This is a genomic window from Mesorhizobium sp. M1273 (assembly GCF_040318195.1).
Classification (GTDB): Bacteria; Pseudomonadota; Alphaproteobacteria; order Rhizobiales; family Rhizobiaceae; genus Mesorhizobium.
On the sequence record NZ_JAMYLV010000013.1, the window covers coordinates 1 to 55,762 of the forward strand.

General features: G+C 63.7%; 55 protein-coding genes and 1 pseudogene (1 of these 56 cut by a window edge). 36 read left to right on the forward strand and 20 right to left on the reverse strand.

Annotation, left to right across the window (positions count from 1 at the left end):
• A pseudogene (locus tag NKH30_RS15715) lies at positions 1-696 on the forward strand (sugar-binding transcriptional regulator); the annotation flags it as partial.
• Between the two features lie 75 nt (positions 697-771).
• Here the strand turns inward: NKH30_RS15715 and NKH30_RS15720 are convergent.
• Positions 772-957 carry a hypothetical protein gene (locus NKH30_RS15720; protein ID WP_352996095.1) on the reverse strand — a complete coding sequence of 62 codons (186 nt, stop codon included), beginning with the start codon at positions 955-957 and terminating at the stop codon, positions 772-774.
• Between the two features lie 110 nt (positions 958-1,067).
• Between NKH30_RS15720 and NKH30_RS15725 the strand changes: the two genes are divergently transcribed.
• The 9 genes from NKH30_RS15725 (at position 1,068) to NKH30_RS15765 (ending at position 10,981) form a co-directional block, all read left to right on the forward strand.
• Complete coding sequence (locus NKH30_RS15725; protein WP_352996097.1) at positions 1,068-1,979, forward strand: LysR substrate-binding domain-containing protein; 912 nt, start codon at positions 1,068-1,070, stop codon at positions 1,977-1,979.
• 214 nt (positions 1,980-2,193) lie between these two features.
• Entirely contained in the window at positions 2,194-3,504 is a 1,311-nt protein-coding gene (locus tag NKH30_RS15730) for an ABC transporter substrate-binding protein (RefSeq protein WP_352814026.1), read from the forward strand.
• A 114-nt stretch (positions 3,505-3,618) separates the two neighbouring features.
• Positions 3,619-4,491, forward strand: coding sequence for a carbohydrate ABC transporter permease (locus NKH30_RS15735; protein WP_023676993.1), 873 nt, complete (start codon positions 3,619-3,621; stop codon positions 4,489-4,491).
• Positions 4,492-4,502: 11 nt separating this feature from the next.
• Positions 4,503-5,327 carry a carbohydrate ABC transporter permease gene (locus NKH30_RS15740; protein ID WP_023676992.1) on the forward strand — a complete coding sequence of 275 codons (825 nt, stop codon included), beginning with the start codon at positions 4,503-4,505 and terminating at the stop codon, positions 5,325-5,327.
• Between the two features lie 51 nt (positions 5,328-5,378).
• Complete coding sequence (locus tag NKH30_RS15745) at positions 5,379-6,383, forward strand: ABC transporter ATP-binding protein (RefSeq protein WP_023676991.1); 1,005 nt, start codon at positions 5,379-5,381, stop codon at positions 6,381-6,383.
• Positions 6,380-7,150 carry an L-iditol 2-dehydrogenase gene (locus NKH30_RS15750; RefSeq protein WP_352449477.1) on the forward strand — a complete coding sequence of 257 codons (771 nt, stop codon included), beginning with the start codon at positions 6,380-6,382 and terminating at the stop codon, positions 7,148-7,150. Before NKH30_RS15745 ends, NKH30_RS15750 begins: the two co-directional genes overlap by 4 nt.
• A 70-nt stretch (positions 7,151-7,220) precedes the next feature.
• Positions 7,221-8,699 carry a mannitol dehydrogenase family protein gene (locus tag NKH30_RS15755; RefSeq protein ID WP_352996099.1) on the forward strand — a complete coding sequence of 493 codons (1,479 nt, stop codon included), beginning with the start codon at positions 7,221-7,223 and terminating at the stop codon, positions 8,697-8,699.
• 15 nt (positions 8,700-8,714) lie between these two features.
• On the forward strand, positions 8,715-9,398 hold the full coding sequence (locus tag NKH30_RS15760) for an HAD family hydrolase (RefSeq protein WP_352449475.1): 684 nt from the start codon (positions 8,715-8,717) through the stop codon (positions 9,396-9,398).
• Positions 9,395-10,981, forward strand: a complete 1,587-nt coding sequence (locus NKH30_RS15765) for an FGGY-family carbohydrate kinase (RefSeq protein WP_352615071.1) — start codon at positions 9,395-9,397, stop codon at positions 10,979-10,981. Before NKH30_RS15760 ends, NKH30_RS15765 begins: the two co-directional genes overlap by 4 nt.
• 13 nt (positions 10,982-10,994) lie before the next feature.
• On the opposite strand, the gene NKH30_RS15770 is transcribed toward NKH30_RS15765, so the two are convergent.
• Entirely contained in the window at positions 10,995-11,576 is a 582-nt protein-coding gene (locus NKH30_RS15770; RefSeq protein WP_352996188.1) for a histidine phosphatase family protein, read from the reverse strand.
• 233 nt (positions 11,577-11,809) lie between these two features.
• Between NKH30_RS15770 and NKH30_RS15775 the strand changes: the two genes are divergently transcribed.
• Positions 11,810-13,213, forward strand: a complete 1,404-nt coding sequence (locus tag NKH30_RS15775; RefSeq protein WP_352814018.1) for an MATE family efflux transporter — start codon at positions 11,810-11,812, stop codon at positions 13,211-13,213.
• A gap of 16 nt (positions 13,214-13,229) precedes the next feature.
• Here NKH30_RS15775 and NKH30_RS15780 read toward each other — a convergent pair whose 3' ends face one another.
• From NKH30_RS15780 to speB, 4 genes are all read right to left on the reverse strand, one after another.
• Positions 13,230-13,877: an amino acid ABC transporter permease gene (locus tag NKH30_RS15780; protein WP_352539924.1), complete on the reverse strand. Its 648-nt coding sequence runs from the start codon at positions 13,875-13,877 to the stop codon at positions 13,230-13,232.
• Positions 13,874-14,542, reverse strand: a complete 669-nt coding sequence (locus NKH30_RS15785) for an amino acid ABC transporter permease (protein WP_352663666.1) — start codon at positions 14,540-14,542, stop codon at positions 13,874-13,876. Before NKH30_RS15785 ends, NKH30_RS15780 begins: the two co-directional genes overlap by 4 nt.
• A 6-nt stretch (positions 14,543-14,548) precedes the next feature.
• Positions 14,549-15,358: a transporter substrate-binding domain-containing protein gene (locus NKH30_RS15790; protein ID WP_352970223.1), complete on the reverse strand. Its 810-nt coding sequence runs from the start codon at positions 15,356-15,358 to the stop codon at positions 14,549-14,551.
• A gap of 136 nt (positions 15,359-15,494) precedes the next feature.
• The gene (gene speB, locus NKH30_RS15795; protein ID WP_352970221.1) at positions 15,495-16,556 is read right to left on the reverse strand and encodes an agmatinase; all 1,062 of its coding nucleotides are present in this window, start codon (positions 16,554-16,556) and stop codon (positions 15,495-15,497) included.
• A 183-nt stretch (positions 16,557-16,739) separates the two neighbouring features.
• Between speB and gcvA the strand changes: the two genes are divergently transcribed.
• The 8 genes from gcvA to NKH30_RS15835 all read left to right on the forward strand — a co-directional run bounded on the left by gcvA (position 16,740) and on the right by NKH30_RS15835 (position 25,645).
• Positions 16,740-17,714: a transcriptional regulator GcvA gene (gcvA, locus tag NKH30_RS15800; protein WP_023676980.1), complete on the forward strand. Its 975-nt coding sequence runs from the start codon at positions 16,740-16,742 to the stop codon at positions 17,712-17,714.
• Positions 17,715-17,906: 192 nt separating this feature from the next.
• Positions 17,907-19,211, forward strand: coding sequence for a nicotinate phosphoribosyltransferase (pncB, locus tag NKH30_RS15805; protein ID WP_352472380.1), 1,305 nt, complete (start codon positions 17,907-17,909; stop codon positions 19,209-19,211).
• 163 nt (positions 19,212-19,374) lie between these two features.
• A complete protein-coding gene (locus NKH30_RS15810; RefSeq protein ID WP_352970343.1) occupies positions 19,375-20,814 on the forward strand; it encodes a hypothetical protein in 1,440 nt (479 codons plus the stop codon).
• Positions 20,815-20,976: 162 nt separating this feature from the next.
• On the forward strand, positions 20,977-22,281 hold the full coding sequence (locus tag NKH30_RS15815) for an ABC transporter substrate-binding protein (RefSeq protein ID WP_352996103.1): 1,305 nt from the start codon (positions 20,977-20,979) through the stop codon (positions 22,279-22,281).
• Between the two features lie 86 nt (positions 22,282-22,367).
• Positions 22,368-23,249, forward strand: a complete 882-nt coding sequence (locus tag NKH30_RS15820; RefSeq protein WP_352455934.1) for a branched-chain amino acid ABC transporter permease — start codon at positions 22,368-22,370, stop codon at positions 23,247-23,249.
• Positions 23,246-24,208, forward strand: coding sequence for a branched-chain amino acid ABC transporter permease (locus NKH30_RS15825; protein WP_023676975.1), 963 nt, complete (start codon positions 23,246-23,248; stop codon positions 24,206-24,208). The genes NKH30_RS15820 and NKH30_RS15825 overlap by 4 nt, the downstream gene beginning before the upstream one ends.
• Complete coding sequence (locus NKH30_RS15830) at positions 24,205-24,933, forward strand: ABC transporter ATP-binding protein (RefSeq protein ID WP_023676974.1); 729 nt, start codon at positions 24,205-24,207, stop codon at positions 24,931-24,933. Before NKH30_RS15825 ends, NKH30_RS15830 begins: the two co-directional genes overlap by 4 nt.
• Positions 24,926-25,645, forward strand: coding sequence for an ABC transporter ATP-binding protein (locus tag NKH30_RS15835; RefSeq protein WP_023676973.1), 720 nt, complete (start codon positions 24,926-24,928; stop codon positions 25,643-25,645). Before NKH30_RS15830 ends, NKH30_RS15835 begins: the two co-directional genes overlap by 8 nt.
• Here the strand turns inward: NKH30_RS15835 and NKH30_RS15840 are convergent, their stop codons facing one another.
• Both NKH30_RS15840 and pncA read right to left on the reverse strand, forming a co-directional pair.
• Positions 25,646-27,073: a sodium:proton antiporter gene (locus NKH30_RS15840; RefSeq protein ID WP_023676972.1), complete on the reverse strand. Its 1,428-nt coding sequence runs from the start codon at positions 27,071-27,073 to the stop codon at positions 25,646-25,648.
• A 40-nt stretch (positions 27,074-27,113) separates the two neighbouring features.
• A complete protein-coding gene (gene pncA / locus NKH30_RS15845; protein WP_023676971.1) occupies positions 27,114-27,713 on the reverse strand; it encodes a bifunctional nicotinamidase/pyrazinamidase in 600 nt (199 codons plus the stop codon).
• A 272-nt stretch (positions 27,714-27,985) separates the two neighbouring features.
• Here pncA and NKH30_RS15850 point away from each other — a divergent pair, with 272 nt between their 5' ends.
• From NKH30_RS15850 to NKH30_RS15875, 6 genes are read left to right on the forward strand one after another with little or no spacing between them, the layout of a single operon-like run.
• The gene (locus NKH30_RS15850) at positions 27,986-28,846 is read left to right on the forward strand and encodes an FAD binding domain-containing protein (protein ID WP_023676970.1); all 861 of its coding nucleotides are present in this window, start codon (positions 27,986-27,988) and stop codon (positions 28,844-28,846) included.
• Positions 28,846-31,602: a molybdopterin-dependent oxidoreductase gene (locus tag NKH30_RS15855; RefSeq protein WP_352996105.1), complete on the forward strand. Its 2,757-nt coding sequence runs from the start codon at positions 28,846-28,848 to the stop codon at positions 31,600-31,602. The genes NKH30_RS15850 and NKH30_RS15855 overlap by 1 nt, the downstream gene beginning before the upstream one ends.
• On the forward strand, positions 31,599-33,143 hold the full coding sequence (locus NKH30_RS15860; RefSeq protein ID WP_023676968.1) for a hypothetical protein: 1,545 nt from the start codon (positions 31,599-31,601) through the stop codon (positions 33,141-33,143). Before NKH30_RS15855 ends, NKH30_RS15860 begins: the two co-directional genes overlap by 4 nt.
• On the forward strand, positions 33,140-34,015 hold the full coding sequence (locus NKH30_RS15865) for a UPF0280 family protein (protein ID WP_352568538.1): 876 nt from the start codon (positions 33,140-33,142) through the stop codon (positions 34,013-34,015). Before NKH30_RS15860 ends, NKH30_RS15865 begins: the two co-directional genes overlap by 4 nt.
• Positions 34,008-34,592 (forward strand): amino acid synthesis family protein, encoded by a 585-nt coding sequence (locus tag NKH30_RS15870; protein WP_352568537.1) that lies wholly within the window; start codon positions 34,008-34,010, stop codon positions 34,590-34,592. Before NKH30_RS15865 ends, NKH30_RS15870 begins: the two co-directional genes overlap by 8 nt.
• Entirely contained in the window at positions 34,589-35,050 is a 462-nt protein-coding gene (locus tag NKH30_RS15875; RefSeq protein ID WP_352568575.1) for a MarR family winged helix-turn-helix transcriptional regulator, read from the forward strand. Before NKH30_RS15870 ends, NKH30_RS15875 begins: the two co-directional genes overlap by 4 nt.
• 68 nt (positions 35,051-35,118) lie before the next feature.
• On the opposite strand, the gene NKH30_RS15880 is transcribed toward NKH30_RS15875, so the two are convergent.
• From NKH30_RS15880 to NKH30_RS15890, 3 genes are read right to left on the reverse strand one after another with little or no spacing between them, the layout of a single operon-like run.
• The gene (locus tag NKH30_RS15880) at positions 35,119-36,084 is read right to left on the reverse strand and encodes a substrate-binding domain-containing protein (RefSeq protein ID WP_254815861.1); all 966 of its coding nucleotides are present in this window, start codon (positions 36,082-36,084) and stop codon (positions 35,119-35,121) included.
• The gene (locus tag NKH30_RS15885; protein ID WP_352568536.1) at positions 36,081-37,394 is read right to left on the reverse strand and encodes an ABC transporter permease; all 1,314 of its coding nucleotides are present in this window, start codon (positions 37,392-37,394) and stop codon (positions 36,081-36,083) included. The genes NKH30_RS15880 and NKH30_RS15885 overlap by 4 nt, the downstream gene beginning before the upstream one ends.
• A complete protein-coding gene (locus tag NKH30_RS15890) occupies positions 37,391-38,974 on the reverse strand; it encodes a sugar ABC transporter ATP-binding protein (RefSeq protein ID WP_352568535.1) in 1,584 nt (527 codons plus the stop codon). Before NKH30_RS15890 ends, NKH30_RS15885 begins: the two co-directional genes overlap by 4 nt.
• A gap of 217 nt (positions 38,975-39,191) precedes the next feature.
• Between NKH30_RS15890 and NKH30_RS15895 the strand changes: the two genes are divergently transcribed.
• The gene (locus NKH30_RS15895) at positions 39,192-40,211 is read left to right on the forward strand and encodes a LacI family DNA-binding transcriptional regulator (protein ID WP_352970192.1); all 1,020 of its coding nucleotides are present in this window, start codon (positions 39,192-39,194) and stop codon (positions 40,209-40,211) included.
• A gap of 254 nt (positions 40,212-40,465) precedes the next feature.
• Positions 40,466-41,089, forward strand: coding sequence for a L,D-transpeptidase (locus NKH30_RS15900; RefSeq protein ID WP_352472366.1), 624 nt, complete (start codon positions 40,466-40,468; stop codon positions 41,087-41,089).
• A 156-nt stretch (positions 41,090-41,245) separates the two neighbouring features.
• Here the strand turns inward: NKH30_RS15900 and NKH30_RS15905 are convergent, their stop codons facing one another.
• The 3 genes from NKH30_RS15905 to NKH30_RS15915 form a co-directional block, all read right to left on the reverse strand.
• Positions 41,246-42,247 (reverse strand): LLM class flavin-dependent oxidoreductase, encoded by a 1,002-nt coding sequence (locus NKH30_RS15905; RefSeq protein WP_352970190.1) that lies wholly within the window; start codon positions 42,245-42,247, stop codon positions 41,246-41,248.
• A gap of 155 nt (positions 42,248-42,402) precedes the next feature.
• Positions 42,403-43,563 (reverse strand): AI-2E family transporter, encoded by a 1,161-nt coding sequence (locus NKH30_RS15910; protein ID WP_352970188.1) that lies wholly within the window; start codon positions 43,561-43,563, stop codon positions 42,403-42,405.
• A gap of 133 nt (positions 43,564-43,696) precedes the next feature.
• Positions 43,697-44,758 (reverse strand): LLM class flavin-dependent oxidoreductase, encoded by a 1,062-nt coding sequence (locus tag NKH30_RS15915; RefSeq protein WP_352970186.1) that lies wholly within the window; start codon positions 44,756-44,758, stop codon positions 43,697-43,699.
• 221 nt (positions 44,759-44,979) lie between these two features.
• Between NKH30_RS15915 and NKH30_RS15920 the strand changes: the two genes are divergently transcribed.
• Complete coding sequence (locus NKH30_RS15920) at positions 44,980-45,408, forward strand: DUF6481 family protein (RefSeq protein ID WP_023718183.1); 429 nt, start codon at positions 44,980-44,982, stop codon at positions 45,406-45,408.
• An 82-nt stretch (positions 45,409-45,490) separates the two neighbouring features.
• On the opposite strand, the gene NKH30_RS15925 is transcribed toward NKH30_RS15920, so the two are convergent.
• Together NKH30_RS15925 and NKH30_RS15930 are read right to left on the reverse strand one after the other, a co-directional pair.
• On the reverse strand, positions 45,491-45,766 hold the full coding sequence (locus NKH30_RS15925; RefSeq protein WP_352996109.1) for a DMT family transporter: 276 nt from the start codon (positions 45,764-45,766) through the stop codon (positions 45,491-45,493).
• 153 nt (positions 45,767-45,919) lie between these two features.
• Positions 45,920-46,045, reverse strand: a complete 126-nt coding sequence (locus tag NKH30_RS15930) for a hypothetical protein (protein WP_013528464.1) — start codon at positions 46,043-46,045, stop codon at positions 45,920-45,922.
• Positions 46,046-46,260: 215 nt separating this feature from the next.
• Between NKH30_RS15930 and NKH30_RS15935 the strand changes: the two genes are divergently transcribed.
• From NKH30_RS15935 to NKH30_RS15945, 3 genes are all read left to right on the forward strand, one after another.
• A complete protein-coding gene (locus NKH30_RS15935) occupies positions 46,261-47,070 on the forward strand; it encodes a transglutaminase-like domain-containing protein (RefSeq protein ID WP_352501143.1) in 810 nt (269 codons plus the stop codon).
• Between the two features lie 121 nt (positions 47,071-47,191).
• Positions 47,192-48,154 (forward strand): cation diffusion facilitator family transporter, encoded by a 963-nt coding sequence (locus NKH30_RS15940; protein WP_352970182.1) that lies wholly within the window; start codon positions 47,192-47,194, stop codon positions 48,152-48,154.
• Positions 48,155-48,221: 67 nt separating this feature from the next.
• The gene (locus NKH30_RS15945; protein ID WP_352970180.1) at positions 48,222-48,626 is read left to right on the forward strand and encodes a GFA family protein; all 405 of its coding nucleotides are present in this window, start codon (positions 48,222-48,224) and stop codon (positions 48,624-48,626) included.
• A 39-nt stretch (positions 48,627-48,665) separates the two neighbouring features.
• On the opposite strand, the gene NKH30_RS15950 is transcribed toward NKH30_RS15945, so the two are convergent.
• Positions 48,666-49,928, reverse strand: a complete 1,263-nt coding sequence (locus tag NKH30_RS15950; protein WP_352996112.1) for a DNA recombination protein RmuC — start codon at positions 49,926-49,928, stop codon at positions 48,666-48,668.
• A gap of 103 nt (positions 49,929-50,031) precedes the next feature.
• Here NKH30_RS15950 and def point away from each other — a divergent pair, with 103 nt between their 5' ends.
• The 4 genes from def to truA are packed head-to-tail and all read left to right on the forward strand — an operon-like array spanning position 50,032 to position 52,788.
• The gene (gene def / locus NKH30_RS15955; protein ID WP_352455964.1) at positions 50,032-50,562 is read left to right on the forward strand and encodes a peptide deformylase; all 531 of its coding nucleotides are present in this window, start codon (positions 50,032-50,034) and stop codon (positions 50,560-50,562) included.
• A 16-nt stretch (positions 50,563-50,578) separates the two neighbouring features.
• Positions 50,579-51,508 carry a methionyl-tRNA formyltransferase gene (gene fmt, locus NKH30_RS15960; protein ID WP_352996190.1) on the forward strand — a complete coding sequence of 310 codons (930 nt, stop codon included), beginning with the start codon at positions 50,579-50,581 and terminating at the stop codon, positions 51,506-51,508.
• A complete protein-coding gene (locus NKH30_RS15965; protein WP_352769478.1) occupies positions 51,505-52,014 on the forward strand; it encodes a GNAT family N-acetyltransferase in 510 nt (169 codons plus the stop codon). The genes fmt and NKH30_RS15965 overlap by 4 nt, the downstream gene beginning before the upstream one ends.
• Before the next feature lie 18 nt (positions 52,015-52,032).
• Positions 52,033-52,788: a tRNA pseudouridine(38-40) synthase TruA gene (truA, locus tag NKH30_RS15970; protein ID WP_352996115.1), complete on the forward strand. Its 756-nt coding sequence runs from the start codon at positions 52,033-52,035 to the stop codon at positions 52,786-52,788.
• On the opposite strand, the gene NKH30_RS15975 is transcribed toward truA, so the two are convergent.
• Together NKH30_RS15975 and dapE are read right to left on the reverse strand one after the other, a co-directional pair.
• Positions 52,770-53,378: a transporter gene (locus NKH30_RS15975; protein ID WP_352455970.1), complete on the reverse strand. Its 609-nt coding sequence runs from the start codon at positions 53,376-53,378 to the stop codon at positions 52,770-52,772. The genes truA and NKH30_RS15975 overlap by 19 nt on opposite strands.
• 2 nt (positions 53,379-53,380) lie before the next feature.
• Positions 53,381-54,580, reverse strand: a complete 1,200-nt coding sequence (gene dapE / locus NKH30_RS15980; RefSeq protein WP_352996117.1) for a succinyl-diaminopimelate desuccinylase — start codon at positions 54,578-54,580, stop codon at positions 53,381-53,383.
• Between the two features lie 130 nt (positions 54,581-54,710).
• Between dapE and NKH30_RS15985 the strand changes: the two genes are divergently transcribed.
• The gene (locus NKH30_RS15985) at positions 54,711-55,742 is read left to right on the forward strand and encodes a 2-dehydropantoate 2-reductase (RefSeq protein ID WP_352539948.1); all 1,032 of its coding nucleotides are present in this window, start codon (positions 54,711-54,713) and stop codon (positions 55,740-55,742) included.
• Here NKH30_RS15985 and NKH30_RS15990 read toward each other — a convergent pair.
• Positions 55,732-55,762, reverse strand: partial view of a diguanylate cyclase domain-containing protein gene (locus NKH30_RS15990; protein WP_352996119.1) — the 3' portion only. It continues 1,070 nt past the right edge of the window; 31 of the gene's 1,101 nt are visible here — the last part of the coding sequence; its start codon lies beyond the right edge, outside the window; its stop codon occupies positions 55,732-55,734. The two genes, NKH30_RS15985 and NKH30_RS15990, sit on opposite strands and share 11 nt — an antisense overlap.

Genomic DNA, 55,762 nt, shown 5'->3' on the forward strand with positions numbered 1-55,762 from the left:
TCCCTTTTTTTTCCTCCCCCGTAATTGGGGGCGCCGTTGGGGGGGGGGCCGTTTCCCAACGGGGGGGGGGGGGCGCGGGTGCTTTTGTTATGGGGTTGGGCAACGGGCCGCACGCTGAAGGCCGCGATCGAGCAACTGCCGCCGATGGAATGCCCGCAGCACAAAGTGGTGTCGCTGACGGGCAACATCTCGCCGGACGGCTCGGCGGCCTTCTACAACGTCATCTTCACCATGGCCGACAGGGTCAAGGCGCGTTCGTTTCCGATGCCTTTGCCGGTCATCGCTTCCTCGCCCGAGGAGCGCGAGATGCTGCTCAGCCAGCCGATGATCCAGCCGACGCTGGCGCTTGCGGCCGAGGCCGACGTCACCTTTGTCGGCATCGGCGATCTCGGCCCGAAGGCGCCGCTTTACGAGGACGGCTTCATTTCGGAGGGTGAATTAAAGGCGCTGCAGAAGGCCGGCGGCGTCGCCGAGATCGTCGGCTGGGTATTCGATCGTGACGGCCGCATGATCGAGGGCATCACCAATGATCGAGTGTCGTCGGCACCGCTGCCGTCGCGCGAAAAGTCGCTGGTGATCGCGCTTGCCATGGGCGACCGCAAGCTGCCGGGCATCTTCGCCGCCGTCAACCGGCGGCTGGTCAACGGCCTCATCACCGATGAGCGGACCGCCGCCGCCTTGCTGGCGGGCGCATGATCTCCGAGCCGCTGGCGGTCGGAAACGATCATGTGAAATCGAAACGCATCTGAATCCCCGATAAAACGAGCGTCACTACTGGTGCCGGCCGCAAGGATCGTTGCCGTCGAGAAAGCCCATGTCGCGCTGCAGATGCGGCGGCAGCTCCCGGACATCGAGATAGGCCCGTTTCCGCGCCGCGTGGCTTGCCAATCCCCGCGCCAGCCGTGAAAACCAGCCATGGGCTGGAGCAAGAAGCAGCTTTTCCTGTATTGTGGTCATGATCGTCAGCCTTCGCTATCTCTAGGCGTAATTGATCTTCAATACGGAATATCGGTAGGACCGGCCGGTGCCGCCAATCAAACATCGATCACTGCCCATAAGGAGGGCTTATGCCGGAGCTCAATTCACGACAGCTGGTTTCGCAGCTTCCTCCGCTTCAGGCGATCCGGGTGTTCGAGGCGGTGGCGCGGCATCTCTCGTTCACCAAGGCCGCCCAGGAGCTTGGGATGACGCAGGCGGCGGCAAGCTATCAGATCAAGCTTCTGGAGGAGCGCATCGGCGCGCCCCTGTTCTTGCGCCAGCCAAAACAGATCGTGCTGACCGAACCCGGCCAGCGCCTGGCGCCCGCGGTCAGCGAGGCGTTCGCGCTGTTGAGCGGCGCCTATGCCGCCGCGCGCACCGGCGCCGACGGCTTGCTTTGCGTTTCGACGCTGCTGACATTTGCCTCCAACTGGCTGGCGCAGCATCTCGGTTCATTCCAGGTCGCGCATCCGTCGCTGGCGGTGCGCGTCGATACTTCGAACAGGGTTGTCGACTTTGCCAGAGAGGATATCGACACCGCCATCCGCTCCGGCGGCGGCAACTGGCCGGGCGTCGAGACCCATATGCTTTTCAGGGCCGATTTCACGCCGGTCCTTAGTCCAAAGCTCGCGGCAAGCATCGGCGGCGTCAAGGAGCCGGCCGACCTGCTGCGGCTGCCGATCCTCGACCCGGGTGACATCTGGTGGCGGGACTGGTTTGCCGCCGCCGGCCTGCCGGTCGAGGAGCTGGCCAAGCGTCCCGGCACCAGCATGGGCGCGCAGGCCTACGAGGCCAATGCCGCGATTGCCGGCCACGGCGTGGCGATCGTTACCAAGGCGCTGTTCAAGACCGAACTTGCCGACGGCCGCCTGATCCAGCCCTTTGATCTGGTCGGTGACGACGGCCACGCCTATTGGCTGGTCTATCCGACGGCACGACGCAACGTGCCGAAAATCCGCGCCTTCCGCGATTGGATCCTGAGCGAGATCGCTTGCCAGTAGGCTGAATCCCAGCAAGCCCGATAGCAAAGCGCCGGGCCCAATCAGCCCGGCCGAATCCTTCGTCAGGCATGCCGCAACCGTCCCAGGCTTGCCGCTGCACGAGACCCGGCGTGCTGCGCTGCAGCAACGAATCCGTCTTGACATAATTCATCGCAAGTGAGTAATTGCTCACAGCCAAGGCAAATGCTCATCTTGGTTTATGGGAGGAATTTTGATGAAACTTCGCACGTTCACCCTAGGCCTGTTCTCGGCCAGCGCCCTCGCTTTCGCCGCGCATGCCGAATCCATCACCATCGCCACGGTCAACAATGGCGACATGGTCCGCATGCAGAAGCTGACCGACGACTTCACCGCCAAGAATCCCGACGTCCAGCTGCAGTGGGTCACGCTCGAGGAAAACGTCCTGCGCGAGCGCGTCACCACCGACATCGCCACCAAGGGTGGCCAGTACGACGTGATGACCATCGGCACCTATGAAGTGCCGATCTGGGCCAAGCAGAACTGGCTTTTGCCGCTCGACAAGCTCGGCGACGATTACGACGTCAAGGACATCATCCCGGCCATAGCCGGCGGCCTGTCGGTCGACGGCAAGCTCTACGCAGCCCCGTTCTACGGCGAAAGCTCCTTCGTCATGTACCGCAAGGACCTGATGGAAAAGGCCGGGCTCAAGATGCCCGATGCACCGACCTGGGACTTCATCAAGCAGGCCGCCGACAAGATGACCGACCGCGCCAACGGCGTGAACGGCGTCTGCCTGCGCGGCAAGGCCGGCTGGGGCGAGAACATGGCCTTCCTGACCGCCATGTCGAACTCGTTCGGCGCGCGCTGGTTCGACGAGAACTGGAAGCCGCAATTCGACCAGCCCGAATGGAAGAACACGCTGCAGTTCTATGTCGACCTGATGAAGGCCGACGGCCCCGAGGGCGCGTCGTCCAACGGTTTCAACGAAAACCTGGCGCTGTTCCAGCAGGGCAAATGCGGCATGTGGATCGACGCTACCGTCGCTGCCTCCTTCGTTTCCGACCCGAAGAACTCCACCGTCGCCGACAAGGTCGGCTATGCGCTGGCGCCGGACAATGGCCTCGGCAAGCGCGGCAATTGGCTGTGGGCATGGTCGCTAGCCATCCCCGCCGGCACGCAGAAGGCCGACGCCGCTCAAAAGTTCGTATCCTGGGCAACCAGCAAGCACTATGCCGAGCTCGTCGCCTCGAAGGAAGGCTGGGCCAACGTTCCGCCGGGAACGCGCTCGTCGCTCTATGCCAATCCCGAATACCAGAAGGCAGCACCTTTCGCCAAGATGACGCTGGACTCGATCAACTCCGCCGATCCGACGCACCCGACCGTCAAGCCGGTGCCTTATGTCGGCGTCCAGTTCGTCGCCATTCCTGAGTTCCAGGGTCTCGGCACCACCGTCGGCCAGCTCTTCTCGGCGGCACTTGCCGGCCAGTCGAGCGTCGACGATGCCTTGAAGCAGGCGCAGGACGCCGCCACCGCGACGATGACCGAAGGCGGTTACATCAAGTAAGCTCCTCCCGGTGCCGGTTGCCAATGGCGACCGGCAACGGCCGCCCGAATCCCAGTTCGGGTGGCCAGCTTTCACACCGCTGAAAAACTTGGCCGACCTCGAAGGGTGACCGTCATGGCTACTCAGCAGACCCGTTCGCTTGCCCGTTTCATGATGGCGCCATCCGTGGTGCTGCTGCTGGTCTGGATGATTGTGCCGCTGGCATTCACGCTGTGGTTTTCCTTCCAGCAATACAACCCGCTCAATCCGATGCGCGACGGCTTCGTCGGGTTTTCGAACTACGCGCTGTTCTATTCCAACCCGGCATTCCTGCAGTCGATCCTCAACACGCTCACCATCGTCGTCAGCGTGCTTTTGATCACGGTGATTGGCGGTATTCTGCTCGCCCTTCTGCTCGATCAGCCGATGTGGGGACAGGGCATCGTCCGCATCCTTGTCATCTCGCCGTTCTTCGTCATGCCACCGGTGGCAGCACTGGTCTGGAAGAACATGATCATGCATCCGCAGTACGGGGTTTTCGCCGATATTGCGCGCTTCTTCGGCGGGCAGCCGATCGATTGGTTCGGGCAGCACCCGCTCCTGGCGATCATCATCATCGTTGCCTGGCAATGGCTGCCGTTTGCTACGCTGATCCTGTTGACCGCGCTTCAGTCGCTCGACGTCGAGCAGAAGGAAGCCGCCGAAATGGACGGCGCCGGCTTCATCAGCCGCTTCATCTATTTGACGCTGCCTCACATGTCGCGCGCCATAACCGTCGTCATCCTGATCCAGACGATCTTCCTGCTGTCGGTCTATGCCGAGATCCTCGTCACCACCAACGGCGGCCCGGGTTACGCCTCCACCAACCTGCCCTTCCTCGTCTATCAGAAGGCATTGCTGGAGTTCAAAATCGGCCAGGCGTCCGCCGGCGGTATCATTGCCGTCATTCTCGCCAACATCGTTGCCTTCTTCGCCATGCGCGCTGTCGGCAAGAACCTGGATAAATAAGGGAGGATAAGATGGCACGTGCAGTCACCACCCAGCACAAGACGATTGCTACCGCGGCCGCCTGGATCGTCGCGCTGCTGATCTTCTTCCCGATCCTCTATACGATCATCACCTCGTTCAAGTCGGAGCAGGAGGCTATCCAGGGCTTCAACCTGTTCCCGTCGGGAACCACGGAGAGCTATTCCGAGGTCCAGGCGCAGAACGGCTATTTCAAATTCTTCCTGAACTCGGTGTTCCTGTCGGTCGGCTCGACCATCCTGGCTCTGCTCGTCGCCATACCGGCGGCATGGTCGATGGCGTTTTCGCCGGGCAAACGCACCAAGGACATCCTGATGTGGATGCTTTCCACCAAGATGATGCCGGCCGTCGCCGTGCTGTTTCCGATCTATCTGATCTTCCGCGATACCGGTCTGCTCGACAGCCGCATCGGCCTGATGGTCATGCTGATGCTGATCAACCTGCCGATCGTGGTCTGGATGCTTTACACCTATTTTCGCGAGATCCCGGGGGAGATCCTGGAAGCGGCGCGCATGGACGGCGCATCGCTCTGGAACGAGATCATCTACGTGCTGACGCCGATGGCGGTCCCCGGCATCGCCTCGACCATGCTGCTCAACATCATTCTCGCCTGGAACGAGGCGTTCTGGACGATCCGGCTGACCACCACCGAGGCCGCGCCGCTCACCGCTTTCATCAGCTCCTTCTCCAGCCCGCAGGGGCTGTTCTGGGCCAAGCTTTCGGCCGCCTCGACGCTGGCGATCGCGCCGATCCTGATCATGGGCTGGTTCAGCCAGAAGCAGCTGGTCCGAGGCCTGACATTCGGTGCGGTAAAGTAGCGGGCATCGCCTGACGCAAAACGAAAAGATAGCCCTTCGGGGGAGGAAACCATGGGAAACATCACGCTCAAGAACGTCTCCAAATCCTTCGGGGCGACGTCCATCATCCCCGGCCTCGATCTGGTCATCGAGGACGGAGAGTTCGTCGTCTTCGTCGGCCCGTCGGGCTGCGGCAAATCCACCTTGTTGCGTCTGATCGCCGGCCTCGAGGATACCAGCGGCGGCACCATCATCATCGATGGCCGCGACGTCACCGGCGAGGCGCCGGCCAAGCGCAAGCTGGCTATGGTGTTCCAGTCCTATGCTCTCTACCCGCACATGACGGTGGCCAAGAACATCGCCTTCCCGCTGAAGATGGCGGGCGAGGACCAGGCGACCATCGACAAGAAGGTGAAGGACGCCGCGCGGATCCTGAACCTCACCAACTACCTCGACCGCCGCCCCGGCCAGCTCTCCGGCGGCCAGCGGCAGCGCGTCGCCATCGGCCGCGCCATCGTGCGCCAGCCATCGGCCTTCCTGTTCGACGAGCCTTTGTCCAATCTCGACGCGGCGCTGCGCGGTACCATGCGGCTGGAGATCAGCGAGCTGCATCACCAGCTCAAGACCACCATGGTCTACGTCACCCACGACCAGATCGAGGCGATGACCATGGCCGACAAGATCGTCGTGCTCAATGCCGGCAATATCGAGCAGGTCGGCTCGCCGATGGAGCTCTATAAGACGCCGAAGAACCTGTTCGTCGCCGGCTTCATAGGTTCGCCGAAGATGAACCTGATCGAAGGCGCGCCGGCCGCCAAATATGGCGCCAAGACAGTCGGCATCCGCCCGGAGCATATGAACATTTCGAAGACGTCAGGCGACTGGAAGGCGACGGTCGGGGTTGCCGAGCATCTCGGCTCCGACACGTTTTTGCACGTCCAGGCGGATGGTGTCGGGCAGCTGACGGTGCGTGCCGACGGCGAGTTGGCCGCCCATCACGGCGACACAATCTACCTGACGCCGGAAAAGGCCAAGCTGCATCGTTTCGGCGCCGACGGGAAGGCGATGCTGCAATGAGGCTCCGGGGTAAATCGGCGCTGATTACCGGATCGGCGCGTGGCATCGGCAGGGCGTTTGCCGAAGCCTACATGCGCGAAGGGGCGACGGTCGCGATTGGCGACATCAATCTCGAAGCCGCCGAGAAGACGGCTTCGGAAATCGGCCGCAATGCCTACGCGGTAAAGCTCGACGTCACCGATCTCGCGTCTATCGATGAGGCCGTCAAGGCGGTCGAAGCCAGGGCCGGCGGCCTCGATATCTTGATCAACAACGCTGCTTTGTTCGACTTGGCGCCGATCGTCGAGATCACCAAGACAAGCTACGACAAATTGTTTTCGGTCAACGTCGCCGGCACGCTGTTTACGTTGCAGGCCGCCGCACGTTCTATGATTGCCCGCGGCAAGGGCGGCAAGATCATCAATATGGCAAGCCAGGCCGGGCGCCGCGGCGAGGCGGTGGTTGCCGTCTACTGCGCCACCAAGGCCGCGGTCATCTCGCTCACCCAGTCGGCAGGGCTCGACCTGATCAAACACCGCATCAACGTCAATGCCATCGCCCCGGGTGTCGTCGACGGCGAGCATTGGGACCATGTCGATGCATTGTTCGCCAAGTTCGAGAACCGGCCGAGGGGCGAGAAGAAGAGGCTGGTCGGCGAAGCCGTGCCTTATGGCCGCATGGGCACGGCGCAAGACCTCACCGGCATGGCGGTGTTCCTGGCCAGCGATGAGGCCGAGTACATCGTCGCCCAGACCTATAATGTCGATGGCGGCCAGTGGATGAGTTGAGGGGGCGAAGGCGCTCTTCCCCCCGTCTCCTCCACGGGGGGAAGAGCCGTCCCGCTAAAGGGTAAAGCAGATGACCGTGAAACTCTCTTCTTCCATCCTCGCCAAGCTGCCGCCCAAGGTCGCCGGCCCGAAATACGATCGCGCCGCGCTCAAGGCCGGCATCGTGCATTTCGGCGTCGGCAATTTCCATCGCTCGCACCAGGCCGTCTATCTCGACGACCTGTTCAATTCGGGTGTCGGCCACGACTGGGCCATTGTCGGCGCCGGCGTCTTCGAAGGCGAGAAGGTCGGCCGCGGCAAGTTGCAGGAGCAGGACTGGCTGACCACCGTGGTCGAGCAGGACAGCGGCCATATGAGCGCGCGCGTCACCGGCGTCATGATCGACTTCCTGGTGCCGGGCGATGCGGCCGCAATCGTCGAGCGGCTTGCCGATCCGGCGATCAAGATCGTCTCCCTGACCATAACCGAGGGCGGCTATTTCATCGATCCGGCATCCGGCGTCTTCAATCCGACACATCCCGACATCGTTGCCGACGCTGAGCCGGGGGCGACGCCGAAGACCGTCTTCGGCCTCGTTCTCGCCGGGCTGCTGCGCCGCCGCGCCGACGGTATCGTGCCCTTCACAATCATGTCCTGCGACAACATTCCCCATAACGGCCACGTCACCTCAGATGGCGTCATCGGCCTTGCGCGGCTGATCGACGAAGGTTTGGCAAACTGGGTGAGCGAGAACGTTACCTTTCCCAATGGCATGGTCGACCGCATCACGCCGGCCACCACCGACCGCGAGCGCGGCATTCTCTCCAGCGAGTTCGGCCTCGACGACAATTGGCCGGTGTTTTGCGAACCGTTCAAGCAATGGGTGCTGGAGGACCGTTTCACCGACGGCCGCCCGCCGCTGGAAAAAGTCGGCGTGCAGTTCGTCAGCGACGTCGCGCCCTATGAGCTGATGAAGATCCGCATCCTCAACGGCGGCCATGCGACCATCGCCTATCCGGCCGGGCTGATGGACATCCATTTCGTCCATGAGGCGATGCAGGAGCCGCTGGTACGCGGCTTCCTCGACAAGCTCGAGCATGACGAAATCATCCCGACCGTGCCGCCGGTTCCGGACACCGACCTCGAAGATTACTACCAGCTCATCGAGCACCGCTTCTCCAATCCGAAGATCGGCGACACCATACGCCGGCTTTGCCTCGACGGCTCCAACCGCCAGCCGAAATTCATCATCCCGACCATCACCGACCGGCTGAAGGCTGGCAAAAGTGTCACCGGCCTTGCGCTGGAATCGGCGCTCTGGTGTCGCTACTGCTTCGGCACGACGGATTCCGGTGCCGTCACCGAGCCCAACGACCCGAACTGGGGCCGGTTGCAGGCGACGGCCAAGGCGGCCAGGGACATGCCTGCCGCCTGGCTTGCCATGGAGGACATCTATGGCGATGTCGGCCGCTCGCCGCCGTTCGCTGAAGCCTTCGGCCAAGCGCTGAGACTGCTGTGGGCGGACGGCGCGCGCGCGACACTGACGCGCTATCTCGCCGGCGACCTCTGAAGCCGATCCAGCGCGATGACGCCTGAACTGGTCATTTTCGACTGTGACGGCGTGCTGGTGGACAGTGAGATGCTGTCCGTCTCGGCATTGCTGGAGATGATCGCGCTTGCCGGTGGCAACGTCAGCGAGGACATTGCCTACGAGCACTTCCTCGGCAAGAGCATGAAGAGCGTCCGCGAAATCCTCGCAAGCGACTTCGGGCTCGATCTCACCGAGCAGCATCTGACCGAGATGCGCTCCGAACTGATGCGCAGATTCCGCGAGGAGCTGAAACCGATGCCAGGTATCGCACAGGTCCTGCCGAGGCTCGGCGTACCGTGCTGCGTCGCCTCCTCCGGCACCCTGGAACGCATCCGCTATGCGCTCGACGTTACCGGGTTGCTTGGGCTGCTGGAGCCGCATTTGTTCAGCGCCGCCATGGTGGCGCGGGGCAAACCGGCGCCCGATCTCTTTCTCCATGCAGCAGATAAAATGAGAGCGGCCCCGCGAAACTGCCTCGTCGTCGAGGACAGCCCGGCCGGCATCGAAGCGGCGCGGGCGGCCGGCATGCGCGTCCTTGCCTTCACCGGCGGCTCGCACACCGGCAACCCGGCATTGAAAGCGCGGCTTGCGTCGAGTGAGCCGGACTTTATATTCGCTGACATGCTGCAATTGCCCGATCTGATTGCAGGCCTGGGAGCGAGAGCAAGAACACCTTGACCAACAGTTTCGTTTGCGCGGTCGATGTCGGCACCGGAAGCGCTCGTGCCGGCATTCTCGACACCGGTGGCGCCTTGCTCGGCCGCGCCGAGCACCCGATCGCCATGCAACAGCCGAAGGCCGATCATGCCGAGCACGATTCGCAGGATATATGGTCGGCGGTGTGCATGGCCGTCCGCGCTGCCCGCGAAAAGGCGGGCGTGCGGGCCGAGGATATCGTCGGCATCTCCTTTGATGCCACCTGCTCGCTGGTGGTGCGAGACCGGCATGGCGGCCAGCTCAGCGTGTCCGTCACTGGTGAAAGGCGCTGGGACACCATTGTCTGGCTCGACCATCGCGCAATTGCCGAGGCCGACGAATGCACTGAAAGCGGCCACGCTGTGCTCGACTATATCGGCGGCGTCATGTCGCCGGAAATGGAGACGCCGAAGCTGATGTGGCTGAAGCGCAACCTGCCCGGAACATGGAACGAAGCCGGCTATCTATTCGACCTCACCGACTTCCTCACCTGGAAGGCAAGCGGCTCGCTCTCCCGTTCACAATGCACGCTGACCGCCAAATGGACCTATCTAGCCCATGAAGCGACCGGCTGGCGGCGCGACTTCTTCGAAGCCGTCGGGCTCGGCGATGTCTTTGAGCACGGCAACCTGCCGGAAAAGGCAAGCCCGGTCGGTGCCGATATCGGCCCGCTCGGCGCGCAAGCCGCGACGGAGCTTGGCCTCACCGAAAAATGCCGGGTCGGCGCCGGCGTCATCGATGCCTATGCCGGCGCGCTTGGCGTGCTCGGCGGTTTCGCCGGTGACGCGACGAACATCGGCCGCCATCTGGCCCTGATTGCAGGTACGTCGAGTTGCGTCATGGCGATGTCGCCCGATCCGCAGCCTTTCGCCGGTGTCTGGGGCCCATATTACGGCGCAGCCCTTCCCGGCCTGTGGCTGTCGGAAGGTGGCCAGTCGGCCACCGGCGCGCTGCTCGACCACATCATCCGCTGGCATGGCGCTGGCGGCGAGCCGGATGCCGCCATGCATGCCAGAATTGCCCGCCGCGTCGCCGAGCTGCGCGCCGCCGAGGGCGACAACCTCGCCGCAAGGCTGCACGTGCTGCCCGATTTTCACGGCAACCGCTCCCCGCTCGCCGACCCGCATGCCGTCGGCGTCATCAGCGGGCTGACGCTGGATGCCTCCTTCGACAGTCTGTGCAAGCTCTACTGGCGCACCGCCGTCAGCGTCGCGCTTGGCGTCCGTCATGTGCTGGAAGCGCTGAACGAGAACGGCTATCTGATCGACACGCTGCACGTCACCGGCGGCCACACCAAGAACCCGCTGTTGATGGAGCTCTATGCCGATGCCACCGGCTGCACGGTGGTCGAGCCGCTGGCGGACGAGGCGGTGCTGCTCGGCACCGGCATGATTGCCGCCACCGCGGCTAGGCTTTTTCCCGATTTGAACGCTGCCTGCGTCGCCATGCAACAGGGCGGCAGGACGCGAGAGCCCAATCCGGCTGCCGCCGGCCGGTTCGATCGCGACTACCGCGTGTTTCTCGAAATGCACAGGCAAAGGCAGGCGCTGGACGCGATCCGATAAATCGGATCGGTTGCTATCTCTGGTTCCAGCGCCGGATGACCGGCTCGTCAAGGTCGTGCTCATAACCGAGCACGCTTATGCTGGCGGTATCCAGCACGAAAAACGCGCCGGCTTGCGGCGGCAGGCCGAGCCAGCGTGCGGCCAGCACTCTAAGGAAATGCGAGCTTGAGAAGACCAGGACATTGCTGCCGACCTCGCGCAACCGGCTGACGATCCGGTCCGCCCTCGAGCCGACATCCGTGGCGGACTCGCCGCTCGGGCAGCCGTCGCGAAAAAGACGCCAGCCGGGGCGCTCGGCGAGGATTTGCTTGGTGGTCAATCCCTCATAGGCACCATAATCCCACTCCGCCAGATCGTCCTTCTTCACGCCTGACGAGCCGAAGCCGGCCAGCGCACAGGTGTTGAAGGCGCGCTGCGACGGGCTCGACCACACCGCCGAGAAGGACAGGCCCTTGAGCCGCTCAGCGATCCGCCTTGCCGCTTCCTCGCCGGCCGGCGTCAGCGGTATGTCGGTTCGGCCGGTATGTTTTCCGGACGCACTCCATTCCGTCTCGCCATGCCGAACCAGATAGATTTCGGGAAACGCGCTCATCAGGCTGCCTTTCAAATGGATCTGCCGCGACCATAGCGGCTTCCATAGCCTCTCCAACAGCCTGCATGGAGCTGACTGGCTTAACCCTTCCGCAAGTCAGCCTCTTGCCACCGGTGCCTATTTCATAGACAAACTCGCCGTAATGCGGAATCCGGCCGATCTTGGCCATTTTCCGCGCTGAGACGCGGCTTCCGGCTCTTGCCGACGTGCCGCAATCGGATAGGCGGAAAACTAGAATGTCTGCGATCGAAGCCGACGCTCGCGCGCCGGAAAACCTTTGGCGTCGGGAAATCAGGGCGATGCTGGCGCTCGCCTGGCCGATGGTGCTGACCAATCTCGGCCAGACCGCGATGACCGCTACCGACGTCATGATGATGGGGCGGCTGGGGCCGGACACGCTGGCCAGCGGTGCGCTTGGTGCCAACCTCTACTTCATGCCGCTCATCTTCGGGCTCGGCCTGATGCTGGCGACCTCGCCGATGATGGCGACCGAGCTCGGCCGCCGTCGGCACTCGGTGCGCGACCTGCGCCGCACCGTGCGCCAGGGTCTGTGGCTGGCGATCCTCATTTGCATTCCGATATGGGCCCTTCTCTGGCACGGCGAGAGCGTGTTGCTGGCCATGGGTCAGGAACCGGCGTTGGCGCACCAGGCCGGCATCTATCTGCGCTGGCTCGAATGGGCGGTGCTGCCCTTTTTCGGCTACATCGTCCTGCGCTCGTTCATTTCGGCGCTGGAGCGGCCGGGCTGGGCACTGATCATCGTTTTCGTTGCCGTCGCCTGCAATGCCTTCTTCAACTGGCTGTTCATGTTCGGCAATCTCGGCATCCCTTCGATGGGCATCGCCGGCTCCGGCCTTGCCACCACTCTGTCCAGCACGCTGATGTTCGCCGGCATGGCGATGGTGGTGATGCTTGAGAAGAAGTTCCGGCGCTATCGTCTGTTCGGACGCTTCTGGCGCGCCGACTGGCCGCGCTTCAAGGGCCTGCTGCGGCTCGGCCTGCCGATCGCCGGCCTGCTGGCGTTCGAGGTGACGATCTTCAACGCGGCGGCCTTTCTCATGGGCCTGATCGATGCGGCTTCGCTTGCCGCCCATGCGATCGCCATCCAGATCGCCTCGATCACCTTCATGGTGCCGCTCGGCCTCAACCAGGCGGTGACGGTGCGCGTCGGACTTGCCCACGGCGCCGGCAATCCGGAAGGTGTCAGCCGGGCTGGCTGGACCGCCTATGTCGTCGGTGTCTCCTTCATGGCGCTGATGGGGCTAGTGATGATCCTGTGGCCGCATCTCTTGATCGGCGCCTTCATCGATCTGGGCAATCCGGCTAATGCCGAGGTGGTGGCGCTTGCCGTGTCGTTCCTCGCCTTTGCCGCGCTGTTCCAGGTTTTTGACGGTGCGCAGGCTGTCGCCAGCGGCATGCTGCGCGGCCTGCACGACACCAAGGTGCCGATGATCTATGCCGCGATCGGCTATTGGGGCATCGGGCTGCCGCTCGGCGTGCTGCTGGCCTTTCGTTTTGGCTTCAACGGCGTCGGCATCTGGATCGGCCTGTCGTCGGGACTGGCGGTGGTTGCGGCACTCCTGCTGGTGCGCTGGCTGCGGCGTGACAGGATCGCGCCGCCGCTGGTATTCGGGCGTTGAATTGCTGGTCGCCCGCTCAGCGGGCCGCCGCCCGTTGCTCGAGCGAACGTGCGTATTGCGTCAGCGGAAAGCACATGACGAAGAAGATCAGCGCTACCAGCCCATAGACTTTGAACGGTTCGAAGGTCGCATTGTTGATCGCGTTGGATGTCCTCACCAGCTCCTCGAAACCGATGATCGAGGTCAGCGCGGTCGACTTGATCAGCTGCACCAGGAAGCCGACGGTCGGTGCGCGGGTGATCGAAAACGCCTGAGGCAAGATGATCAGCCGGAGTTCATGCAGATAGTGCAGGCCGAGGCTGGCGCCGGCGTCCCACTGGCCGCGCGGCAGCGCATCGACGCCGCCGCGCCAGATCTCGGCGAGATAGGCGCTGGCGAAGAAGGTCAGGCCAAGCACCGCCGCGGTCCACGGCTCGATGCGCAGGCCCAGCATCGGCAAGCCGAAGAACATCAGGAAGAGCTGCATCAGCAGCGGCGTGCCCTGGAAAAGCGCGATGTAGCCGGAGGCAAACCGGCGCGCCCATTTATTCTTGGCGATCCGGAAGAACAGCACGATCATGCCGACCACGGCCCCGCCGACAAAGGCGGCCAGCGACAAGAGCACCGTCCAGCGCGCCGCCAGCAGCAGGTTGCGCAGAATGTCCCAGAAGGTGAATTCGATCATGACACGCCGGCTCCGAGAAGCCGGCGGCCGCCGCCGACCAGCAGCCGGCGCAGCCCAATCGACAGGGCGAGGTAGACCATCGTCACCACGAAATAGGTCTCGAAAGCCCGGAACGTGCGCGCCTGCAGCATGTCGGCTTCATAGGTCAGCTCGCGAACGGCGATCTGCGATACCACGGCGGATTCCAGCATCATGATGACGATCTGGCTGGTCAGCGCCGGATAGATCACCTTGAGCGCCTGCGGCAGCACGATCTTGATGAAGACCTGACGCGGCCTGAGCCCAAGCGCCAGTGCCGCTTCCGTCTGCCCGGGCGGCACCGCGTCGAGCCCGGCGCCAACGATCTCGATCGTATAGGCGGCCATGTTGAGCGTCATCGCCAACATGGCTGCCAACACCGGATCGAGCCTGACGCCGATGCTGGGCAGCCCGAAGAAGATGAAGAACAGCTGCACCAGGAACGGCGTGTTGCGGATCACCTCGACATAGACGCCGATCGCCCGCTTGAGCAGCAGCGGACCGTTCCGCCGCCCTGCCGCGCCGAGGATGCTGAGCAACGTTCCCGCCAGCGTGGTCACGGCGATCAACAGGATCGTCGTGGCCGCGCCGCGCGCGATCGCCCCTGTCGCCCCGGCAAGCCAGCCGAAGTCGAGGCTATACGTCACCGGCGATCAATCCTTGAGATTGGCGGGATCGAGCGGTGTCTTCAGCCAGGCCTTCGAGCTTTCGTCCAGTTTGCCGTCGGCCAGCATCTTGGCGACCGCATCGTTGACCGCTTGCTTGAGGCGGTCTTCCTTCTTGTTGAGGCCGATATGCGAGGGCGAGGTAAGAAGCTGGAATTTCTGCTCCGGCTTCAGTTCCTCCTGCCGGGCGAGCACCTGGGCGCCGACATCGTTGCCGACCACCATCAGTTGGGTCTGGCCCGAGATGAAAGCCTGGATGACGGAATTATAGTTGTCGAAACGGCGGATGTCGGCCGAGGCGGGTGCCGCCTCGGTCAGCGAGGTGTCCTCCAGCGTGCCGCGATTGACGGCGATCGACTTGTTGGCAAGGTCTTCCTTGCCTTTGACCGAGAGTGCTGCCGGGCCGATGACGGCGATGTAGTAGGGTGCGTAGGCGGCGGCGAAATCGATCACCTGCTCTCGCTCCTTGGAGTAGCCGACGCTCATCAGCAGGTCGACGCGCTTGTCGGTCAGGTACGGAATGCGGTTCTGGCCGGTCACGCTGACCAGATTGAGCTTGACCTTGAGCTGGTCGGCGATGGATTGCGCCACGTCGATGTCGTAGCCCTTGATGCTCATGTCGGCGCTGGCCGAGGAAAAGGGCGGGAAGTCGGAAAAGATGCCGACATTGATGGCGCCGGCCTTGGCGATGTCGTCGATCGCGTCGGCATTGACGGCCTGCGTGGTGAAAGCAAAACCGGTCGCGCCGAGCATCAGCACGGCGGCGATGGACGATTTGAGTTTCATGTGAAGTGTCATTGTCATTCCCCTGCTGGAAGCTTGTTTGTTTGAGTGCAACCGCCGGCTCCAGCGCGGCGGTCGCCTTTGGATTCTCTGGTGGACCATGATCTTCTCCGAAAACCGGTTCCCACTTTCGGGATCATGGTCGAGCGTGTCAGCCCGCCTTGCCGGTGATTGCCGGGCTGAAGACCATCAGGCTGAGGATCTCGAACAGCACCTGCGCGCCGGCGTGCGCCGTGTTGGTGGTCGCGTCGTACTGCGGTGCCACCTCGACCACGTCGCCGCCGACGATGTTGAGTCCCTTCAGGCCGCGCAGCAGCTCGAGCACTTCGCGCGTCGTCAGCCCGCCGACTTCCGGTGTGCCGGTGCCCGGCGCGAAGGCCGGATCGATGCTGTCAATGTCGAAGGAGACATAGGTCGGGCCGTCGCCGACTATCCTGCGCGCCTTCTCGATAATGGCGGGAATGCCGAGGCCGGTCACCTCTTCGGCATGCACGACGGTCATGCCGGACTCATAGGTGAACTCCCACAGATATTCGGCCGAGCCGCGAATGCCGATCTGGACGGTGCGGCTCGGGTCGAGCACGCCGTCCAGCACCGCGTTGCGGAACGGCCCGCCATGGTGGAACTTGGTCATGTCGAACAGGCCGCTGGTATCGCAATGAGCGTCGATATGGATCATGCCCACCGGCGCGTTCTTGCCGACCGCCTTCAGGATCGGGTGGCTGATCGAATGGTCGCCGCCGACAGACAAGGGCAGGACGCCGGCGTCGACGATCTGGTTGGTGCGGCGTTCGATGTCGTCATGGCTGGTCTCCAGCCGGTAGCGGCTCTGGAACGGCACGTCGCCGATGTCGGCGACCTTCAGCTCATGCGTCGGTGCGCATTCCAGCACATGATTGTAGGGGCCGATGCGCTCGATGGCGCGCAGCGCCCTTGGCCCGAAACGGGCGCCCGGCCGGTTGGTGACGCCCAGATCCATCGGCACACCGATCATCGCCACCTGCAGATCGCCGAAATCCGGATTGTCGGCGGCGATTTCACGATAGGGCGCCGCGAGGAAGGTCGGGATGCCGGAATAGGGCGCCAGTCGCGTGCCGGTCTTGGAGAAGATCTTGTCGGCGACACGCTGGAATTTCGGGTCGAACATTTCGCCGCCATGGCTCTCGCCGTATTTGCGGCGCAACGCTTCGAGCTTGCCGCGGTCGTAACCCATGTCGGTCCTCCATGGCTGGTGCGGCGCGCGGGCGGCGGCCTCGATAGCCGCAGCCGCCGGCTGCCTGCAGATTTCACGTCTTGATGCAATGCCTGGGCAAAGTGTCCCGTAGCTGCATTGAAAAATCAATTGATATTGTTAGCGTGTTATCTGTGAGAAAATCTCACAGAGCCTAGGGTCCAAATGGCCAAGCGTTTGCCACCGCTCAACCCGCTGCGCGCCTTCGAGGCGACGGCGCGCCACGCCTCGCTGAGCAAGGCGGCGGCTGAGCTCAACGTCACCCACGGCGCCATCAGCCATCAGATCAAGGCGCTCGAGCAATCGTTGGGTGTCAAGCTGTTCGAGCGTGCCGGTCAGCGGGTGAAGCTGACGCCGCACGGCGCCGAGTTGCTGCCGGCGGTGTCGACCGCCTTCGACGGCATTGCCGCCGCCACGCAGCGCATGACGAGACCGGCCAGCACCGGCGTTCTCTCTGTATCCTGCGTGCCGGCGCTACTGTTGCTGTGGATGATCCCGCGGCTGGGCAGCTTCACCTCGCAATATCCGGATATCAGGCTGACGCTGATCCCATCCAATGATGCCAAGGACGTCCGCGCACCGCACATCGATGTCTGCGTGCACTATGGTGACGGCAGCTGGACCGACTGCTGGATGCGCAAATGGTCGGGCCTCGAACTGTTCCCGGTGGTCAGCCCGACGCTGATCAACAACCGCCCGATCCGCACCGTCCGCGACCTCGCCGATCACGTCTTCCTGCATGGCGACGACGGCCGCGAATGGCATACCTGGCTGGCCGCCGCCGACGCGCTGGACCTCGAGCGCGGCCGTCGCCATCATCTCGGCGATGCGCGGATGGCGACCGAGGCCGCGGTTCACGGCCATGGCGTGGCGCTCGGCGATACGGTGACGGCAAGCGGACTGCTCGCCAGGGGCCTGCTTGTCGCCCCGTTCAGTCTTTCCGTGCCGGCCGTCGACGATTTCTACGTCGTCTGCCGCAACGAGATGCGGTCGGCGCCGATCGTGCAATTGTTCATCGATTGGCTGTTTGCCGAGAAAGAACAGGCCGACCGCCGCGCTGACGCACCGGTGGCAGGCCGCATCGGCATTCGCCGCAAGCGTCCGGCGCTCAAGGTGGTCGGCGCCAAGACCGCATCCTGAGGCCGAAACTGCCGTAGGCGCCGCTTGCAGCAGGGGCTTCTTTTTGTCGGGCCAGCCCGCAAAGCGGGAGGCGCGTTCAAAAATTCGATGCTAAGAGGCATTTGGAGCAATTCCAGGAAAAGTGCGCAGCGGTTTTCCGTCCGGAATTGCGCTAGACAAAAGCTAGAGCGAGCAACGAAGGCGCATTAAGCGATGGCAAAGACCGATATAGCGCGGCGCGTCTACAATCACACCTGGAAGCTCGACCCGATCGTCCGCAGCTTGCTCGACACCGATTTCTACAAGCTTCTGATGCTGCAGATGATCTGGGGCATGTATCCCAAGGTCGACGCCACCTTCTCGCTGATCAACCGCACCACCTCGGTCCGCCTTGCCGAGGAGATCGATGAGACGGAGCTGCGCGAGCAGCTCGACCATGCCCGCACCTTGCGCTTCTCTAAGAAAGAGATGATCTGGCTCGGCGGCAACACCTTCTATGGCCGCAAGCAGATATTCGAACCGGAATTCCTCGCCTGGCTGGAAAATTTCCGGCTGCCCGAATACGAGCTTTCCAAGCGCGACGGCCAATACGAACTCGCCTTCAGCGGTCCGTGGATGTACACGACGCTGTGGGAGATCCCGGCGCTGGCAATTATCAATGAACTTCGATCTCGCGCGGCCATGCGGGCGTTCGGGCCGTTCGCGCTCGACGTGCTCTATGCCCGCGCCAAGGCCAAGATGTGGGCCAAGACCGAGCGGCTGAAGGCGCTGCCCGGCATCCGCATCTCGGATTTCGGCACCCGCCGCCGTCATTCTTTCCTGTGGCAGCGCTGGTGCGTCGAAGCGTTGAAGGAGGGCATCGGCGAGGCCTTCACTGGCACCTCCAACGTGCTGCTCGCCATGGACAACGATCTCGAGGCGCTCGGCACCAACGCGCATGAGCTGCCGATGGTGTTCGCCGCGCTCACCAATTCGGAAAAGGAATTGAAACGGTCGCCCTACAACGTGCTGCAGGACTGGCAGCGCTACTACGGCGGCAACCTGCTGATCGTACTGCCGGACACCTTCGGCACCGCGGCGTTCCTGCGCGATGCACCGGACTGGGTCGCCGACTGGACCGGCTTCCGCCCCGACAGCGCGCCGCCGATCGAAGGCGGCGAGAAAATCATTTCCTGGTGGCGCGAAAAGGGCAAGGACCCCAAGCAGAAGCTGCTCATCTTCTCGGATGGGCTGGAGGTCGAGACCATCGAGGAAACCTATCGCCATTTCCGCGGCAAGGTGCGCATGTCCTTCGGCTGGGGCACCAACCTGACCAACGATTTCGAGGGCTGCGCGCCGACCGAGACCAACCGGCTAGACGCCATCTCGCTGGTCTGCAAGGTCACCGAAGCCAACGGCAGGCCGGCGGTCAAGCTTTCCGACAATCCGGCCAAGTCGACAGGCGACGAGAAAGAGATCGAGCGCTATTTGCGCATCTTCGGCCAGAAGGACCGCGTGGAGCAGTTGGTGAAGGTGTGAAGTAGGGGAACTCTTGCGTAGTATGAGTTCCTTCGCGCCCCCCTCTGTCCTGCCGGACATCTTCCCCGCGAGGGGGGAGATTGCGCCCTCATTGCTGCTTTCGCCAATTGCTGAAGTTGCAGAAGGAGAGCCGACGGCGGAACCGCCGATCTCCCCGCTTGAGATGTCCGGCAGGACAGAGGGGGGCGCTGTAGAGCGCTGCATTTCGGCAATCAGGCCCTTTCCCGGCCTCGTCGCTTCCTTGGAATTCCCATCCACGCCCGCCTTCGCCCACGCCTCCGACCGCGGCCATGTCCTGCTGCTTCCCACCGGCTACTACGTCGTCGGTGGCGCGCTCGCGGTTGCCGCCAGCTTCCTTGTCCTGGCTCTACTGCCGCCGGACTCCCTCGACCGCTTCTGGCGCAAACGCCTGCCGCTTTTTACCTTCGGCGACGGCGCGCGGACTGCCGTCAGCCTGGTATCCTTTGTCGGCTTTGCAATTCTGATTGCCGCCGGCCTGTTCGGCAGCCGCGATCCGCTTTCCAATCCGCTGCCGCTGACCGTGTGGACGCTGCTCTGGGTTGGCCTGGCTCTGTTGCAGGGGCTCGCCGGCGATCTCTGGTCGTGGCTCAACCCCTGGTACGGGCCATGCCGCGTCGCCTCGCGCCTGTCCGGCAGAACGCAGCCGAATCTGCTCCCCCAACGGCTCGGCTATTGGCCGGCTTTCCTGCTGTTCTTCGCCTTCGCCTGGTTCGAGCTGATCGACCCTGCGCCAGACGATCCGGCGCGGCTGGCCTGGGCCGCCGGCGCCTATTGGCTGCTGACCTTTGCCGCTATGCAGGTCGTCGGATACCGCAACTGGAGCCTGCGCGGTGAGTTCCTGACGGTGTTCTTTTCCATGGTAGCGCACTTCGCCATCATCGAGCGCAACGAAGACGGCCGGCTCAAACTCTGCTGGCCGGGTGCCAAGCTGCTCGGTGGCGCGCCGCTACCGCTCAGCGGCGTCGCTTTCCTGCTGCTTGCGCTGTCGTCTGTGTCCTTCGACGGCCTGTCGAAAACCTTCTTCTGGCTAGGCTGGTTCGGCATCAATCCGCTGGAGTTTCCTGGACGCACCGCTTTGATCGGCATCGGCAGTTTCGGTCTTGTGCTGAGCTTTGCCGTGCTTGCGGCCGTGTTCGCGCTAGCCGTCTTTCTTGGCCAGCACCTTGCCGGCAGCAACCATTCGCTCGGTCACGCCGCCGGGCTTTTGGCCTGGTCGATCGTACCGATCGCGCTCGCCTACCACTTCGCGCATTATCTGACGGCGCTGCTGGTCGACGACCAATATGCGATTGCCGCTCTCTCAGACCCGTTTGCGCTTGGCTGGAACCTGTTCGGTACCGCAGACATGTCAATTCAAGCCGGCGTTGTCGCCGGCGCCGGCTCGGCGTGGTGGCTGTGGAACCTCCAGGCCGGCGTCATCATTGGCGGCCACATGCTTGCTGTGCTTGTCGCCCATGGCTTGGCCTGGCGGCTGCACGCCATTCCGGCTCGCGCCGCGCTCAGCCAGTTCCCGCTCACCGTGCTGATGATCGCCTACACCGTCCTCGGCCTATGGCTGCTTGCGACGCCGAGCGCCGGATGAACGAGGTGTGCGATGGCCGTCAATCGAACCTTGGGGAAAGCTCGCTTGCCACGTCAGAGCTTTGGTGATTTAGTTTGTACACATGCAATTTTCGCCCCTCTTAACAAGAGTGGCCTGCCTGCTACAGCCATTGGTCAAAGCTCAAAAACAAGGGGAACTGCCGTGACTGACAAGAATGGGTTTTTCGATCTCTCCAGATCCGCTCTCACCCGCCGCACGGCGCTGAAGGGCCTTGCCGCCGGCGCCGGTCTTGCCGTCGCGCCGGGTTTCGTGCGTTACAGCCAGGCGCAGAGCTCGGCGCCGATCAAGATCGGCTTCCAGTCGCACCGCACCGGCATCGGCGCCGCCTATGGCCGCTGGTACGAGAAGACCACAGCGGCTGCCGTCAAGGCGATCAACGATGCCGGCGGCATCAACGGCCGACCCGTCGAGGTGATCATCGAGGATGACGGCACCGATCCCGGCCGGGGCGCCGAAGTCGTCGGCAAGTTCGCCTCTCAGCACAAGACCGATATCGTCTACGGCACGCTGTTTTCGCATGTCGTCATCGGCTCGGCGCCGGCTGCCGGCGAGGCCAAGATGCCCTATTTCGTTGTCAGCGAAGGCCACCACGTCGCCTCGACCAAATTGAACCGCTACGTCTTCCAGCCCGGCATCACCGATGTGAAGAGCCAGATCCAGTCGATGGCGCCGTGGATTGCCGCCAATGCCGGCAAGAAGGTGACGCAGATCTTCCCCGATTTCGCTTTCGGCTACGACCATCGCGACTACCTGCCGCCGGCCCTGAAGGCGCAAGGCGCCGAGGTCATTGCGCAGATCGCGATTCCGCCGACGGAATCCTCCTTCACCAAATATTTCCCGCAGATCCCCGCAGAGACCGAGGTGATCTACCACGTCATGGTCGGCCCGGCGGTGCTCACCTTCGTCAAGGAGCTCGGCGAGTTCTACGGCTCCAATCGGCCGCAATTGTTCGGCTTCATCGATTCGCTCGAAGCCACCGACATCAACAGCCCCGGCCTCGAATTCCTCGACGGCAGCCATTTCTGGGAAGGCTCGCCGCGTTATGCGCAGCCCGATGACTCCCCTGCGCAGAAAGCCTACCGCGCCGCCGTCGGCATCGACGACAATGGTGCCGCCGTCGGCGACCCCAAGGACGTCTCCACCGCCGCGCACATGTTCGGCTGCTGGGAAACGCTCTACGTCGTCAAGAAGGCGATGGAGGATGCCGGCTACAAGGGCCCGGAAGACCGCGCCAAGCTGGTCGAGGCGACCGAGGCGTTGACCGAGTTCGCCGAGGGGCCGGAGCACCCGCAAGGGCCGAAAACCTTCAACGGCAAGATCCACCAGTGCTTTGGCATCCAGAACATCTCCAAGGTTGAAGGCGGCCGGCTGAATGTCGTCTACAAGACCAAGATCGAGGACGGCCTCTACGAGCCTGAGGGGGATTACACGACGCAGACGCTGTGAGCTTGGCTGCTGCAGCAAGCGTGAGCGCCAAGATACCCCCCTCTGGCCAGAGGGGGGTGCTTCGCGCATCCGCCGGTGCTTAGGCGATGCACTTCGGACCTCACCTGCTCCTCGCCGCCCTCGAAGGCCTCGTCACCTCCGCAGTGCTGGCGCTGACGGCGCTTGGGCTGTCGCTGGTGTTCGGCGTCATGCGCGTCGTCAATGTCGCGCATGGCGAGTTCTTCATGCTGGGCGCGGTGCTTGCCTGGGCGATCTCAACGGCGATATCCGGCCATCCGGCGCTCGGCTTCCTGGCCGCCCTGGTGCTGGCGCCGCTGATCGTCGGCCTGATCGCGCTGCTCGCCGAACGGCTGGTGCTGCGCCGGCTCAACTACAATCCGGAAGCCACCATCGTCGCCACCATCGGCATGCTCTACATCATCCAGCAATTGGCGCTGACCTTCTACGGCCCGGAGGCGCGGCCGGTGGAGCCGCCGTTCAGCTACCGCATCCTCCTGCCGTGGTTCGGCTATTCCGGCTACAAGCTGTCGATCATCGCCGCGTCGGCGCTGCTGCTGGTCGCGACCTGGCTGGTGCTGACGCGCACGAAAATCGGCCTCGTCATGCGCGCCACGCAATATGACAGCGAGACGGCGCAGGCCTTCGGCATCCCGGTGACGAGAGTCTATGCCGGTGTTTTCGCGCTCGGCGCCATGCTGGCTGCTGTCGCCGCGGTGCTGATCGTGCCGATCAGCCAGGCCCACTATCTGATGGGACAGGACCCGCTGTTGCTGTCGTTCATCGTCGTCATCATCGGCGGCCTCGGCTCGCTGCGAGGCACGGTCGTCGCCGCGGTGCTGATCGGCCTTTCCGACGGCATCATCTCGGTGTTCTTCTCACCGACGCTGGCCAAGATCATCGCCACCTTGCTCGTCGCCATGGTGCTGGTGTTCCGGCCGCAGGGCCTGTTCGGGACGACATCGCGATGAAGGATGCTTCGCCGGCAAAGCCATATGCGCTGCACCTCGGCGTCATCGCCCTGCTTTTCGGGCTTAGCTTCGTCCTGCCGGAATACCATCACGGCCTGCTCGCCCGCATCATGGTGCTGGCGGTCTTCGCCATGGGCTACAATCTGCTGTTCGGCTATGTCGGGCTGCTTAGCCTCGGCCATGCCATGTTCTTTTCAGCCGGGCTCTATGGCGCCGGCCTTGCCGTCATCCATCTCGGCTGGAGCGTGCCGGCCGCCTTCGCAGCCGGGCTTGCCTGCGGCGCGCTTCTCGCGCTGGTGATCGGGCTGCTGGCGCTGCGCACCTCCGGCGTCGCCTTCATGATCGTCACTATGATGTTCGCGCAGGTATTCTATCTCGTCATCCTCTATTTCGCTGCCTGGACCGGTGGCGACCAGGGCATGGTCGTGCCGCAGCCGATGCGTGTCCTTGTCCTGGGCAGCACGTCGCTCGACCTCACCAACCCGACCGTGCGCTATATGAGCGCGCTGGCACTGTTCTCGATCGTGCTGCTCATAAGCCTGGCGATAGTCCGCTCCGGCTACGGTCGCGTGCTGGTCGCCATCCGCGAGAACGAAGAGCGGACCAAAATGCTTGGCTATGATACATTTTCCAACAAGCTCGCCGCCGTCGTCATCTCAGGCAGCATCTGCGCGGCTTCCGGCGCGGCCTATGCGCTGCTGTTCGGCTATGTCGGCTCGAGCTTCGCTTCGGTGCAATATTCCATCCTGCCGCTGCTCTGGGTGCTGCTGGGCGGTGCCGCTACCACGCTCGGTCCGCTGATCGGCACGCTGTTCATGTATTATGTCATCGATGTCGCCAGCGGCTACACCTCGGCCTATCTGCTGATCGTCGGCATAGCGCTCATCCTGCTGGTGCTGTTCTTCCCGAGAGGCATTCTCGGCAGCATCCGCCAGCGCTGGCTCGGGTGGTTGCCATGATGCCGCTGCTCACCACCAAAGGCCTGTCGCGCAGTTTCGGCGGCTTGCGCGCCGTCGACGGCGTCGACTTCGCGCTGATGCCGGGCGAGATCCGCGCTGTCATCGGCCCCAACGGTGCCGGCAAGACCACCTTCGTCAGCCTGGTCAGCGGCCGCATCCAGCCCTCGTCGGGCATGATCGTCTTCGACGGCGCGGACATCACCAATCTGCCGGCCTACGCCAGGGTTCGCCTTGGCGTCGCCTACACTTTCCAGATCACCAGCGTCTTTGCCAATCTCAGCGCCTACGACAATGTTGCCCTGCCGGTGCAGCGCACGCTGACCGACGGCCGCTCGAAGGGCGCGGTTCACACCGGCGTCATGGCCGCGCTCGAGCGTACCGGCCTTGCCGACCGCGCCGACATGCCGGCCGGGCAGCTGTCCTACGGTCACCAGCGGTTGCTGGAAGTGGCGATGGGACTGGCACTGAAGCCGCGGCTGCTGATCCTCGACGAACCGACGCAAGGGCTGGCCGACAGCGAGATCGATAATTTCATCGAGCTGGTGCGCGAGATCGCCGATAGCGCCACCGTGCTTTTGATCGAGCACAACATGCCGGTGGTCATGCGGCTCGCCGACCGCATCACCGTCTTCAACGCCGGCAGGATCTTGGCTGAAGGCACGCCCGAGCAGATCCGCGCCAATGCCGCGGTGCAGGACGCCTATCTGGGGACGACCCATGGCTGAGGCCCAGTCCAAGGCACTGACGATCTCCGGGGTCGACTGCTTCTATGGCGAGGTCCAGGTGCTCTATGGCCTCGATCTTGTCTTGAACGAGGGCGAAGTGCTCTGCCTGTTCGGCCGCAACGGCGCCGGCAAGACGACGACGCTGAAGGCAATCATGGGCCTGGTGCCGGTAAGCTCAGGCTCGATCCGGCTCGAAGGGCGGGAATTGACCGGCTTGCCGGCGCACGAGGTGCCCAAGGCCGGCCTCGCCTACGTGCCGCAGGGCCGGCGGCTGTTCGCCGAGATGACGGTGGCTGAAAACATCGAGATCGGCCTGATGGCCCGCAACAAGGGCAAGGCGACGCGCGAAAACGTGCTCGATCTTTTTCCGCTGCTGCGCCAGCGCCTCAGGCAGCGTTCCGGCACGCTGTCCGGCGGTGAGCAGCAGATGCTGGCCATGGCCCGCGCCCTGTGCCTGGAACCACAGGTGCTTCTGCTCGACGAGCCGACCGAAGGGCTGATGCCGTCGATGATCGCCAAGATCCGCGAAACGGTGTCGAAGCTGCGTGCGCTTGGCGTGTCGACAATTCTTGTCGAGCAGCGCGTCGATGCCGTGCTCTCGGTCGCAGACCGCGTTTGTTTCATCGAAAACGGCCGCAACCGCGAGACGGTCGACGTTGAGGAGCTGCGTGCCGATCCCTCGGCGGTCCGTCGCTATGTCGGCGTCGGATGATCAGGCAAAGAACAGCAAGCCGGCAAGCAGGAATGTCGGGATCAGCACCGCGCCCGACCATGCCATATAGCCAAAGAAGCTCGGCATCTTGATGCCGCGATGCCTGGCAATGGCATAGACCATGAAATTCGGCGCATTGCCGACATAGGTGTTGGCGCCCATGAACACCGCGCCTGCCGAGATCGCCGCCAGCGTCGAGGCGAACTCGGTCATCAGATGCTGCGCATCGCCGCCAGCCAGCTCGAAGAACACCAGATAGGTCGGCGCATTGTCGAGGAAGGACGACAGCGCTCCGGTCAGCCAGAAATAGGCAAGGTTGTCCGGCGCGCCGGTCGGCGAACTGACCAGCAGCACCAACGGCGCCAGCGCGCCGTCGAGCCCGGCCCGCAATATGGCGACGACCGGCACGATGCAGATGAAGATGCTGGCGAACAGCTTCGCCACCTCGGCAATCGGCCCCCAGTTGAAGGCGTTTGCGCCGCGAAACTCCTTCGGCGAGACGACAAGCGAAGTGAAGGCCAGTATCAGGATGGCGGCGTCGCGCACCAGATTCTGCAGCTCGAGGCTGACGCCCTGAAAAGAGAAACTCACTCCCGGCTTCCAGGCAGCGGAAATCAGGATCGCGGCGATTACGCCGGCCAGCAGCGGGATGTTGGCCAGGCCGCGAATGCGCACCTTGCTGTCGGGCGTCGGATCCTTGATCTTCGGCGCGCCTTCCTCCCGGCGATGCATGATGATGTCGATCGCCAGGAAAACAGCCAGCACCACGCCGGCGACGAACAGCGTCTCGGGCAGCAGGTGAACTGTCGTCCAGAAGAAATCGACGCCGCGCAGAAAGCCGACGAACAGCGGCGGATCGCCCAGCGGCGTTAGCGACCCGCCGATGTTGGAAACCAGGAAGATGAAAAAGATGACGACATGGGCGTTGAAGCGCCGGTTGTCGTTGGCGCGGATGAGCGGCCGGATCAGGATCATCGAGGCGCCGGTTGTGCCAATGATCGAGGCAAGCAGCGCCCCTCCCAGCAACAGCCCGGCATTGACCAGCGGCGTGCCGTGTATGTTGCCGGCAACGAAGATACCGCCCGAAATGGTGAACAGCGCAAACAGCAGGATGATGAACGACATGTATTCGGTGAGCAGCGCATGCAGCACCGCCTGCGTGGCGGACGGGATGCCGAAGGCGATGGCCAGCGGCCCGATCACCAACGCTGCCCAGAAGGCAGCGATCTTGCCGTAATGGTGCTCCCAAGCATGATGGAACAGCAGCGGGCCGGTCGCGATGCAAAGCAATAGCCCGGCAAACGGCAGCACCCACCAAAGCGACATGGCGGCGCCCGGCAATTCGTGCGCTTCGGCCGCGAGAACCGCTCTCGGAGAAAAGATTGCTGCAATAAGTGCAGCACTTGCCGTCAACGCCGCAAACCGCATGAAGCCCCTCAAAAGTCTGTCAGGTTCGGGTGGATGACGTTCAAATCAGTGTCACGCCGGCATCGCGCATCCGGCCCAGCATCCTCTCCACGGAGCCGTTGAGATCGATGCCGCGGCAGGCGTCGAGCCGCACGGACGTCTCAAAACCGAGCTTGACTGCGTCGAGCGCCGAAAAGGCGACGCAGAAATCCGTCGCCAGGCCGACCAGGGTCAGCGTCTCGATGTTCCGATCCCGGAGATAGCCGGCAAGGCCGGTCGGCGTCGTCCGGTCGTTCTCGAAGAATGCGGAATAGCTGTCGATCGCAGGACGGAACCCCTTGCGGATCACCAGCTCGGCCTTGCTCCAGGCGAGGCCCGAATGGAAATCCGATCCCAGGCTGCCCTGGATGCAGTGATCCGGCCACAGCGTCTGGTGGCCATAAGGCACGTCGATCGTTTCGAACGGGTGCTTGCCGGGGTGGCTGGAGGCAAAGCTCGAATGGCCGGCAGGGTGCCAGTCCTGCGTCAGCAGGACGTGCTCGGTCCGCCGGATCAGGTCATTGACCAACGGCACGATTTCGTCGCCACCGGCCACTTCAAGGGCGCCACCCGGGCAGAAATCGTTCTGCAGGTCGATAACGACAAGCGCTTCGTCGGCCATGGAGCCTCCTTATTTTCTTGGTCTTGAGCTTAGGCTCCAATGAAAACGCGACCGGACGCAGAAACTTGACCAGATGGCCGGCTGCGTCAACCTCTCATGGCATAACAAATGCGTTCCGGGTGCACCGGTGCCAACAGCCGTGCAAACTCTGGCTTTGACAATTCCTGCCGGCTTGATATCATTTGCATACGAATGAATTTCCTGCCTTGAATGCTCGGGAAAATCTTTCGGCAGGATCCCCTCTCGGGAAGCCCATTCTGGGAAGGCAAAGCGTGATCCGTTACGCAAAACCCACCACGGTCGACGACGCCCTCGCTTTGCTGGGCGAAGGGCAATGGCGCATCCTCGCCGGCGGCACCGACTTCTATCCGGCACAGGGCAGCAAGCCTTTCCGCGACAATGTCCTCGATATCAATGGCCTGGTGGCATTGCGCGGCATTGCCGAAGCCGAAAACCATTGGCTCGTCGGCGCGCGCACCACCTGGACCGATCTCGTCCGCCATCCTCTGCCGGCGGCTTTCGACGCGCTGAAGCAGGCGGCGCGGGAAGTCGGCTCGGTGCAGATCCAGAACGTTGCCTCGATTGCCGGCAATCTCTGCAACGCCTCGCCGGCCGCCGACGGCGTGCCGCCGCTGCTGGTGCTCGATGCCGAAGTCGAACTGCGTTCCGCTGTGGCGACCCGGCATCTGCCCCTTGCAGAATTCATCCTCGGCAACCGTCGCACCGCACTGCAGCCCGGCGAAATGGTCATGGCAATCCGCATTCCCAAACCCGCGACCGCCGGCAGCTCCGCCTTCGTGAAACTCGGCGCGCGGCGTTATCTCGTCATCTCCATCGCCATGGCCGCCGCACGCCTGGCCGTCGAAGATGGTAGGGTCAGGAACGCGGCCGTCGCCGTCGGTTCCTGCTCGGTTGTCGCCAGGCGCCTGGCGGGTGTCGAGGCGGCGCTACGCGGCCGGCCCGTCGGCCACGCGCTGGCCACTGCGATCCAATCCGCACCGATGGACGAGCTGTCGCCGATCGGCGACGTGCGCGGCAGCGCCGAATATCGGCTGGACGCTGCGCGCGAGATCGTCGCCCGCGCCGTGCTTGGTGCGATGGGCGCTGTTCCCGACGAAAGGGCGGCGGCCTGATGGACATGGAGCGCGCCGACATCGCCTTCGAAGTCAACGGCGCCGCCGTCAGCGTTTGCGTGCCGCCGGTGCGGCGGCTGTCCGCGGTGTTGCGCGACGAACTGCGGCTGACCGGCACCAAGATCGGCTGCGATGCCGGCGATTGCGGCGCCTGCACGGTGCTGGTCGACGGCGAGCCGGTCTGCGCCTGCCTGATGCCCGCGGCTTCCGCCTCCGGCACCGTGGTGACGACCGTCGAAGGCCTCGCCAATGGCCGGTTGTCGGCGCTGCAGGCTTCGTTCCTCAGCCATGGCGCAGCGCAATGCGGCGCCTGCACGCCCGGCCTGCTGGTCGCGGCAACGGCACTCCTGGACAGGACGCCTTGCCCGAGCGAGGCCGAAACGCAGGATGCACTGGGCGGCGTGCTCTGCCGCTGTACCGGCTACCGCAAGATCGTCGCCGCGGTGATGGATGCTTGGCGCCACGCCGACGGTCTCGATCAGCGCATGCCATCCTCTGGCCATGCCGTCGGCTCCTCCCCGATCCGCCTCGATGGCCTTCCGAAAGTCACTGGCGGCGAAAAATTCGGCGGTGATTCATTCCCGGCCGACGCATTGTCGGTGTTGGTGGTCCGCTCGCCGCATTATCATGCCGCTTTCACTTTTGGCGATCTCGGCAGCTGGGTGAAATCCCGTCCTGGCATTGCCGGCGTCTTCACCGCCGCCGACATTCCGGGAAAGAATTGTTTCGGCGTCATCGCGCCCTTCGCCGACCAGCCGGCGCTGGCCGAAGGGGTTTCGCGCTTTCGCGGTGAGGCGGTGGCGCTGGTCGCCGGCGAACGCGAGGCTATCCTCGATCTCGACCTAGCCGATTTCCCTGTCAGTTGGACCGAGTTGCCGCATTTTCTGGAAACTGGCGAAGCGCAGGCCGGCGGTGCGCAACTAGTCCATGAAAACCGGCCCTCGAACCTGCTCACCTCCGGCTTCGTGGAGCGTGGCGACCCCGAAGCCGCGCTCGCCGGTGCGGCTTTCGCCGTTTCCGGCGCCATCCACACTTCCTATGTCGAGCACGCCTATATCGAACCGGAAGCCGGCTATGCCTTCATGGACGGCGACACGCTGGTCGTCGTCGCCTGCACGCAGGCGCCCTATATGGACCGTGACGACACGGCAAAAGTGCTCGGCCTTGCCCCGGAACAGGTGCGCATCGTGCCGACCGCCACCGGCGGCGGCTTCGGCTCCAAGCTCGACGTCTCGCTGCAACCGCTCATCGGCCTCGTCGCCATGAAAACCGGCCGGCCGGCGGCGCTCGCCTACAGCCGCACCGAATCGATGATCTCGACCACCAAGCGCCATCCCGCTCAGATGAGAGCGAGCATCGGCGCCGATGCCGACGGCCGCATCACCGGCATGGTCTTCGCCGGCGATTTCAACACCGGCGCCTATGCCAGCTGGGGGCCGACGGTCGCCAACCGCGTGCCGGTGCACGCCTCCGGCCCCTATGCGACGCCGAACTATCGGGCCGAAGGCCGCGCCATCCACACCAATGGCCCGATTGCCGGCGCCTTTCGCGGTTTCGGCGTGCCGCAGGCGACGATCATGCAGGAGACCCTCTATGACGACCTGGCCGACAAGCTCGGCATGGATCGGCTCGACTTTCGCCTGAAGAACTGCCTTCGGAACGGATCCGAAACAGTCACCGGCCAGCGGCTCGAGTCGGGCGTCGGCATCGCCGACTGCCTCGAGGCCCTGCGCTCACATTGGCGGCGTGCCCTAACTGACGCCGACGCGTTCAACGCCCGTAGCAGCGGCGAAAAAAAACGCGGCGTCGGCGTCGCCTCTTGCTGGTACGGTTGCGGCAACACCTCGCTGCCCAATCCGTCGACCATCAAGGTCGGCATCTCGGCATCGGGCGAAGTCGTCCTGCATCAGGGGGCGGTCGATATCGGGCAAGGTTCGAACACTGTCATCGCGCAGATCTGCGCCGACGCGTTGGGTCTTCCGCTTGAAAAGCTGCGGCTGAAAGGCGCCGACACGGCGATCACCCCCGACGCCGGCAAGACGTCGGCCTCGCGCCAGACCTTCGTCACCGGCAAGGCCGCCGAAAAGGCCGGCCGCGCCTTGCGCGATGAGATCTTGCATTTCGCCAATGTCTCGGAAAAGGCGGCGATTGCGCTGGACGGCACAAGTCTGAGCATCGGGGAAGGCGAAGCGACGCGCCGCATCGATCTTTCCTCGCTGAAGGCAGACGCCGAAGGCTTTGTCTTCCGTGCCGAGGAAAGCTATGACCCGCCGACGCTGCCGCTCGATGCCAAGGGCCAAGGCAAGCCTTATGCCGTCTATGGCTATGGCGCCCAGATCGCCGAACTGGAAGTCGACCTCAGGCTCGGCACCGTGAAGCTTATAAAAATCACCGCCGCGCACGATATCGGCAAGGCCATCAACCCTTTACTGGCAGAGGGCCAGATCGAGGGTGGCATCGCCCAGGGCATCGGCATGGCGCTGATGGAAGAATATATCCCCGGCCGCACCGAAAACCTGCACGACTATCTGATCCCGACGATCGGCGACGTGCCACCGATCGAGACCATCCTGATAGAAGTTCCGGATCCGGAAGGACCCTTCGGCGCCAAGGGTTTGGGCGAGCATGTGCTGATCCCGACGGCGCCGGCGATCCTCAACGCCATCCGCCACGCCACCGGTGTGCTGGTCACCAAAATTCCGGCGACGCCGACCCGCATTCGCGCCGCCATCCTCGACAAGGAGGCGCGCCGATGAGCGAGCTTGCCGAACGCTTCGAGACACACGATCCCGGCGAGAAGCTGGTGGCCGAGAAGATCCGCTGCGATGCCTGTCCGGTCATGTGCTACATCGCCGAAAGCCGCACCGGCGCCTGCGACCGCTACGGCAATGTTGGCGGCAGGATCGTGCGGATGGATCCACTGACCATCCTCGACCACGCGGCCGAGACCGGCGCCGCAATCGTACCCTTTGCCGAAGAAGGCGAGACATGGGACGGCGAACTGGTCAACACCGGCCGCCGCTTCGTCACCGCCATCGGCGCCGGCACCACCTATCCCGATTACAAGCCGGCGCCCTTCATCGTCAGCCAGGAGGTCGAGGGCGTCGATCTGGTCACCGTCGTCACCGAGGGCATCTTCTCCTATTGCGGCGTCAAGGTGAAGATCGACACCGACCGTCATATCGGCCCCGAAACGGCGACGGTCCGTGCCCAAGGAGAGGCGATCGGCCATGTCACGACCGGCGAATACGGCTCGCAGATGCTGTCGCTGGGCGGCGTACATCATTTGACCGGCGGCTCGAAGGCTGAAGGGCGCGCCACCTGCGACGCCATGCTCGCCCTGTGCAACCGCAAACCGGTTGAACTCGTCATCGACGGCGGCGCCACCGTCATCGTCGAAGCCGGCAAGCCGCCGGTCATCGACGGCAAGCTCGAGCAGCGCATGCGCGTCGGCTGCGGTTCGGCTACCATAGGCATGTTCGCGACCCAATGGCGCGGCCTTGTCGACGAGGTGGTGGTGGTCGATGACCACATCACCGGCGTCGTCTCCGAGCATCAGGCCGGCAAGGTGCTTGGCTGGCAGGATACCGGCATCAAGATCATCGGCCGCCGTTCGACGCCGGGCCGTTATTTCAAGGTGTCGGAGCCCGGCCTCGGCTGGGGCGGCACCAGCATTTCCGACCCGCTGTCGATCCTTGGTGAATGGAACGCCAAAAAGGGTGCGCGCCCCGGCATGTCGCTGCTGATGGTCTCGACCACCGGCGAGCAATTCGCCTATTACGAGCTCGACGACGAACTGAAGCCGGTCCAGAAACCGTTCCCGGAGCGGCTGCGGAAGTCGGTCGAACTGATCGAGGACAATTGCGAGCCGGCGCTCTGCACCGTGCTTTTCGTCGGCGGCGCCGGCGGCTCGCTGCGCGCCGGCGTCACCGAGAACCCGGTCAATCTGACCCGCTCGGTGCAGGGCTTGACGACCTATGTGACGGTCGGCGGCGCGCCGGTCTATGTCTGGCCGGGCGGCGGCATCACGCTGATGGTCGACGTCACCCGCGTCCCGGAAGGCGCCTTCGGCTATGTGCCGACCCCGGCGCTGGTGGCGCCGATCGAGTTCACCATGCGCCGCGACGATTATGTCAGGCTTGGCGGCTACGAAGGCGAAATCCGCAGCGTCGACGATATCCTGGCCAAGGGCGGCGAATATCTCAATCCGCGCCGCGGCACGGCCGCACCCCGTGACAATCCCTGGCCGCCGCTGGCGCAGTTGCGTCGCGCGGCCGCAAACGGGGCCGGGCGATGAACGGCCCGCAGGCGCATTGGCTCGAGGACGGCCGGAGGCTTCACCTCAATCATGGGCCGATCGACCTGATCGTCGAGGCATTCGGCGAGGCGAGTGAATGCAGCGCCGCATATCGCCAGGCAGTGGCGCGCTTCCAGACAATCCTGCCCGAACTGGTCGAAGAGTTGCCGGAACTGCGGCGCCCGGCCGCCTCGCGGCCACGTGCTTTCGCTGGCCCGACGGCGCGCCGCATGGAAGCGGCAGTCGTTCCGCTAGCGAAACAATTCATCACACCGATGGCGGCCGTCGCCGGCTCGGTAGCCGACGAAGTGCTTGGCGCGCTGCTTGCCGGCCGCCGGCTCGAGCGCGCCTATGTCAACAATGGCGGCGACAGCGCGATCTATCTCGGCCACGGGCAGTCGATGACGCTTGCCATTGCCGGGACAGGTCATGGGTTGGCAGATCGTCTCACGATCCGCCCCGAAGACGGGATCCGCGGTGTCGCGACAAGCGGCTGGCGCGGCCGCTCCTTTTCGCTGGGCATCGCCGACGCGGTCACGGTGCTGGCGCGAACGGGTGCTGAAGCCGATGCCGCCGCGACCTTGATCGCCAACGCCGTCGACCTGCCCGGTCATCCGGCCGTTAGGCGCGTTCGGGCGCGCGATCTCGCACCTGACAGCGATCTCGGCGACCGTTTGGTGACGCAGGGCGTGGGGCCGCTTTCCGCCCTTGAAATCGATATTGCACTGGAAGGTGGATTTGCCGGTGCCGAGGAGTTTCGGCGGCGCGGCCTGATTGCCGCCGCGGCGCTTTTCCTCGGCGGTCAGGCACGCATCGCAGGTCCGATGGCACTCGCCAATAAGGTTTTAGAGAGGGAAATTGCTCATGCCTGAGTTTCCGATCCGCAAGATCGCCGTGCTGACCGAAGAGATTTTTCACGAAGGCGGGCCGGTGGCGAAGGTGCCGCGACGCCGCGCGGCGGCCATGGCCGTGGTCAAGAACCCGTTCGCCGGCCGTTACGTCGAGGAACTGCAGAGCGCCATGGAGGATTTGAAGCCGCTCGGGCTGCTGCTCTCCGACAGGCTTGTTGCCGCATTGGGCGGCGACGTCAAACAGATCGACGGTTACGGCAAGGGCGCCATCGTCGGCATGGCGGGCGAGCTGGAGCATGGCGCGCTGTGGCATGTGCCGGGCGGCTATGCCATGCGCGAACGGCTCGGCGACGCCAAGGCGATCGTGCCCTCGGCGAAGAAGGTCGGCGGCTTCGGCGCGCGGCTCGATGTGCCGCTCGGCCACATCAACGCCGCCTATGTGCGCAGCCATTTCGATGCCATGGAAATCGGCATCAGCGATGGCCCCCGTCCCGACGAGATCCTGTTTTGCCTCGCCATGACCTGCGGCCCGCGCGTGCACGACCGCATGGGTGGGCTGGCGGCCAAGGACATTAAGGCATGGGATGGGCTGCGGTGAGCGCCGAGGACAATCTGCTCAAGCTGGTCGAGGCCGAGGAGCCTGACGAAAACGACTATCGCTTGCAGGAGCAGGTCGGCTTCATCCTGCGCAAGGCGCATCAGCGCCATGTCTCGATCTTCGCCGCACACATCGCCGATCTGACGCCGCCGCAATTTGCCGCTTTGGCCAAATTGCACGACGTCGGCGAGACCTCGCAGAACCAGCTTGGCAGCCTGATCGCCATGGATGCGGCGACCGTGAAGGGCGTCATCGACCGGCTGAAAGCGCGTGGCTTTGTCGAACTTAGCAAACACGAAGTCGACAAACGGCGCCTGCTGGTCAATCTGACCGCCGAGGGGCGCGACGCGATCGAGCGGCTGATTCCGCTTGCCCGTGAGATTACGCAGGAAACGCTGGCGCCGCTTTCCGCCAAGGAAGCGGCCATTTTCATGAAGCTACTGGCCAAGCTGGCTTGAGCTGCTGCCTGCCGGCATTTGGTTGTTGTTCCTGCCGGGCGCTGAACGCCCGGCAGGAAAGCCTCGTCTCAGAGGCCGTTGTCCTTCAGGATCTGGGCGGCATTTTCCTTGGTGATCTTCTGCGTCGGCAGGGTGATGGTCTTTTCCACCTTCTCCCCGTTCAGGAACTTGATCGCCTGCCGCAGCCCTTCGGCGCCCGGCGTCACATAAGTGAACGTCGCCGTCAGCTCGCCATTGGCGACCAGCTGCACGCCTTCATTGGGCAGGCCGTCGATGCCGATGAACTTGATGTCCTTCTCACGTCCGACGTCCTTGGCGGCAAGATAGGCGCCATAGGCCATCGGATCATTGTGGCCGTAGACGAGATCGATTTTCTCGTTGTTGCGCAACGCCGTCGCCATGATGTTGTAGGCCTGGTCCTGCTTCCAATCGCCCGACTGCTGGTCGAGCAGGTATTTTATGCCCGGCTCCTTGTCGGTGAATTCATGGAAGCCGTCATGGCGGTCGTGTGCCGGCTGGGTGCCCATGCCGCCCCAGATCTCGACGACGTTGCCGGCGGCCTTGCCCTTGCCGCCAAGCAGCTCGACGGCATATTCACCGGCAGCCCGGCCGATCAGCTTGTTGTCGCCGCCGACGAACTGCGTGTAGTCGTTGGTTTCGACGTTGCGGTCGAGCACGAAGACGGGGATCTTGGCATCGATCGCCTGCTGCACGACACCGGTCAGGCCGGCGGATTCTTTCGGTGATACCAAGAGCGCATCGACCTCCTGACGGATAAGGTTTTCGACATCGGCGACCTGCTTCTCGGTCTTGTCCTCGCCGTCGGTGATGATCAGCTCGACTTCCGGATGCTTGGCCGCTTCGGCCAGGATGTCCTTGTTGAACTGAGCCCGCCAGGGTTCGATGGTCGTCACCTGCGAGAAGCCGATCTTCCACTTCTTGTCCTGCGCATGGGCGCCGCCGGCAAGCATGGCGGTCGTGGTCAGGAGTGCCGCTGTCAGCCCGGCGAGCTTCAACAATTCACGTCGTTTCATTTCTTGTTTCCTCCAATATTCAGAGACGCGGTCTCTTGCGACGGCCGCTTTGCCGCGGCCGTTTCCTTGTGCGCTTGCCCACCGGGCAGTCGCAGATAGAAGAGAAGATCACCGGCACTGCGCTCCTGTACGAGCACGGTACCGATGATGATCATCCCCTTCAGCACCAGCTGAAGGTTCGAATTGATGTTGTGCAGCTGCAGGATGTTCGAGAGCAGCCCGAAGATCAGCACGCCGCAGAACGTCCCGGTCAGGCTGCCGCGTCCGCCCATCAGGCTGGTGCCACCGATGACCACGGCGGCAATCGCGTCGAGCTCCAGCCCGGCGCCGGCGTCCGGCTTGCCTTGCCGGTACTGCGCGACATAGAGCACCGCCGCGATGCCGGCCAGCAGCCCTGACACGGCATAGGTGGCGATCTTCACGCGGCCGGCGGCGATGCCCGACAGCCGCGCCGCCTCCTCATTGCCGCCGATCGCATAGACATAGCGGCCGAACGGGGTGAAGCGCAGCACGGCGCCGTAGATCAGGATGGCGCCGAGGAAGAACAGGCCCGGCATCGGGATCACGCCGAATACCAGAGTGCGCAGCATTTCGAAATCGGCGGTGGCATTCGAGCCGGTGTAGACCGGCAGCACCGCATTGTTCTGGCCGGCTGTCAGCCGGGCGATGCCGAGCGCAGTGACCATCATCGCCAGCGTCACGATGAAGGGCTGCAGCCGCCCGGCGACGATGATGAAGCCGTTGAGCGCGCCGAACAGCAGGCCGACGCAAGGCGCCACCAGCAGCACGCCGAGCACGCCGAATTTTGAGCCCACCTGCGGCAGCAGGAACCACAGCACCAGACTGCACAGGATCACCCCGACAATGCCGGGCGTCACCAGCCCGCGAACGCTGTCCAACCTGATGTCGTGCGTGGCCTGCGCGCCGGCGCGGGATTTTTCGATGTTCAGCAGGATGAAACGAGTGACGAGAATGCCGAGGCAAAGGGCTGCCAGGGCAACTGTCGGCACCCCCAGCACCACCGCCGGCGTCACGCCGGGGACCGTCAGCAGCATGGCACAGACGACCGTGCAGATAGCCATCAGCGAGCCGACGGAAAGGTCGATACCGCCGGTGATGATCACCGCAGTCATGCCGGTGGCAATCAGCCCGGTGGTCGACACCTGGCGCAGCACATCGAGCAGGTTGCCGTAGGACAGGAAGATGTTGTTGCCCTTGGAGCTGATCGGCGAGCCGAGCACGCCGATCAGGAAGATGGCGATCAGGCCCCAATAGAGCTTCGTCCGGGACAGGATATGCAAAATGCTCATGCGGCAGGCCTCGTCATCGTCCGTCGCGGCGCCGCAAGCCGCATGATGGCCTCCTCGCTGGCTTGCGCGCGGGACAGGATTCCCGTCTGGCGGCCGTCGGCCATGACCAGGATACGGTCGGAAAGATGCAGCAGCTCCGGCAATTCCGAGCTGATCACGGCGATCGCCAGCCCGTCTCGCGCCAGCTTGAAGATGAGATCGTAGATTTCCCGCTTGGCACCGACATCGATGCCGCGTGTCGGCTCGTCGAGCAGCAGCACCCGCGGCCTCGTCGCTAGCCATTTGCCGATGACGACCTTCTGCTGGTTGCCGCCGGACAGCGTGCCCGCCGGCTGCTCGACGGTCTCGCAGCGAATGCCGAGCGCCTTGACGGCGTCCCGTGCCAGCCCTTGCTCACCGGCCAGCGAGCGCACGCCGAACCGCGCCAGCGCGCCGACCAGCGGCAGCGCGACATTGTCGGTGATCGAGGCCTCGAGATGCAGGCCTTGCGTCTTGCGGTCTTCCGTGACCAGAGCGATGCCGAGCCGGCGCGCATCGCGCGGCGAACGGATTTCTACTGCCTCGCCATCGAGCCTGATCTCACCGCCGGCACGTCCGCCGCTGGACCCGAAGATGGTTTCCAGGATTTCAGTACGGCCCGAGCCCAGCAGCCCGCCGATACCGAGGATTTCTCCTGCGGCAAGATCGAAGCTGACGCCATCGAGCACGGTGCGCCAACCATGGCGATTGGGCTTCGACAGCGACAGCTCGCTTACGGACAGGACCGTGTTGCCACCGGGGATGCGGTGCTCCTGGGAGGAAGCAAGCAGGTTTCGCCCGACCATCGCCGAAATTATGGCGTCTTCGTCGAGCTTGTCCATCGCCCGCGTCAGGACGTGGCGTCCATCGCGAAACACGGTGACGCGGCTGGCCAGATGCATGACCTCGTCGATGCGGTGCGAAATGTAGACGATCGCCACGCCGCTGTCGGCGAGCTGGCGGATGATGCGGAACAGCCGCTGGCATTCGGCCGGCGAAAGCGCCGAGGTCGGCTCGTCCATGATCAGAATGCGCGCCGACATCGACAGCGCCTTGGCGATCTCGACCAGCTGCTGTTCGCCGACGCGCAAGGCACCGACGCGCGCATCCGGGTCGAGCTCGATGCCGAGCCTTTGCAAGAGCGCGCCGGCAGCGCGGCTGCTCGCCTTGCGGTCGACGATCAGCCCGGCGATCAGCTTCTCGCGGCCGAGAAAGATATTGTCGGCGACGCTAAGTTCGGGAACGAGGTTCAGCTCCTGGTGGATGATGGCGATGCCGGCGCGCTCGGCTTCGCGGACGCCGGCAAAGCGCACCGGATAGCCATCGATACTGACCGTTCCGTTATAGTCCGTATAGACGCCGGACAGGATCTTCATCAGCGTTGACTTGCCGGCGCCGTTCTCGCCCATCAGCGCATGGACCTCGCCGCGCCGCAGTTCGAAGCCGACATCGACGAGCGCGGCGATACCGCCGAAGGACTTGGAGATGTGCTCGGCGCTCACTACGATAGCCGAGCCGTCCGCCGTAGCGCCTTGCGCAGGGATGGAATTGCCGTGCTGCATGACAAGGACGGCCTCCCTCCGTCGTCACGGAACACCTCAAACGCTAATCTAAACGTTTCGATCATGTCAAGGCAATATCTGGAGCCTGAGATTGTTCCATTTCAATTCTTGCGCAAAATCATAAGATTCCGTACGTATTGCTACCGTGGAGTGGTGAAACGTTTCGAAAATGACAGCGTCAGGACGAAAAAAGCAGCGCAAATTCACTGCTCCGACTATGCTTCATGTGGCCGAGGCCGCGCGTGTTTCCGTGGCCACCGTATCGGCGCTGATCAACGGCACCGCGACCGTCAGCCCCGAGCTCAGCCAGCGCATCGAACAGGCGATCCGCGACATTGGCTATAAGCGCAACGCCATCGCCCGCAGCCTGAAGATGGGCACCACACGCACCATCGGGCTCACCGTCCCACACATCACCAATCCGTTCTTTACCGACGTGGTTTCGGTTATCCAGCAGGCTTTCGACCGGGCCGGCTACGCCGTCATGCTGTGCTGCACCGACGAGCACCTGAACACGCAGGACGACCAGATCAGGCTGTTGCTCGACCGCATGGTCGACGGACTGATCGTCGCGCGTGTCGGTGACGGCGCGATCCTCAAACGGATTGTCGACGACGCCAATGTGCCGGTCGTGCTGCTCGACCGTGTTTGCCAGGGTGTCGACACCGATGCCGTCGTTCTCGACAATCAGCGCGCGGTGTTCGACGCCATCAATTACCTGATCGATCTCGGCCATCGGCGCATCGGCTACATCTCCGGCTCGTTCGATATCTCGCCGATGCATGACCGCATGGCGGGATACCGCGAGGCCCTCCAGGCCGCCGGCCTGCCGGCCGAGGCCGAACTCGTCCGCTTCGGCAACTTCCATGAAGTCGACGGCTACAACGCCACCATGCAGCTGCTTTCGCTGCACGACCGGCCGAGCGCCATCTTTTCGGCCAACAACCCGATGGTGATCGGCACCATGAAGGCCATTCGCGATATCGGCCTGTCCTGTCCGGAGGATATTTCGGTCGCCTGCTTCGACGACTTTCCGTGGTCGGATGTGTTCCGGCCGCAATTGACCACGGTCGCACAGCCGGTGCAGGCGATTGGCGAACAGGCGGCCAATCTGCTGCTCGACCGGCTCGCCGGAAACAGGGATGCGCCGCCGCGCAAGCTGACGCTCAAGGGACGCTTGATGATCCGCAATTCATGCCGTCCGCTAGGTGCAACTGCGCAGAGCGTCAGCGCGTAGCGCTTGGGCTCTGTTCAGAAACTTTGCAATGCCGGACGGACAGCGCTCCCTCTGTCCTGCCGATCCCGGGCCTTCGCAGCCACTACGGGCGTTCGTCTTTCGAAAACCGAGCAATTGAAAGACGCGGCGCCGATCGAGCCAAGTGGCCAACAATCAGCCAGCCGACAGTCAGGAAAATCTTGGCAATCGAAGCATGTCGGTTTAGGAATATGACGAGATGCGACTGATCGTTCACACGGGCGCCGGCTTGAGTCATGCGCGTGAAATCGATCCTAATCGGGCTGGGACTTGCTGGGATGGTCGCATTCTCCGGCTGCACCACCGGCGGAGCGTTACAGACCTTTCCCCAGGCCTATGGCGGCCTCACCGACGCCGGTTTTCGCGTTCCGCCGGTTCCGATCTACAAGGTTGACCAAAAGTTCCATCGGCAGACAGTGCCTTATGCGACTGATGAGGCGCCGGGCACCATCATTGTCGATACAGGAGCGAAGTTCCTCTACTACGTGCTGGGAGACGGTCAGGCACTGCGCTACGGCATCGGCGTCGGCAAGGCGGGCTTCGAGTGGCATGGCACTGCTCACGTTGCGAGGAAGCGCGAATGGCCGGATTGGAGCGCGCCGTCTGCGATGATCGTGCGCGAGCAGAAGCGAGGCCGCATCATACCGGCCCATATGGAGGGCGGACTCATGAACCCGCTCGGGGCGCGGGCGCTCTATCTTTTTAACGAGAAAGGTGACACTGGATATCGCCTGCACGGTAGCCCCGAATGGTGGTCCATCGGCAAAGCCGTGTCTGCGGGCTGCATTCGCCTCATGAACCAGGACATCATCGATCTCTATGACCGCGCCACAATTGGCACCAAGGTGATCGTCATTTAGTGGACGCCGCGTTTCCCGCTAACGGACGAGCATGACGGATCGAAAAGCTCCGCGCAAAACGCGCGAAATGTTCGCGATGTCTTCGCACACCTGTTCGCGATGTTCCCTGCCTAAGGCCGGCCTTGCCCGCAGCAGAGGCAAGTGGCGAACCAACTCTCAGGCAGCTTCCGACAGCGATTTGTGAGCGTCGGCCAGGATCTCGAACGAGCGCACCCGCGCCGCATGGTCGAAAATCTGCGCTGTGACCATCAGCTCGTCGGCCCCTGTGCGGCGCACAAACGCCTCGATGCCTTGCCTGACTCTTTCGGGAGAGCCGACGACGGCGCAGGAAAGCGCCTGGCCGAGCATGGTCTTGGCCATAGGGTCGAGGTCGCGCTCATATCCTTCGACCGGCGGCGGCAATCGGCCGGGCCGGCCGGTGCGCAGATTGACGAAGGCCTGCTGCAGCGAGGTGAACAACAACCGCGCCTGGGCATCGGAAGGAGCGGCGAAGACGTTGAGGCCGAGCATCACATAAGGCTTGTCGAGCTGCTCCGAAGGCTGGAAACGCGAGCGGTAGATCTCCAGAGCATGGTCGAGCTCGGCCGGCGCAAAATGCGAAGCGAAAGCGTAGGGCAGGCCGAGCATGGCGGCAAGCTGCGCGCCGTAGAGGCTGGAACCGAGAATCCAGATCGGCACCTTTTCGCCTTCGCCGGGCACCGCGCGGATGCGTTGGCCGTCTTCGGCCGGCTGCAAGTAACCCATCAGCTCGATGACGTCCTGCGGGAAATTGTCGGCGCCAGCGTCGAGGTTACGGCGCAGCGCCCGTGCCGTGGCCATGTCGGTGCCGGGCGCCCGGCCGAGGCCGAGATCGATGCGGCCAGGATGCAGAGCGTTAAGCGTACCGAACTGCTCGGCGATGACCAGCGGGGAATGATTGGGCAGCATGATGCCGCCGGCGCCGACGCGTATCGTATTGGTGCCGCCGGCCACATGGGCAATGACCACCGAGGTGGCGGCGCTGGCGATGCCCGGCATATTGTGGTGCTCTGCCAGCCAATAGCGCCGGTAACCCAGCCGCTCGGCATGACGGGCGAGATCGAGCGAATTGGCGAGTGACTGTGAAGCGTTGCTGCCTTCGACGATCGGCGACAGGTCGAGAACGGAAAGAACGGTCATCGGCGCGGGTTTCCTGTGGGCCGAAGGGATGTAGGAAGCCGTTGCCGAGGCGGCAAATTCAAAATGTTGATGGAGCGCTGAGGGCACAACGGACGTGCGACCGATGCAAGGTCGTGATCCGCACCAATCGGGGGCGCTTTTGACCCTTTAAGCCGCTACTTTTTCGCCTCGTCAATTTCTTCGTCCTCGATCGCTGCCGTGTGCTGCGCCGCCAGGAAATTGCCGACATGGCTGAGACCGTCGAAATGATCGCAGAACACCTTGATGACGACCAGCAGCGGCACCGCCAGCAGCGCGCCGACGAAACCCCACAGCCACGACCAGAAGGCGATGGCGATGAGGATCGCCACTGCGTTGATTTCGAGACGGCGCCCGACCACCGTCGGCGTCACGAACTGGCCTTCGACGACATCGCACATAAGGACGAAGGCCGGCGCCAGCAGCGCATAGGAAATCGTGTCGAAGCTTATCAGCGCGATGATCGTAACCAGCGTGATGGTGGTCAGCGCCCCGATATAGGGCAGGAAATTGAGCAGAGCCGCTGCCGCGCCCCAGACCTGCGCGTTGGGCACGCCGAGCGCCCACAGGCCGAGCCCGATGACCACGCCGAGACATGTATTGATGACCGTGACAGTAAGCAGATAATGCGAGATTTCACGTTCTACGTCGTAGACGACGCGCAGCGCCCGCTTCTTTTCGCTGAGACTGGGGAAGGACTGGACGATCTTTTCATAGAACATCGTGCCCGAGGCGAGCAGGAACAGCGACAGGACGAAGACGATGGTAACGCTGGCGCCGGCCGACAGCACATTGCCGGCGGCCTGCGAGAGAATACCGGATGGCGCCGTCGCCACCCTCTGAACGCCCGGCTCCTGGGATGTCTGTGTCAGGCCCTCGATCTGGCGCGAAATCTCCACGATCCGTTCGAACGGACGGCGCAGTTGTGCCAGACGTTCGGTAAGCTGCTGGCCGATCGTCGAGGTGTTGTTGATGAGGTCGATGACCGGGCCGCTGAGCAGATATCCCGCGACGGCGACGAGGCAGAACGAAAGCAGCACCAGCAGTGTCGCTGAAATGACATCGGGCATGCCATGCTTGCGCAGGAAGCGAACGATCGGCGTCAGCGTCAGCGCCAGCAGGAAAGCCAGAATGACCGGCATGAAGAAGGCGCGGGCGAAGTAAAGCGCGTAGATCGCCATGAGGATGAAGATGCCGACGAGCAGCGAACGCATCAGATGCGCATCCGCCCGCGCCTCGACGCGCGGATCCGGGCTTTCGGCAGCGCTTGCGCCCGAAGCGTCGGGTTCGGCTTTCATTCTGACCCTCGGCGGCACACCGCGATTGGTGCAGACCGTTGGCGAAAACGCCTCTGTCGCTTCAAGGTTCCGTTAGCCGGCGTCACCGGCCAGGCCGCCTCGCGGCCTTGCCGGTGAATCAGGTGACTGGGAATCAGGCAACCGGCGCCGCCACGGCGGGAACGGCCTTCGCAGTTTCCCGGCGCACGATCGGCGCCACTTTGGTTCCGTAGAGTTCGATGGCCTTCATCACCTTGGCGTGCGGCATGGTGCCGATCGCCATTTGCAGCAGGAAGCGGTCGTTGCCGAATATCCTGTGCTGGGCAAGGATCTTCTCGGCCACCTGTTCTGGATTGCCGACGAACAGCGCGCCGTTTGGGCCGCGCGATTGGTCGAAATGTGCCCGCGATGTCGGCCCCCAGCCGCGCTCGCGGCCGATGCGGTTCATCACCTCGGCCTGCGGCCCGTAAAAATCGTCGGCTGCCTGGTCCGTGCTGTCGGCAATGAAGCCGTGCACGTTGAGACTGGTGGCAAGGCTTGCCGGATCGTTGCCGGCGCGCCTGGCTGCATCCCTGTAGATGTCGAACAGCGGTGCGAACCGCGCCGGCTCGCCACCGATGATCGCCAGTGCCAGCGGCAACCCGAGCACGCCCGCGCGGGCGACGGATTGCGGTGTTCCACCGACGGCGATCCAGATCGGCAATTTGTCCTGCAAGGGCCGGGGATAGACGCCACGATCATTGATCGGCGCGCGCAGACGGCCCGACCAGGTCACCTTGACATGGTCGCGGATGGCGAGCAGCAGGTCGAGCTTCTCGGCGAAGAGTTCGTCATAATCTTCGAGATTGTAGCCGAACAGCGGAAAGGATTCGATGAACGAGCCGCGCCCGGCCATGATCTCGGCACGGCCGCCGGACAGAAGATCGAGGGTGGCAAACTGCTGGAAGACGCGCACCGGATCGTCGGAGGACAGCACGGTGACAGCGCTGGTCAGCCTTATGCGCTTGGTCCGTTCGGCCGCCGCCGCCAGCGCCACCGCCGGAGCCGAGGCAGCATAGTCGGGACGGTGGTGCTCGCCGAGACCAAAGACGTCCAGCCCGACCTGGTCGGCGAGCTCGATCTCCTCGATCAAATTGCGCAATCGCTCATGCGCACCGATCGCACCGGGACCCGGTTCCGGGCTGACGTCGGCGAAGGTGTAGAGACCGAGTTCCATACTGTCATCTCAGCGTTTTGTCTTGGCGGTAGCGATCAGTCCGCCGCCCCGCCAGATGCCTGGATGGTGAACAGTGCGGGTGCTTTCGGCCGAATTCAATCGAAATGGCGTCTCCCGGCTGCAACAGATCAGAATTTCATGGCTGGCATACCGTTTTGGCGCTTGAACTCTCGGTTTTCACGCGTATGTAAGCCTCGCAAATTGACTTCAGGGAAGTGGACTTGGCTATCTATAGGGAAAAAGACGTTTTCGAGCGGCGCAATGCCGCAAACGAGGCAAAGAAGGCGCTTCTGGAGCGCTTCAAGGCAAAGCCGGCGGCAGATGATCCAGCGGTGCTGGCACGACAGGCCGAGCGCAAGGCAATCCTCGAGGCCCGCGCTATACGCGAGGCCGAAAAGGCCAGGCTGAAGCAGGAAAAGCTGGCGCGCGAAGCGGCCGAAAAGGCCGAGCGCGAGGCAGCTGCCGAAGCGGCACGCATCGCTGCGGAAGAAGCCGCACAGGCCGAAGCGAAGATCCGGGAAGCTGAAGAGAACGAGCGCATCGCCCGTTTTCTTGCCGACGAGGCCGAACGCAAGGCCAAGCGTGATGCGCGCTATGCCGCGCGCAAGCAGCGCACCGGCAGGACGCCGCCCGGCTTCTCCGCGCGATAGCGCTTTCCGGCGCTAATCAGCCGAATTCAAGAATCAGGGCCGCCTTGCAGCGGCCCCGCACGCGTTGGTCTGTCGGAATCGGCTAAGCCGCGAGCTTCAGTCCCATGATGCCGCAGACGATTGGCGCGATGCAGGCCAGCCTGATCGCCGTCGCTGGGTCGCCGAGCAGCCATATCCCCAACAGCGCCGTGCCGACCGGCAACGCGTTCAGCGCCAGGCCGAGCAAGGTCAGGCTGACGATCATCGAGGCTACCGTCAGGACGGTTGGCAGCGGCTTCGAGAATCCGTCGGTGTATTTGAGGCCGATCGCCCAGCCGATCTCGAACAGGCCGGCGAGGAACAGGAAAACCGACGACATCGGAACGCTCCGTTTCGATGGCTTTCGGCCGATTTCTTGAAAAGCGCAAAAATTGCCTTCGCCGCATCCAAGGGGATGCGCGTGAGCTTAATGAACAATCATACCGGCCGCGTTTGCGGCCGGTCGAAATAAGCCGAAACGGTAGCTGCGGCTCTACTTGTCCTTCAGCTTCATCGCCTTCACCGGCGGTGCCTTCAGGGCCGGCGCCGGAGCCGGTTTCTTCGCGTCCTTCTTCGGCTTGCGGGCCTCCTTGCCTGCCTTCATCGCACCCTTAGCCATGATTCGTTCCTCCAGTTGATATCTGGCGAAGTGAAACAAGAGAAAACGTTCGACTGCAAGAGGCCGCTGCCGTGCAGTCGCCTGGCCGATGGGCTGTCAACCGGTTTCTAATTCCCTCGTAAACCGCAGCGGTCCGTGCCATGGTCTTCTTCGCACTGCAGCATCAGCCCTCGCGTTTCGCCGGCTGATGATCAGGCAGGCCGGTCAGGACGACAATGCGGATCCACATCGGTTGCCAGATGAGCTTCGACTTCCCGCAGGAAACACCGCTGATCGCGATGCTAAATGTCCATTATTCGCGCGCATCCGATCTTGAGCGGCCGGACTTCCTGACGTCGAACCCGCCGGTGCCGATCGAGAGCTACCGCGACAGTTTCGGCAATTGGTGCAACCGTTTCGTTGCGCCGGCCGGGCGCTTTGCGTTCGGCACGGACGCGGTGATCCGCGACCCCGGCTCCTTCGAGACGCGCGAGCTGACGGCGTGGCAGCACGAGGTGCGCGATCTGCCGTCGGAGACGCTGCTGTTCCTGCTGCCCAGCCGCTATTGCGAGAGCGACGTGCTGTCGAATGAAGCGTGGCGACTGTTCGGCAGCACCCCGCTCGGCATTCCGCGCGTCCAGGCGGTCTGCGACTTCGTCCATAACCACATCGTCTTCAACTATTTCAATGCACGGCCGACGCGCACCGCCGCCGAGGCCTATCGCGAGCAGAGTGGTGTATGCCGCGACTTTGCTCATCTCGCTGTCGCCTTCTGCCGCGCCCTGAACATTCCGACCCGCTACTGCACCGGCTATATCAGTGATATCGGCCTGCCAAAGCCGTGGTCGGACATGGATTTCGCCGCCTGGATGGAAGTCTATCTCGGCGGCCGCTGGCACGCGTTCGACCCGCGCAACAACGCGCCGCGCATCGGCCGCATCCTGATTGCCTCCGGACGCGATGCCGCCGATGTGCCGCTGACCCACATTTTCGGGCCGGGCGCGCTGGCTGGCTTCAAGGTCTGGACGGACGAGGTCGTCGAATAGCCCGCGCCGCCCTTTTGAACAACTGACCTTGTGAACAACTGGGCGCTTCAGGCGTTGTGAGAGCTGTGGAGCGTGGGCGGACGCTCCGCCAATCTCGGGGCATCAACCAGGGCAGCACACCATGGCGGCGCATGGCGGGTCGAAAAAAGTGATCTATGCGGCGCTCGCCGGAAATCTTGCGATCGCACTGACCAAATTCGCCGCTGCCTTGTTCACGGGCAGCTCGGCAATGCTCTCGGAAGGCGTCCACTCGCTCGTCGATACCGGCAATGGCAGCCTGCTGCTTTACGGCATGCACCGTGCCGCGCGCCCGGCCGACCGCACGCATCCGCTCGGCCATGGCCGCGAGCTGTACTTCTGGAGCTTCATCGTCGCGCTCCTTGTCTTTGCACTGGGCGCCGGCATATCGTTCTACGAAGGCGTGATGCACATCATGGCGCCGGAGCCGATCGCCAACGCCAAGGTGAACTACGCTGTCCTTGGCCTTTCCTTCCTCTTCGAAGGCACCTCTTGGCTGGTGGCGCTGAAGGAATTCCGCCACCAAAAAGGCAGCCACGGCTGGCTTGAGGCGGTGCAGCTCAGCAAGGATCCGAGTGTCTACACCGTACTCTTCGAGGACAGCGCGGCACTTCTCGGCCTCGTTGTCGCCTTCGCCGGCATATTGGCGGCGGAATTGCTGGACATGCCGAAGCTCGACGGCGCCGCGTCGATCGGCATCGCGCTCATCCTGGGCGCGACCGCGATCTTCCTGGCACGCGAAAGCAAGAGCCTGCTGCTCGGCGAGCCGGCCTCGCCCGAGGTGCAAACAGAGGTGCTGGCCGTCATCCAGCAGGACCCGGCGGTGCAACGGGCAAATGGCGTGCTGACGCTGCATATGGGTCCGCAGGAGATCGTCGCCGCTTTGAGCATCGAGTTCGAGGATCATTTGTCGGCGCCGGAGATAGAGACCTGTGTCGAGCGCCTCGAGACGCGGCTGAAGGCGGAGATGCCGGAGGTGACGCGGCTCTTCGTCAAGCCGCAGACCACCGGCACCTGGGAACGCCGGAGCAAGGCCCTGGCGGCGTCCGGAGGGGAACCGGCCTGAGGAAAATGGCTGCGCCATCGGGCAGTCCCGGTTATGATTGCAGGCAAAAGCTCCAGGAGGAACGAAGATGAAAATCGACGGCGCGTGTCATTGTGGCGCTATCACTTACGAGGCCGAAGTCGATCCGGAAAAGACCACCATTTGTCACTGCATCGATTGTCAGAAGCTAACCGGAACGGCCTTTCGCGTCACCGTGCCGGCGTCCGAGGACAATTACAGGATCACCAATGGCGCGCCGAAGATCTACATCAAGACCGGTTCGAGCGGCGCCAAGCGTGCCCAGGCATTTTGCGGTGAGTGCGGCTCGCATCTCTACGCCACGTCGGCGGGCGAGGGACCGAAGGTTTACGGTATCAGGGTCGGCACGGCACGGCAGCGCGAGCAACTGGTGCCAAGAAAGCAGATCTGGCACCGCTCGGCGCTGCATTGGCTGCCGGAATTCGAAGGCACAACCATCATCGAGGAGCAGTAGCGCCAGACCGGGGCGAAGCCTCCGGTTCCGGCGCAGCTCTCAATCGTCGCCTTCGACGACCCTTAGCCTCAACTGCCCGGTTTTCGAATCGGCGACGCGCGGGCTGCTTTCCGCTTTTGCTCCGCTGCCATTCGAACCAGCGGTGTCCTCCGCCGGCTGCACGCCAAACTCCAGCGCCTCGATCTTTTGTCCGCGCCTGGTCACCTTCGATGTCGAGACCAGGATGTCCTCGATGTCCTTGGCCGATTGGCCGAAATGCGTCTGCAATTTGCGCACCCGCTCGTCTAGCCGGGAGACGTCTTCCATCAGCCGGATAACCTCGCCCTGGATCAGGTGTGCCTGTTCGCGCATGCGCGCATCCTTGAGGATCGCCTGGATGACCTGGATCGACAGCATCAAAAGCGATGGCGAGACGATGACGATCCGTGAGCGATGCGCCTTCTGGACAACGGCCTCGAAATTCTCGTGGATTTCGGCGAACACCGATTCCGAAGGCACGAACATGAAGGCGGTGTCCTGCGTCTCGCCCTGGATCAGGTATTTTTCGGAAATATCGCGGACATGCACCTCGATGTCGCGGCGGAAAGCCTGTGCGGCGGTCTTCTGCAGTTCGGCGCCTTCGGCGGCCCGGATGGCATTCCAGGCCTCGAGCGGAAACTTTGCATCGATGGCAAGCGACGGTGCGCCGTTCGGCATCTTCACCAGGCAGTCGGGCCGGCTGCCATTCGACAAGGTCGCCTGGAATTCATAGGCGCCGTGCGGCAATCCGTCGGCGACGATGGCTTCCATACGCGACTGGCCGAAGGCGCCGCGCGTCTGCTTGTTGGAAAGGATCGCCTGCAATTGCACGACCTGGCCGGCCAGCGACTGGATGTTGCCTTGCGCGATATCGATGACCGCCAGCCGTTCCTGCAGCTTGGCGAGGCTCTCATGCGTCGATCTCGTCTGCTCGGTCATGGTCTGGCCCAGGCGGCCGGTCATGGCATCGAGGCGCTGGCCGATCGACTGTGTCAGTTCCGCCTGGCGCGCCCCGAACACTTCGGCGATGGCGCCCATGCGGCCCTGCATTTCCGCTTGGGATTGCAGAATGCCGGCCATGCGCGCCTCGGCGTCGCGGGCATGGTCGGCGGCTTCCGCGGCCGCTGCCGCACGCGCCTTGGCCGATCGCCACAGCGCAACGACCAACGCCACGAACAGACCGAGGAACAGCATTGCACCGAAACCCAGGGCATGGCCGAGGGTCAGCGTGGTGGCGCCGAGGCGGGCGACAGGTTCGGACAGGATGGTGGTCAGTTCGTTCATGCCGACAGCATAGATGATTCGGAACGTCGGCACAGATCAAAACGTGAACGGCCCGGAGGCGCCCCGGTTGACGCTTTTCCTGCGAGGTCTTAGGTGAGACGCCATGTCGATCAAGCCGCTTATCATCCTCCCCGATCCCGTCCTGCGCCAGGTTTCAAAACCGGTCGAGCGTGTCGATGGCGATCTGCGCAAACTGGCCGGCGACATGCTGGACACCATGTATGACGCGCCCGGCATCGGCCTCGCAGCGATCCAGGTCGGCGAACCCTTGCGCATGCTGGTGATCGACCTCGCCAAGGAGGACGAGACGCCGGCGCCGCACGTCTTCATCAATCCCGAAATCCTTGAAAGCTCCGACCAGCGGTCGGTCTATGAGGAAGGCTGCCTGTCGATCCCCGATTACTATGCCGAGGTCGAGCGTCCGGCGGCGGTGCGGGTGAAATATCTCGATCGCGACGGCAAGCTGCAGGAGATCGAGGCCGAGGGGCTGATGGCGACCTGCCTGCAGCATGAAATCGACCACCTCAACGGCGTGCTGTTCATCGATTACATCTCCAAGCTGAAGCGCGACATGGTGGTCAAGAAATTCAAGAAGCTCGCCAGGGACAAGGCGCCGGGCAAGATGGTGGGGTAGGCGTCGACGAATGCCCCTGCGTGTCATCTTCATGGGTACGCCCGAATTCTCCGTGCCGACGCTGCGGGCGATTGCCGGGGCCGGGCACGAGTTGGCAGCCGTCTACGCGCAGCCGCCGCGCGCCGGCGGCCGGCGCGGGCTCGAACTGACGCCGTCGCCGGTGCAGCGCGAGGCGGAGCGGCTTGGCATCGAGGTGCGGTCGCCGGTGTCGCTGAAGGGCGAGGCGGAGCAGGAGGCGTTCCGCGCCTTAGGTGCCGACGTCGCCGTGGTCGTCGCCTACGGGCTGCTCCTCCCCAAACCCATTCTCGAGGCGCCGCGGCTCGGTTGCCTCAACGGCCACGCATCGCTGCTGCCGCGCTGGCGCGGCGCTGCCCCTATCCAGCGCGCCATCATGGCCGGCGATACCGAAACGGGCATGATGGTGATGCGGATGGAGGAAGGCCTCGACACCGGCCCAGTGGCAATGGTTGAAAAATGCGCCATTGGACCCGACATGACGGCCGGCGATCTGCACGATCGGCTGATGGTCTTGGGTGCTTCGCTGATAGTGCAAGCGCTCGAACGGCTGGAGCGGAATACGCTGACATTTACCACACAGGCGGAGGTGGGGGTGACCTACGCCAAGAAAATCGATAAATCGGAGACTCGCATAGACTGGCTGCGACCTGCCGGCGACGTGCACAACCAGATTCGCGGCCTGTCGCCCTTTCCCGGTGCATGGTGCGAGGCCGAAATCGGCGGCCGCGTGGAACGGCTGAAACTGCTTCGCTCGACGCTCTCGCAAGGCGCCGGCGAACCGGGAGGAATTCTCGATGACCGGCTGACGGTCGCCTGCGGGTCAGGCGCGATCAGGCCGGTCGAAGTTCAACGTGCGGGCGCAAGGCCCATTGCCGCGCAGGAGTTTCTGCGCGGGGCCAAGCTCGAAAAAGGAATGAAATTGTCATGAGCATGATGTCCATACGCGCGGCGACGCCGCGGGACCGCGAGGCGATCCGCCTTGTCGAAGAACACGCATTCGGCCAGCAGGCGGAGGCCGGACTGGTCGACGCGCTGGTCACCGGCGGTGATGCCGTCGTCGAACTGGTGGCGGACGAAGACGGGCAAGTGGTCGGCCATATCCTGTTTTCACGGCTTTTCGTGCAGAATGGCGGCAAGAGCTTCCCGGCGGTGGCTTTGGCTCCTTTGGCGGTCGAGCCGTCGTTCCACGGCACCGGCATCGGCGGTGCGCTGGTCCGCGAGGCGCATATCCGCCTGAAGGCTGCTGGCGAGACGCTCGCCGTGGTGCTCGGCGATCCCGCTTACTATGGACGTTTCGGTTACAGCCGCGCCCGTGCAGCGAAGTTCGAGAGCGAGTACCAAAGCGAAGCCCTGCAGGCGCTTGCCTGGGACGAGGCGCCGGAGACCGGCAGGCTGGTCTACGCCTCGGCCTTCGGCTCAGCCCTCGCCGCCTGATTTCGCCTCGATCCGGGAATGCCGCGTTTTCGCCTCGACATCGAATATGACGGCAGTCTCTTCGCCGGCTGGCAGCGCCAGGCCAACCAGCCTTCGGTGCAGCAGGCGATCGAGCGGGCGATCGAGAAGTTCTGTGGCGAGCAGGTTTCGCTGCGCGCCGCCGGCCGCACCGATGCCGGCGTCCATGCGACCGCTCAGGTGGCGCATGTCGATCTGATCAAAGCATGGCCCGGCGACAAGGTGCGCGACGCCGTCAACGCGCATCTGCAAGCGGCCAAGGCGCGCATCGCCATCCTGAAGGCCGCCGTCGTGCCGGATGGCTTCGATGCGCGTTTCTCGGCGATCGGCCGCCATTACCTCTACCGCATCGTCAACCGCCGCGCGCCGGCGGCGCTCGATAAGGGCAAGATCTGGTGGGTACCAAAGCAGCTCGATGCCGGTGCCATGCACGAGGCGGCAAAGGTGCTGGTTGGCCGGCATGATTTCACCACCTTCCGCTCGACCCAGTGCCAAGCCACCAGCCCGGTCCGCACGCTCGACCGGCTGGATGTCAGCCGGGCGGGCGATTTCATTGAGGTCCGCGCTTCGGCGCGGTCATTCCTGCACAACCAGGTGCGCTCGATGGTCGGCTCGCTCAAACGTGTCGGCGAAGGCGGCTGGACTGTTGCCGACCTCAAGGCGGCGCTTGAGGCGCGCGACCGTGCGGCCTGCGGTCAGGTGGCGCCGCCCGACGGGCTGTTTCTCGTCGGCGTCGATTATCCGACGCCTGGCTGATCCGGAACGCTGATCCCGAGCAGCGCCTGCAGGCCGAACAGGACGATCAGCGACGCCACGAACATGCCGGCAAAAACGGCGCTGCCGGTGGCCGCACCCCTGCCGATCGCAACGTTGGTCATCCGCCAGGTCAAGACCATCGACAGCGCGAACAACAGCAGCGACACGAGTCCGGAGACTTCGTTGGCCGACGTCAGGAAGAGCCGGATCAACGCCGATGGCAGCATCATCCACGCGATGATCGCCGAGGCCCAATTGCTGGCCACGACATAATGGACGAATCGGCCGCCGACGCCGACCCGCGGCGCCACCAGGGCGAGGCCTATGAGCGGCAGCACCCAGGCGCCGATATCGACGGTTGCCAGGCGGATCAACATGCTGAAACGGCCGACGAATGCGTTGGGATCGCCGATTTCGTTGGCAATACCGACCCAGCCGACGATCAGTGCCGGCGCCGCGACGACGATGGCAAAAAAGGAGTTCCAGAAACCGTCCGCCGAAAGGTCGAGCAGGCGAAATCCGTCGGCTTTGCCGAGCATCAGCCGCCAGGCACCGGCAAGCGAAGCGTAGGTTTCATCCGCTGAAAGCATCACTAGGATATGTCCTGCGCAAACCAGTCTTCAACGAAGCGCAGATAAATCTGCGTCAGCGTCTCGAGGTCGGCAATCGCCACGCGTTCGTCGACCATGTGCATGGTCTTGCCGACCAGTCCGAATTCGACCACCGGACAATAATCCTTGATGAAGCGGGCATCGGAGGTGCCGCCGGAGGTGGAGAGCGCCGGCTTCCTGCCGGTCACCGCCTTGATCGAGCCGCCAAGCGTCTCGATCAACCTGTCGTCGCGTGTCAGGAAAATGTGGCTCGGTCCGTCGCGCCAGACGATCTCGTAGTCGACCGGCGTCTTCTTGCCGGCGCGGTATTTCTTGCGTTTCGCCGCCCGGTCGAGGCGGTTGTGGATCTCGGCCTGGATCGTCTCGGCGGTCCATGTGTCGTTGAAGCGAATATTGAAGGTAGCCGCCGCCTTCGCCGGGATGACGTTGGTGGCAGGGTTGCCAACGTCGATGGAGGTGACCTCAAGATTGGTCGGCTGGAAATCCCTTGTTCCGTTGTCGAAGACGGGGTGAAGCAAGGCGTCGACCAGCGTCACAAGGCCGCGCACCGGGTTGTCGGCTAGCTGCGGATAGGCGGCGTGGCCCTGGCGGCCGTTGACGACGACCGTGCCGGAGAGCGAGCCGCGCCGGCCGATCTTGATCATATCGCCGAGCGCATCGGGATTGGTCGGCTCGCCGACGATCGCAGCATGCCATTTCTCGCCCTTGGCAGCCGCCCATTCGAGCAGTTTCGTCGTGCCGTTGATCGCCGGCCCTTCCTCGTCGCCGGTGATCAGCAGCGAGACCGACCCCTTCGGGCCGCCCTTCTGCGCGATATGTCGCGCTACCGCCGCGACGAAACAAGCAATGCCGCCCTTCATGTCGACGGCGCCGCGGCCGAACATCTCGCCATTGGCGATCTCGGCGCCAAAGGGTGGGTGCGTCCAGGCTGTTTCATCGCCCACCGGCACCACATCGGTATGGCCGGCAAACATCAGATGCGGGCCGTTGCCGGAACGCCGCGCGTAAAGGTTCTCTATGTCAGGTGTGCCGGATTCGGAAAACACCGGGCGCTCGACGGCAAAGCCGAGCGGCTTCAACATTTCTTCCAGCGCGCTCAGCGCACCGCCTTCGGCGGGCGTCACGGAAGCGCAGCGGATGAGAGCAGCCAGATTTCTGGTCGGATCGGTAGGCAGCGTCATGGGCAAAAGCGATAGTCGAAAGCGCAAGGCCTGTCACGGCCAGACATAAGGGCCAGCCATGCCGCCGACATTATGGTTTTCATGCCGTATAAGTTGCGGCAAGGCCTCTCAACCAGGACAGGGCCATCGCATGATCACGCATGGCAGGACGATCGTAATCGCCGGTGCCGGCAGTATCGGGTGCTACGCCGGCGGCTGCCTGATACTTGCCGGGCGAAAGGTGGTTCTGCTGGCGCGGCCTCGCATCGAGAAGGCGCTGCAAAAAGGTGGATTGCGCATCACCGACCGTGATGGCCGCGACCGATCCGTCAAGCCGGAGGCATTGTCGGTCACCGCCGATCCGGCCGCGGCATTCCCCGGTGCCGATGTCATCCTGCTAACGGTCAAGAGCGGCGCGACGCAAGACATGGCCGGGCTTATTGCGGCCCATGCCCGACCGGATGCGGTGGTACTCAGTCTGCAGAACGGCGTCGACAATGCCGATAAGTTGCGAGCCCATCTCACCGCCCGGCGGGTGCTCGCGGGCATGGTGCCGTTCAACGTGGTCCAATCACCGGAGGGCGAATTGCCGCTTCGCCTGCACCGCGCCAGCGGCGGCAAGGTGATGATCGAACAGGGCGCGACAGGCCTTGACGAACTGCTCGACGTCGAGGGCTTTGCCGTCGCCACACATGGTGACATCGAAGCGGTGCTATGGGGCAAGCTGCTGCTCAACCTCAACAACGCGCTGGTGGCGCTTTCCGGCCTGCCGCTGGCGGCAGAGCTTGCCGATCGCCGCTGGCGGCTGATCCTGGCCGGCCAGATCGACGAAGCATTGGCGGCAATGATGGCGACAGGCATCGAACCCGCTCGCATCGCCGGCCTGCGTCCCGCGCTGCTGCCGAAAGTGCTTCGCCTGCCCGACTGGCTGTTCAAGTTCTTGGCGCGTCGGATGCTTGCCATCGATCCGGCCGCGCGTTCGTCGATGTGGGATGACCTTCAGCGCCGCCGGCCCTCGGAGATCGGCGAACTGCAAGGCGCGGCCTTGCGTTTGGCCGAAAAGGCCGGCACGCCGGCGCCGTTGCTGAAGCGCGTGACGGCATTGGTGCGCGCGGTCGAGCAGGAAAGAGGCGGATCGCCCTGCCTGTCGCCGGAAGCCGTTGTCGCGTCCGTCAGATCGTAGCCCGCACAGGCGCCCAGTAA

What these genes read in the sequence shown, in the direction of transcription:
- NKH30_RS15730 (WP_352814026.1), top strand. Translation starts at nt 2,194, where the DNA reads ATGAAACTTCGCACGTTCACCCTAGGCCTGTTCTCGGCCAGCGCCCTC.
- NKH30_RS15775 (WP_352814018.1), top strand. Translation starts at nt 11,810, where the DNA reads ATGTCTGCGATCGAAGCCGACGCTCGCGCGCCGGAAAACCTTTGGCGT.
- NKH30_RS15915 (WP_352970186.1), bottom strand. Translation starts at nt 44,758, where the DNA reads ATGGAACTCGGTCTCTACACCTTCGCCGACGTCAGCCCGGAACCGGGT.
- NKH30_RS15820 (WP_352455934.1), top strand. Translation starts at nt 22,368, where the DNA reads ATGCACTTCGGACCTCACCTGCTCCTCGCCGCCCTCGAAGGCCTCGTC.
- NKH30_RS15910 (WP_352970188.1), bottom strand. Translation starts at nt 43,563, where the DNA reads ATGAAAGCCGAACCCGACGCTTCGGGCGCAAGCGCTGCCGAAAGCCCG.
- pncB (WP_352472380.1), top strand. Translation starts at nt 17,907, where the DNA reads ATGGCAAAGACCGATATAGCGCGGCGCGTCTACAATCACACCTGGAAG.
- NKH30_RS15825 (WP_023676975.1), top strand. Translation starts at nt 23,246, where the DNA reads ATGAAGGATGCTTCGCCGGCAAAGCCATATGCGCTGCACCTCGGCGTC.
- NKH30_RS15950 (WP_352996112.1), bottom strand. Translation starts at nt 49,928, where the DNA reads ATGAACGAACTGACCACCATCCTGTCCGAACCTGTCGCCCGCCTCGGC.
- NKH30_RS15840 (WP_023676972.1), bottom strand. Translation starts at nt 27,073, where the DNA reads ATGCGGTTTGCGGCGTTGACGGCAAGTGCTGCACTTATTGCAGCAATC.
- NKH30_RS15925 (WP_352996109.1), bottom strand. Translation starts at nt 45,766, where the DNA reads ATGTCGTCGGTTTTCCTGTTCCTCGCCGGCCTGTTCGAGATCGGCTGG.
- NKH30_RS15905 (WP_352970190.1), bottom strand. Translation starts at nt 42,247, where the DNA reads ATGACCGTTCTTTCCGTTCTCGACCTGTCGCCGATCGTCGAAGGCAGC.
- NKH30_RS15900 (WP_352472366.1), top strand. Translation starts at nt 40,466, where the DNA reads ATGCGCGTGAAATCGATCCTAATCGGGCTGGGACTTGCTGGGATGGTC.
- NKH30_RS15835 (WP_023676973.1), top strand. Translation starts at nt 24,926, where the DNA reads ATGGCTGAGGCCCAGTCCAAGGCACTGACGATCTCCGGGGTCGACTGC.
- NKH30_RS15965 (WP_352769478.1), top strand. Translation starts at nt 51,505, where the DNA reads ATGAGCATGATGTCCATACGCGCGGCGACGCCGCGGGACCGCGAGGCG.
- NKH30_RS15790 (WP_352970223.1), bottom strand. Translation starts at nt 15,358, where the DNA reads ATGACACTTCACATGAAACTCAAATCGTCCATCGCCGCCGTGCTGATG.
- NKH30_RS15755 (WP_352996099.1), top strand. Translation starts at nt 7,221, where the DNA reads ATGACCGTGAAACTCTCTTCTTCCATCCTCGCCAAGCTGCCGCCCAAG.
- pncA (WP_023676971.1), bottom strand. Translation starts at nt 27,713, where the DNA reads ATGGCCGACGAAGCGCTTGTCGTTATCGACCTGCAGAACGATTTCTGC.
- dapE (WP_352996117.1), bottom strand. Translation starts at nt 54,580, where the DNA reads ATGACGCTGCCTACCGATCCGACCAGAAATCTGGCTGCTCTCATCCGC.
- gcvA (WP_023676980.1), top strand. Translation starts at nt 16,740, where the DNA reads ATGGCCAAGCGTTTGCCACCGCTCAACCCGCTGCGCGCCTTCGAGGCG.
- def (WP_352455964.1), top strand. Translation starts at nt 50,032, where the DNA reads ATGTCGATCAAGCCGCTTATCATCCTCCCCGATCCCGTCCTGCGCCAG.
- NKH30_RS15830 (WP_023676974.1), top strand. Translation starts at nt 24,205, where the DNA reads ATGATGCCGCTGCTCACCACCAAAGGCCTGTCGCGCAGTTTCGGCGGC.
- NKH30_RS15810 (WP_352970343.1), top strand. Translation starts at nt 19,375, where the DNA reads ATGTCCGGCAGGACAGAGGGGGGCGCTGTAGAGCGCTGCATTTCGGCA.
- NKH30_RS15975 (WP_352455970.1), bottom strand. Translation starts at nt 53,378, where the DNA reads ATGCTTTCAGCGGATGAAACCTACGCTTCGCTTGCCGGTGCCTGGCGG.
- NKH30_RS15860 (WP_023676968.1), top strand. Translation starts at nt 31,599, where the DNA reads ATGAGCGAGCTTGCCGAACGCTTCGAGACACACGATCCCGGCGAGAAG.
- NKH30_RS15880 (WP_254815861.1), bottom strand. Translation starts at nt 36,084, where the DNA reads ATGAAACGACGTGAATTGTTGAAGCTCGCCGGGCTGACAGCGGCACTC.
- NKH30_RS15870 (WP_352568537.1), top strand. Translation starts at nt 34,008, where the DNA reads ATGCCTGAGTTTCCGATCCGCAAGATCGCCGTGCTGACCGAAGAGATT.
- NKH30_RS15895 (WP_352970192.1), top strand. Translation starts at nt 39,192, where the DNA reads ATGCTTCATGTGGCCGAGGCCGCGCGTGTTTCCGTGGCCACCGTATCG.
- NKH30_RS15890 (WP_352568535.1), bottom strand. Translation starts at nt 38,974, where the DNA reads ATGCAGCACGGCAATTCCATCCCTGCGCAAGGCGCTACGGCGGACGGC.
- NKH30_RS15945 (WP_352970180.1), top strand. Translation starts at nt 48,222, where the DNA reads ATGAAAATCGACGGCGCGTGTCATTGTGGCGCTATCACTTACGAGGCC.
- NKH30_RS15735 (WP_023676993.1), top strand. Translation starts at nt 3,619, where the DNA reads ATGGCTACTCAGCAGACCCGTTCGCTTGCCCGTTTCATGATGGCGCCA.
- NKH30_RS15745 (WP_023676991.1), top strand. Translation starts at nt 5,379, where the DNA reads ATGGGAAACATCACGCTCAAGAACGTCTCCAAATCCTTCGGGGCGACG.
- NKH30_RS15750 (WP_352449477.1), top strand. Translation starts at nt 6,380, where the DNA reads ATGAGGCTCCGGGGTAAATCGGCGCTGATTACCGGATCGGCGCGTGGC.
- NKH30_RS15865 (WP_352568538.1), top strand. Translation starts at nt 33,140, where the DNA reads ATGAACGGCCCGCAGGCGCATTGGCTCGAGGACGGCCGGAGGCTTCAC.
- NKH30_RS15885 (WP_352568536.1), bottom strand. Translation starts at nt 37,394, where the DNA reads ATGAGCATTTTGCATATCCTGTCCCGGACGAAGCTCTATTGGGGCCTG.
- NKH30_RS15780 (WP_352539924.1), bottom strand. Translation starts at nt 13,877, where the DNA reads ATGATCGAATTCACCTTCTGGGACATTCTGCGCAACCTGCTGCTGGCG.
- NKH30_RS15940 (WP_352970182.1), top strand. Translation starts at nt 47,192, where the DNA reads ATGGCGGCGCATGGCGGGTCGAAAAAAGTGATCTATGCGGCGCTCGCC.
- NKH30_RS15725 (WP_352996097.1), top strand. Translation starts at nt 1,068, where the DNA reads ATGCCGGAGCTCAATTCACGACAGCTGGTTTCGCAGCTTCCTCCGCTT.
- NKH30_RS15935 (WP_352501143.1), top strand. Translation starts at nt 46,261, where the DNA reads ATGCGGATCCACATCGGTTGCCAGATGAGCTTCGACTTCCCGCAGGAA.
- NKH30_RS15740 (WP_023676992.1), top strand. Translation starts at nt 4,503, where the DNA reads ATGGCACGTGCAGTCACCACCCAGCACAAGACGATTGCTACCGCGGCC.
- NKH30_RS15760 (WP_352449475.1), top strand. Translation starts at nt 8,715, where the DNA reads ATGACGCCTGAACTGGTCATTTTCGACTGTGACGGCGTGCTGGTGGAC.
- NKH30_RS15855 (WP_352996105.1), top strand. Translation starts at nt 28,846, where the DNA reads ATGGACATGGAGCGCGCCGACATCGCCTTCGAAGTCAACGGCGCCGCC.
- speB (WP_352970221.1), bottom strand. Translation starts at nt 16,556, where the DNA reads ATGGGTTACGACCGCGGCAAGCTCGAAGCGTTGCGCCGCAAATACGGC.
- NKH30_RS15985 (WP_352539948.1), top strand. Translation starts at nt 54,711, where the DNA reads ATGATCACGCATGGCAGGACGATCGTAATCGCCGGTGCCGGCAGTATC.
- NKH30_RS15720 (WP_352996095.1), bottom strand. Translation starts at nt 957, where the DNA reads ATGACCACAATACAGGAAAAGCTGCTTCTTGCTCCAGCCCATGGCTGG.
- truA (WP_352996115.1), top strand. Translation starts at nt 52,033, where the DNA reads ATGCCGCGTTTTCGCCTCGACATCGAATATGACGGCAGTCTCTTCGCC.
- NKH30_RS15930 (WP_013528464.1), bottom strand. Translation starts at nt 46,045, where the DNA reads ATGGCTAAGGGTGCGATGAAGGCAGGCAAGGAGGCCCGCAAGCCGAAG.